We start from the raw sequence: 57,671 nt of genomic DNA, 5'->3' as shown, positions 1-57,671 counted from the left end.
TCGGGGCCCGCCAGCGCGTACGGGGCGAGGGAGCAGCCGCTCGCCCCGGCGGCGTGGTGGAGTTGCACCAGCGCGGTGAGCGGCATGCCGGCGCCGCCCATGTGCTCGGGGTACTCGGCGCCGTAGAAGCCGAGGGCCGCCGACCGCTTGCGCACGTAGTCGCGAAGTTCCCGGGGCGGTCCGTCGACGGGTTCGGGCACCTCGGCGGCGAGGGGCACGAGTTCCCGCCGTACGAAGGAGTCGAAGCTGAGGACGAGTTCATGGTGCGTGCGTTCCAGCACCGAGGAGGGCTGTGCGGTCACCGCGACACCTCCGCGAAGACACGCGCCTGGTCGGCCAGGACCGGGTTCTGGAAGATCTTGCGCAGCTGGGGCCGGAATCCGAGCCGGGGCTCCAGCCAGGCCGCGAGCTGGGCGGCGATGAGCGAGTGGCCGCCGACCTGGAAGAAGTGCGAGTCGGGAGTGAAGCGGTCGTGGCCGAGGACCTCCCGCCAGCCTTCGGCGAGCAGGTCCTCGCCCGGACGGCTGAAGACCTTCTCGCCCTCCGGGGCCGACGGAGCCTGCTCGCGCGGTGTCAGGGCGGCCATCCGGGCGAGTTCGACCCGATTCGGCTTCCCGCCCGCCAGCGACGGCATCGCCTCCAGGGCGACCCAGCGGGCCGGGAGGAACGCCGTCGGCAGCCGCTGGGACAGGGCCTTGTGCAGGACCCGTTCGTCCAGGGGTTCGTCGGTCTGCACGAACCCCATGAGGGCGGGACCGCTCTCCTGGTCCTCGTGCAGGACGACGGCGCAGGGCCGGCCGCCCAGTTCGGCGGAGGCGGCCACCTCGATCTCCTCGACCTCGATCCGGTGGCCCCGCAGCTTGATCTGGTTGTCGCGCCGCCCCAGGAAGTGGATGCGGCCCGCGAGGTCGCGGTAGCCGCGGTCGCCCGTCCGATAGACGCGCGCTCCGCCGAGGGCGGGGACGGTCAGGAACCGTTCCGCGGTCGCCGACTCGTTGTCCAGGTAGCCGAGGGCCAAGGTGCCGCCGCCGATGGCGAGTTCACCGATGGCCCCGGCGGGCAGCGGGTGCAGGCCTTCGTCGAGCACGTGGACCGTGGTGCCGGCGATCTCCGTGCCCAGCGGGGCGTCACCGCCCTGAGCGATGTCGTCGGCGGTGACGGTGTGCGTGACGGACGTGACCGTGGCCTCGGTGACGCCGTAGGCGTTCAGCACGGTGAGGCCGGGGTGCATCCAGTCGGCCAGCACGTCGAGCGGCAGCCGCTCACCGCCGAGCACCAGCGTCCTGGGCGACCACCTGCCGTCACGCCATGCCTCGGTGAGCTGTGCGCGTACGGAAAGGAAGTAACTGGTCGGCAAGTTGGCGACCGTCACCTGACGTCCCGCGAGCACGGCGACCAGCTCCTCGGCCGTGGGCACCTCGCGGCGAGGCAGGACGAGCGCCGCCCCGGCCGCGAGAGTGGCGAGCACGTCCTCCAGGTTCTGGTCGAAGGAGGGCTTGGCGAAGACCAGGACCTTGTCCCGGGGGGTGAGGGCGAGCCGGTCGCCGATGCCGGCCAGGTAGGTCTCCAGCGCGTCGCGGGCGACCATGACCGGCTTGGGCAGTCCCGTCGAACCCGAGGTGTGCACCACGTAGGCCACGCCGTCCATCGCCCTGCCGGGCGCGGCCCGCGGGAACTCACCGCCGTCCAGCAGTCCCACCGGCGGACTGTCGACGGGCAGGGAGAGGGCGCTCTCCCGGGTGGCCAGCACCAGCGCGGGCCGCAGACGGTCCAGCAACTGGGCCAGCCTGGGCTGCGGGTCGTCCGGTGACAGCGGTGCGTACACCGCACCGGTCCGCAGGCAGGCGAGCAGCGCCGTCACGCTCTCGGCCCCGCGTGGCAGCACCACCGCCACCGGTCGTCCCGCACTCACCCCGGCGCTGGAGAGCCGGTTCGCCAGTGCGGTCACCTCGCGGTCGAGATCGGCGTACGTCCACGTCAGCGCACCGCTGACGAGGGCCGTGGCCGTCCCGTCCCGCAGCGCCGGGTCGAAGGCGACGGCCGGCCGGTCCTGGCCGGCCTGCCAGGCGGGCAGCGCATCGCCGGTCAGGGGGGCCAAGGAGGCGAGCGTCGCCCCCGGACGGGCCAGGTAGTCCTCCAGCATGTCCTTGAACCGCCGCGACAGCAGGGCGATCGATTCCTCGGGGAAGACGTCGGCGTCGTAGTCCCACACCAGCGTCATGCCGGCCGCCGCATGGCCCTCCGGACCGCTGATGGTCCGCTCCTGGGGAATGACGACCACGTCCAGGTCGAAGTCGCGGGTGGTGCCGGCGTTGAACGCCTCCACCATCGACATCTCCAGGCCCGGCAGCTCGACTCGGGGCAGGGGGGTGTCGTGGGCGCTGAACATGACGTTGAACATCGGGTTGCGACTGCCGTCGGTGTGCAGCCCCAGCGCGCGGGTCAGTTCCTGGACCGGCACCTCCTGGTGAGGCAGTGCGCGCATCAGCACGTCGGTGACCTCGTCGACGCCCTCCTCCGCCGAGGCGTGCGGGTCCGGGCGCAGGCGCACCGGGATCGTGTTGACGAACATGCCGACGCTCTCCTCCCAGCCGGGCCGGCGGTTGCCCGTGGCCGTCCCGACGAGGAAGTCCTGCTGACCGCTGTGCCGGCGCAGCAGTTCTCCGAAGAGGGTGAGCAAGGTCGTGTACGGGGTGTGTCCGGCGCGCGGGCAGTGCGCGTTGAGCTGCTCGACCAGGCTCCGGTCGAGAGTCTGGCGCAGCTGGGCTCCGTTGTGACGGCGTTCGGCGGCGGGCCGGCCCAGCCCCGGGAGGCTGATCTCGTGCGAGGCGTCGCGCAGTTCTTCCTCCCAGTAGCGGCGGCTCGCCTCCTGCACGCCGGTACGCGCCCCCTCGCGCAGGTGCTCCACGTAGCTGCGCGGCTCGGGCAGCACCGGGGTCTCGCCCAGCACCCGGGCACGGTAGAGCGTGAACAGGTCGCGCAGGGCGATGATCCACGAACGGCCGTCGTGAACGAGGTGGTGCTCCACGTGGATCAGCCGGTGGTGCCCGGGGCCCATGCGCACGAGGCACCAGCGCACGAGCGGTGCCGTGTAGGTGTCCATCGGCAAGGCGGCTTCCGCCCGGACGAGCGCGGCGAACTCGTCCTCCGGATCCTCGGCCGAGGACAGGTCCACCTCGCGGACCCGGGGCTCGGCCTGCTCGCTCACCCGCTGGCCGGGCAGTCCGCCGTCCCGGTCGACGAGTTCCAGCCGCAGTCCCGGGTGCCGGCGAAGCACCTCGGCCCAGCTGTCCACCAGGGCTTCCCGGTCGAGTTCTCCTCGCAGCTCCAGGGCAGCGGTGGAGTTGTACGCATGACTGTCAGGGAGCATCTGCTCGTGCAGCCACACGATCTCCTGTGAGGAGGAAAGGGGGTAAATGGGGCCTTCCTTGGGCATGGTGCCTTCCTTGGGCTCGTGCTTGAGGAGGGGGGAGTGACCCGCCGGGGTGCCATGGCGTTCGCGTTCGCGTCCGTGTTCGTGTCGTGCGCTTTCGGCGGTCGAGGGGGGACGTCGAGCGGGGGGCCGAGCGGGATGTCGAGCGGCGATGCCGAGGGGCGACGGTCGAGGGGCGGCGGGTACAAGCAGGGGGATGCAGCCGGTGGTACGTCAGTGGACGGTCGCGGGCCGGTCCGGTGCGGGATCGAGATGGCCGCCCAACGCGCTACGCAGCGCGTCGAATGCGGTCTGCCCGTGCGCCGGCGCCAGTTGGTGCCGATTCCAGCCCATGCGGACGAGCAGGTCGGCCTGGCTCTGGGAGACCGACACGGCCAGCGGGGACTGAAGTGCCGGGCCGCGCAGGTGCGTCTCGCGGCCCTCGACCCCGCCGAGTTCCAGCGGAGGCCGCCGGGTGGTGTCCTCCAGGGTCAAGAGCGCGTCGAGCGCGCCGGACCACGCGCCACCGCGCTTCCGCGCCACCCTCAGCACCTCGTCGAGAGGCGTGTCGGCGTGGTCGATGTCGTCCCACCACCGATCGCTGACGTCGTCCAGGTCATCGGGGGCGCCGGCGGTGAAGAGGACCGTGTTGAGGAAGCACCCCATGACGGGGGCGGCGCCCAGGGGGCGTCCACCCCAGGGATAGCCGAGCAGCGGGGTCGAATCGCCCTGCGCCGCCGCGGACGCGAGGGACGCCACGGCCGATGCCGTCGCGCCGAGCAGGGCGGGGAACAGGGCGGTGCGCTCGGTGCCGACGGCCGCGGGCCGCCGGTACTGGAGCATCCCGGTGGGGTCGTCGTCCTCCCCGGGGCCGGCCGTGACGGTCCTCAGCGCCAGCCCGGTCGGTACGAGGCCGGACAGCCGCTCGCTCCAGTAGTCGAGGGAGGACTGAGCGGACGCGGCGCGTTCGGCGGCGAGCTGCCGTTCCACGGTGTCCCGGTAGTCGCCGACGGCTCGCGCACCCTCCTCGGACCGGACGTCCCGCGCGCTGGTCCGCTCCCGGTAGGCGCGGGTGAGGCCGTCGGTGAGGGAACCCAGTGACTGCTCGTCGCACGCGGCATGGTCCACGACGACCGCGAGGGTCTCGTCCTCCGGCTGGTCGTCGCCGGTGGCCAGCAGCAACCTCAGGACGGGGCCGTCGGCGGACCAGCCGAGCAGCTCCCGGCGCAGGGCGGCGGCCACGTTCTCGCCGGGCCCGGCGATCACCCTGCGCACAAAGCCGCGGGGGTCGGTGAGCCGCTGGACGGGTATGGACGCGGCCACCTCGAACCGCATACGCAGGGCCGCATGCCGGGCCGCGAGGCACGCCGCGGCCTCCTCCAGCCGTGCCACGTCGACGGTGCCACGCGGAAACCGGAAGTACAGTGGCACCACGACGGGCGCCGTGCCGTGCGAGAGGCTGCGGAGGGTCAGAAAGCGTCGCTGCGCACCCGTGACGGGAGCGACGTGGGGGTCGTCGGCCACTGCGTCGCGGTAGCGCGCGAGGTAGGCCGCGGTGATGTTGTCGTCCAAAGGGGCTCTCCGGCGATCTGGTGGGGGAGGGGGCGTGCGGCGGCCGTTCAGCCGCCTGCGGCGGGCGGCGCGACGGACTCCGTCTGCTGTCCGGCCAGCAGGGCGCGCCTGTCGACCTTGCCGTTGGCGGTGACCGGCAGGGACGGGGCGACGTGCCACCTGCTCGGCACCATGTAGCCCGGCAGCCTGTGAGCCAGGGCCTTCGAGAGTGTGCGGGGGAACGCCTTGGACGCGACCGATCCGCGGTCACCCGGCACGACGAAGCCGACGAGACCCGCGGCCATCCCCTCGCCGGTCATCTCGACCACGGCCGATTCGACGAGCCCGGTGGCCAGCAGGGCCCGTTCGACCTCCTCCAGTTCGATGCGGAAGCCGCGCAGCTTCACCTGACGGTCCCTGCGGCACAGGAACTCCAGGGCCCCGTCCTCCCGCCGCCGTACGACATCACCACTCCGGTAGACCCGTTCGCCGTCCGCCAGGACCACGAACCGCTCGTCCGTGAGCCGGCGTTGCCCGACGTACCCGGTGGCGATCCGGGCGCCGCCGATGCAGAGCTCGCCGGCTTCCCCGTCCGGCACCGGGACGAGGTCCGGGGAGAGGACCCGCAGGGTGGTGTCCTGGAGCGGGAACCCGATCGGGATCCGGTCGAGGCCGGCGAGGTTCTCGGGGGTGCAGGAGAAATAGCTGGTGAACGTGGTGGCCTCGGTGGGCCCGTACATGTGCAGCACCTGCTGCGGAGGACGCACGCCGCACAGACCGCGCACCATGTCCGGGTCGACGGCCTCTCCGCCGAACAGCAAGGTACGCAACGGGGCGAAAGCGCCAGGTGACGCCCGGTGGACCATGTCGACGAGTGCGGTGGTCAGGAACATGACGGTGATCCGGTGCGTGGCCAGGCTCTCGGTCCACTGCGCGAGCGGCACCTCGGCGATGGCGGGAAGCATGACCACCGTGGCCCCTGAAGCCAGGGTGTTCCACACCTCGAAGGTCACAGGGTCGAACGAGGGGTTGGCGACCTGGGCCACCCGGTCACCGGGGCCCACCGTGCAGTACCCGGCTCCGGTCACGAAGCGCTCGATGGCCAGGTGGCTGAGCATGACGCCCTTGGGCCGTCCGGTCGACCCGGAGGTGTACCCGATGAACGCGGTGTCGTCGGGTGCGACCGCCCGCGACGGGGCCGTGCCGGACCACAGCAGGTCATCCGGTGTTGCCTGGCCCGGTGTCGGCTCGTCCGGTGGGGTCGGCTCGCCCGGTGGGGTCGGCTCGCCCGGCGCCGGCACGAGCGGCGGCCGGTCCTCGGACAGCGCGTCGCCCCAGGCGGCCGCCCCCATCACCGCGTCGGCGTGACAATCCCGTACGACGGCCTCGCGGCGTTCACGAGGCGCCCGGGGGTCGACCGGCACGTAGGCCGCGCCTGTACGCAGCACACCGAGCAGCGCGACCACCAGGTCAGGGGTGCGCTCCATGGCGACGGCCACCCGTGATCCCGGGCCGATGCCGTGCCGCTCCAACTGGGCCACGACACCGCCCGACCGCCGCCACAGCTGCGCGTAGGTCAGTTCGCGGCCGTGGATGTCACACACCGCGGGCGCGTCGGGCCGCGCGGCGACCTGCCTCGCCACAAGTCCATGAACTCCCCCCGTGGTTGAGCCGGGGGCGTCCACCGGACGAATCGTCGGATCACTCATTGTCTCTTCCCTCCTCTGTCACCGCCCGTGCTCGCTGTCAGGCGACGGGGGCCCGGTCGGTCGCGTCCAGCGTCGCGGCCAGCAGGGGGCGCCAGTCCTCACGCAGGTCAAGCCCGTACCGGGCGTCGAACACCTCGCTCCGGTACTGCCAAGGGCGGTTCAGGCCGGGCTCGGCGGACGAGGAGTGGCGGACGACGCTCTCGCTGCCGAGCAGGGTCACCAGCTCCGTGGCGAACTCCGCCCAGCCGACGTGGCCGCCGACCGTGTTGACGATGCCGCCCGCGGGGCGGTCCAGCATGGCCGCCAAGCCGCGTGCCAGGGCCGCCGCTCCCACCCAGGGAACGCCGCTCCACGGGTGGGCCGTCCCGGCAGCCTCGGGGAGCAGGATCGGCTCCCCTCGGACACCCCACTGGTAGAGCTTGCCCAGGGCACCCCAGCGCAGTTGGTCGCGCAGCCGCCGGTGCGGCCCCCACACGAGAGGCACGCGCACGACACTGAGTTGGTCACGGATGCCGTGCCGGTCCGCGGCGGCGAACAGGACGCGCTCGCAGTCCGCCTTTCCCCGCCCGTAGTCGCTCACGGCCCCCTCTGTGGCCTGACCCTCACGTACGTCGTGGTGGGACGGCGTCCCGTAGGCGTCGACGCTGCTGACGAAGACGAAGGGGCCCCCGCCCCAGCCGTCCGCCAGTGCGCGCATCGCCGCCACGTCCACGTCGGGTTCGGTGAACGTGCAGGCGGCGTGGACCACCGCGTCCACTCCCTCGCGCAGCAGACCGCGCAAGCTGTCGGGGCGGGTCAGATCCCCCTCCACCGCCTCGGCTCCGGTGCTGTTCACCACGGAGGCGGACTCCGGCCGGGCGAGAACCCGCACACGGTGTCCCCGGGCGAGCAGTTCCCTGACGACGAAGCTGCCCACGCCGCCGCTGCCGCCGGTCACCAGAACCGTACGCAGGTCGGCGGACGCGGGTCCTGACGCGCCGGATTCCGCCTCAGTCTGGGGCTGGGGCTGGGTCTCGGCCGCACGTCCGCGCAGTGCGGCGATCAGCGCGCGCGGGGTGGCGTGGTCCATCACCTCCAGCCCCGTCACCGGCACCCCCAGCTGCTCGCGGAGGCGATCGGCGAGTATCACCGCCATCAGGGAGTGGCCGCCCATCATGAAGAAATCGGCGTCCAACGTGACCTCGGTGGACAGGAGTTCCGAGTAGGTGGCCAAGATCCGCGCCGTGTCCCACGTGGGCGAGGCGGGCGGAGGAGAGTCGGACATCAGCTGCTCCAGGAAGGTGCGAAGTAGGGGGACACCGGGGCGGTCGCTTTCAGCCTTCGTCGCAGTACGGATCGATGACCGGCTGTCCGTATCCGTGTTCGCCCTGCTCCGAGGCCGACCGGTGACCGCGGTTCGGCAGGTGCACCAGGGCCCGCTTCAGCCAGCGATCCGTGCCGTCGTAGCGGGCCTGAAACGGCACCCTGCCGTGCACGACGACATCGTTGTTCACCACCAGGACGTCCCCCGGCTCCAGTGCCACGGCCTGTGCGACGCGGGCGAGTTCGGACTCCAGCCGGGAGTAGGCCGCGCGATAGCCGGCGTCCGCGTCGCCCAAGCGGGTGTAGGCCGGGTCGAACCGGAGCCGCAGGCCCTCCGGTGTCTGCCACAACGTGCGTACGGGCACGGGAATCTGGTCCGATTCGGTGGTGTAGGCGTCGTCGGGCAGGATGGGGGCCACGGGCCGGGTCAACGTGGCGATGTCCTCGGCGGACAGACTCGTCTGCTGGATGCTCGCGGCGGTCGTGGCCACCCGGTCGTGATTGCGCATGCAGCACAGCAGCAGCAGATCGGCCCGGCGCGGGTGGAACGCGTCCTCGGTGTGCGGGGCGAGCAGCACCATGCTGCTGGCGCCGGTCTGTTCTTCCTCGCGGCCGGCTGTCGGGACGATGTTGTTGACCATGCGGCCGTCCTGCTGCCCCCGCCACCCGATGGGGTGCCCCAGAACGGACGCGAGCAGCAGCAACGTCACGTCCCAGAGGACACCGCTGTCGTCGGCGACCGCCCAGCTGGCGGGCGTCGGCTCAAGGTCCGCGTCGACGGGGAGCCCGCGCAGGACATACAGGCCCGCTGCGGTGAACCGGCGTCGCACGGCGCGTATGAGCTGGTCAGGAAGCTCTTCGGCAGCCTGGTGCAGTGACTTGAGCAGTTGCGGGCTGTCGGGCGAGCCGAACTGTCCGAGGAGTCTCTCCGCGGCGTCGACCAGCCGGTCGACGGATAACCGGTCGAGCATGTAGACGGGAGGACCAGGGGGACCGGGAGGACTCACCGCTGACATTGCCATCTCCCTTATGCCTTATGCCTAATGAATGAGGGAACAGAAAGCAGTTACGTTTCGGCCATGACGGTGATCGATGCGCAAAGGTGTCGGTCGAGTTGGCGGTCGTGTCCGCGGAGTTGTCGATCAAGCCGTTCGCCTTGATCGGCGGAGGGTCTTTTGCCAATGGCACGCGGTGTCGGTCCGCACAGGAATGATGTTCGCAGTACGCGACCTACGGATAATCACCGCCGGATCACCGCGGATCTACACGTCGCCACCTCGGTCCCAGGCGGACCCGTGGTGGTCACGACCTGGGTGGACCGTCGAGATGCGGGGTATGGGCAAAGAGCCGTACCCCAGTGATTTATCGGATGCACAGCGGGCGTTGATCGAGCCGGTGATCACGGCCTGGGCAGGGCCTTGCCGCGCCGGCAGCCGTTCTTGAGGTGCGCGGTGTCCGGGGCGCCGCGGTCAGGGCCGACGGTCGGGCGTCTCCGCGCTGGTCAGTGCAGGGTCGGTCTCGGCGACCGGCGAGAGGATCTTCTCAGCTTGTGCCACCAGCGCGGGGTCGAGCCGGACGCCGGACGCGCGGACGTTCTCCCGGATCTGTTCGGGTGTGGTCCCGCCGATGATGGCGGCCGACACATTGGGGTTCCGCAGGACCCAGGCGACCGCGAACTGAGCGATCGTGAGGCCCGCCGCCGCTGCGAGCGGCTCCAGCTCCCTGACCCGCGTCAGCACCTCGTCGCGGAGGAAGTCGCCGATCGACCTGGCTCCTCCGTTGCGGTCGGTGGCCCTGCTGCCGGCCGGCGGCCGTGTGCCCGGGAGGTACTTGCCGGTGAGCACGCCCTGAGCGAGCGGCGACCAGACGATCTGCCCGATGCCGAGTTCCTCGCACGTCGGCACGACGTCGGCCTCGATGACGCGCCACAGCATCGAGTACTGGGGCTGGTTGGAGACGAAGGGGACGCGGAGTTCCCGAGCCAGCGCGTGCCCCCGCCGGATCTGCTCGGCGGTCCATTCGGACACACCGATGTAGTGCGCCTTGCCCGCGTGCACGATGTCCGCGAATGCCTCCATCGTCTCTTCCAAAGGCGTGCGCAGGTCGAAGCGGTGCGCCTGGTAGAGATCGACATGGTCGGTGCCCAGCCTGCGCAGCGAGCCGTGGATCGACTCCATGAGGTGCTTGCGCGACAGCCCGCGGTCGTTGACACCGTCGCCCGTGGGGAAGAAGACCTTCGTGGAGATGACCAGGCCCTCGCGCCGTTCGCCGCGCAGTGCGCGACCGAGGACCTGCTCGGCCCGGGTCGCCGCGTAGACGTCCGCGGTGTCGAACGTCGTGATGCCCGCGTCGAGCGCCGCTCGCACGCAGGCCGTCGCCCTGTCCTCCTCCACCTGTGAACCGTGCGTCAACCAGTTCCCATAGGCGATCTCACTGACGAGCATGCCGCTGCTGCCGAGGTGGCGGTGGTCCATGGGGGGTGTCTCTCCCGTCACGTTGGTGGTTCGTCATCGGGTTCGGACTCGCCGAAGTGGCGGGTGCCGCGGGCGACTCGATCCGCTGGGAATCGATCATGTTCAATTGATCATGCTCCCGTGATCGTGGAACCGCTCGATTTCCGTATCGATCGCCACGAAGGGCATACCTTCCAGGAAATCGTTCGCCCGCAAAGTACCGGACGCCCGACTCGCTGTTTTAAACGTACGCCCACCCTCGTATACGTTCCGCAGACGGATGATCGACAACTAATCAACATGCGGCAGATCGCCGGTCTTGGGCATGTTCGGGAAGTAGCTGGCGGTACCTCCCGCCGCCGCTTTTGCGACGGTCGGTGGTGGTTGCACGGGTACGAGACGCCAGAGTGCAACCTTGATCTGCGATTTCTATCGAACCCGGGGCGGTTCGGTCCCTGGTAACGGTGCAAGGGAAGGGAAATAATTCACTGCCGTACCTGAGGTAACCCCGGTCAATGAATTAGATTGAACATCTACTCGATGGTGGTCTTGCCGGACACCACATCGTTGACCCGAGACATACGTTGTCGATGGGGGGATTGTGGCTCACATCAGGGTATCTGTGCTGGGTCCGCTGCGAGTGAGTTGTGGCGAGACGAAGCTCAACCTGGGCAGTCCGCAGCAACAGGCCATGTTCGTCGCCCTGCTGATGCGGTCGGGCCGGTCGGCGACGGCGGCGGATCTCGTCGAGGCGCTGTGGGGCGAGGAGGACCCGGCCTCCGCCGTGACCACCCTGCGTACGTACGCCTGGCGGTTACGCAAGGCGCTGGAGGCGGATGGTGCCTTTCCGCGCATCCTCCAGTCGGTCGGCGGCGGCTACCAGCTCGACTTGCCCGACGACCACGTCGACTACCTTCAGGCGGAGAAGCACGCCCGTTCAGCCGAACGCGCGCGGCGAGCGGGTGAGGCCACCCGGGCCTATGAGGAGACCGAGGCGGCACTGTCGCTGTGGCACGGGGAGCCGCTGGCGGCGTTACCGGGTCCGTTCGCCGCCGGCCAGCGCCACCGGCTCGATGAACTGCGCCTGTCGCTGATGGAGGAACGTCTCGGTCTCGGGCTGGAGTTGGGGCTCGGCAGCGGATATGTCGCCGAACTCCACTCGCTGATCGACCAGCATCCCCTGCGGGAACGGCTCTACTGTCTGCTGATGCGTGCCCAGTGCCTGGCCGGGCGGCGGGCCGAGGCGCTGTCGACCTACCGTGACGCGCGTAAAGTGGTCATCGACGAGCTGGGGGTCGAGCCCGGACCCGAGCTGACGGCCCTGCACCAGCGCATATTGAGCGGCGATCAGGAACTCGTGCCGAAGCGCCGGACCGAGGGTGTCACCAACCGGACCGAGGGTGCCACCAAGACGGCGCCCGTGCCCACCTCACTGCGCGTGCCCGCCTCCACCCCCACCCCCACCCCCACCCCCATCCCCACCCCCAACGTGCCCAGGACAGCGGCCGACGAGGACACTCCTGCCCGGCGCGAGCCCCCCAGGCAACTCCCGCCCCAGCCGAGCGATTTCCTCGGCCGGTCCCATCTGGCGACGACGCTCGCCTCGGCGCTGACCGTGACGCAGCGTTCCGCCCTGCCGGTCGTGGTCCTGGTGGGCATGGGCGGTATCGGCAAATCCGCTCTGGCCCTCCATGTGGCCCATCACATCAGCGACGCCTATCCGGACGGCCAGTTGTACGCGGAGCTGCGCTCCGGCGACGGTGACGCCGTGACACCCGAGACCGTGCTGGCCTGCTTCCTCTCGGCGCTCGGTCTGCGGCAGGACCGGATCCCGGAGACGCTGCAGGAGCGCAGCGCACTGTTCCGGACCCTGGTCAGTCACCGGCGCATGCTGATCGTCCTGGACGACGCGCAGCAAGCGGCCCAGGTCAGGCCGCTGCTGCCGGGCGAGGCCACCTGCGGGGTACTCATCACCAGTCGTGCCCGTCTGGGCGGTCTGCCCGCCGCTCTCCAGACCGAACTCGGCGTGTTCCATCCGTCGGAGGCACTGGAGCTGATGGCTCGCACCATCAGCTCGCAACGAGTGGAGGCGGAGCCGGAAGCGACCCTGAGGCTCATGGAATCATGCGGGTTCCTGCCGCTGGCCGTCCGCATCGTGGCGGCCCGGCTCGCCGCCCGCCCGTCCTGGTCCATCGACTCGTTAGCAGTACGGCTGGCCGACGAGCGACGGCGCATCAACGAACTCAGGGTCGGCGACATGGCCGTCGCCACCGTGTTCGACCTCACCTTCCGCCAGCTCACGGAGGCACAGGCGCGCGGTCTGTGTCTGGTGTCCTCCATCGCCACTCCTGAACTGTCGGTGTCCTCCGCGGCAGCCACGCTCGCCGTCGACGAAGCGACGGCGGAAGAGTTGCTGGAGTCCCTGGTGGACGCCGCGATGCTGGAGTCGCTCGCGGCCGGCAGATACCGCTTCCCCACTCTGATGCGCTCGTTCGTCCACCACCACGGAAGATTTCAGGTCCAGTGAGACGGTCGTGACGCCACGAGAAGGGCCGCCGAGCGGAAGGAGGGCGCCGATCAGGCTTCGGCCGGCTGAACGCGCGAGGCCACGACGAAGAGGTTGGCGCCCCGCGCGCCCGCGTCAGGGTCGATCAGCAATTCGGTCTCCATGGCGAGTACCTCGCGGAAGAACGTGTCGTCGCGCAGGAAGTCCTCGGCGGACTCCGCCGACGGCGAAGCGACGCCTGGCGGGTCGGGATAGATCAGACACGGGAAACCGGTCAGCAGATCGACGGTGAGCTTCGACGAGGTGTGCAGCATGCGCACCTCTCCGGGAGTGAACAGGTGCCCGTAGGGCGCCTCGTGGGCCTCCCACGAAAGGCCGGACAGGCTCCTGCGGGCCCGTTCGGCGTCTCCGACGCTCAGGTCCCCGAAGGCGGCGTGCCAGCGGCTGGGCAGTACGGACACCATCAGGCCGTGGTCCGTCAGCAGGGGGACGATGGAACCGAGGACGAGGTCAGGGGAGTGGAAGAAGCCCAGCAGATGGTGGGTGTTGATGATCAGGTCGAACGTCATCCCCGCCAGTAGCTCCCCCGCTTCGTCGACGTCACCGTTGATGTGGCGGACCCGGTGGGCGTATCCGCAGCGGGTGGCACGCCTCTCGGCATGTCTCACCATGCCTGGGCTCACGTCGAGCAGGACGCCGGAACTCTCCGGGTTCGCCGTGGCGATCCGCTCCGTCCAGCGTCCGGCCCCACCGCCGACGTCGAGAAACCTGAAACCGTCAGGCAGTCGAGAAAACACCGACAGGTCCAGGGCCTGTGAGAGCAGGGCGTCCGTCAGCCTTCCGTACCATCCGCGTGCGTTTTCGTCGTAGACGGCGGATTTCGCTTCGAAATATCTCCTGGCATGCGTTAACTGATTGAATGCCGCATCCTTCACCCTTACCCCCTACTGCATCGGGTTATGCTGATGCGCCCCCAATATATCTCGGGTTTGATTTGCGCACAACCGTATTTCTGGAATCAACTATGCTTTTCCGGGTGGAGCCAAACCGGCGGTGAGGCCGGCATGCTCATTCTTCGCCCAGTTCGACGGCGGGGCCACCGCCTCCCGGCGCTGTCCGACATCACTGGATGAAATCCGCATCTCGGGATGAAACAACGGGAGGGAATGACCTCCTAGTTCAGTCCCAGGTTCTCGCGGAGTGTCCGTCTCTCGTACGCGGTGCGGAACAGACCGCGGCGTTGCAGTTCCGGCACGACGTACCGGGTGAATTCGTCGAGACTGGCCGGTGCCACGGCGGACATCACGTTGAATCCGTCAGCGGCTCCTTCGGTGAACCATTCCTCCATGACATCGGCGATCTGCCCCGGGGTGCCGACGGCCTCCAGGTGGCCGTTGGCGATGGCGATGGTCTGGAAGAACTGCCGTATGGTGAGGCCGCGTTCGCGCGCCAGGTTCGTCCACACACGGCGGCGGGAGGGCACCCTGGCGTCCTCAGGGATGGGCGGCACCGGGCCGTCCAGGTCGTAGGAGGACAGGTCGCCCACCATGAGGGAGAGGTGGGCCAGGCCGAGCATCGGGTCGACGTTCTCCTGCATGGCCTGGTACTTGGCGCGTGCCTCGGCCTCGGTGTCCGCCACCACGGAGAGGATGCCCGGCATGACGAGCAGTTCGTCGGGGCGCCGCCCGTAGGCGGCCATGCGGTTCTTGACGTCGGTGTAGTACGCCTGCGCGGCTTCGAGGGTGTTCTGGACCGTGTACACGACGTCGGCGGTCTCGGCGGCCAGTTCCCGTCCGCCGGGCGAGGCGCCCGCCTGGATGATCACAGGGCGGCCCTGCGGGGGCCGGGGCACGTTCAGCGGTCCGCGCACCTGGAAGAACTGGCCCTGGTGGTCGAGGTAGTGCACTTTGTCCGGGTCGAAGTACTTCCCGCTGGACGTGTCCCGGACGAAGGCGTCCGCTTCCCAGCTCTTCCAGAGCCGGGTGACCACGTCCACGGCCTCTCGCGCACGCGCGTAGCGTTCCGCCTTGGCCGGCATCCCCTTCATCCCGAAGTTGTGCGCCTCCTCGTCCAGGGTGGACGTCACCACGTTCCACGCCGCCCGGCCCGCGCTGATGTGGTCCAGCGAGGCGAAGCTGCGCGCGATGTGGTACGGCTCGGTGAAGGTCGTGGACACGGTGGCGGCGAGGCCGAGGTGACGGGTGACGGGGGCGAGCGCCGCCAACAGCGTGAGCGGTTCCAGGTCGGTCACCGCGCAGGACCGTCCCAACGCCCCCGGCGGTGAGTCGTACATGGCGACGGCGAGCCGGTCCGGCACGAACAGCAGGTCGAACAGGCCCCGTTCCGCGAGGTGGGCCATCTGCGTGTAGAAGCCGAGGTCCGCGGTCGTCGCCGCGCCCGGGTAGCGCCACCCGCTGGGGTGATAACCGAGCCCCTTCACGGACGCGGCCAGCCGCATCAACCGCTCCGACGTCATGCCATGGCCCCGTCGATCCGCAGGTCCGGTGCCGTGGTCTGCGCGCAGACGGTCGCCGCGACGCTTGTACGGGCGTGCACGACGGGGCCCTTGCCGAAGAGGATCAGCGAGCCGAGGTACTCGCCGAGGGAGCACAGCACACTCAGTTTCGGCGTCCATCCCGCCAGGTCCGGATCCACCTCGTACGACGTGTCGTCGACCGCCCGCTGCACGATCCAGGTGCTGCCCTCGCCCGACTCCTGCCAGGCCAGGTCCAGCGCGGACAGCGACTGCGTCGAGACACCGTCCAGCACATGGATGCCCTGGCCGCAGCTTCCCCTCGCGACGTCGGCGTCGGCGTACTTCAGGAAGTACCTCGACCCGGGAAGCTCCTCCGCGACGAACTCCTCGCGGGAGACGAGCCGGCCGTCCGGCAACTGGACGCCGTCCTCCTCCAGGACCGCGGTGTAGGGGAACAGATCCCGGTCCTGGTCGGTGAAGAACTCCGCGGTCAGCCGCCAGAAGGGCAGTGCCGTCATCACCTTGGTGGTGAAGAGCCAGTTCAGGGAACGGTCGTACAGGGCCGGTTCGTTCGCCGCCCTGGGCAGGTGCTGCGCGGAGTGGAACTCGGTCAGCAACGCCTGCCAGAAGTGCGACTTGATGTGAACGACGTCGGCCGCGCCGACTCCGGGGTCCGCGCCGTAGTACCGGGCGCCGGCGGCGCGTGCCCGCTCGATGAAGTACCGCGTGCCCGTCTGCCCCGAGGACGTGTCGACCAGGTGCATCAGGCACGGGTCGTCCGTGCCGAACGTGCGGCGCAGCGCCCCGACATAGGCCTCCGCCGTACCGGCGGCGTCCGTCCCGACGCGCTCACGGCCGTGGAAGGTCGCGTAGTAGTCGCTCAGCAGGAGGTACTCGCCCCAGCCGGAGCCGGGCACCTGGACCTCGTAGAGCTTGCCGCTCATGGACTCGTCGGTGCGGAAGCTGAGCGGGATGGTCAGCGCGGCCGGACCGAGCGCACGATGGAACTCCAGGCCCTGGTGCGCGGGGAGGCCCCCGTAGATGGCTCGCTCCACGGCCGGGAGGACGTCACCGCTCAGCACCGCCTCGTACACACGCAGGCAGTTGCGGAAGAACTCCGGCACGGACCGGGCGCGATCGCGCGACAGCGCGGCCCTGCGCGGGGAGGGGACGTAGGGACGCGGCCGGGGCAGCACGGGCATCGCCGCGTTCGCGCCGAGCCAGCCGGACACGTGTTCCTTGAACCACGCGCGTTGTTCGGCGGAGATCCAGGGAGCGTCGGGAAGCCAGGACGAGGCGCGGGCGGAGCGGTCGGCGCGGTCGGAGTGGGCGATCACCATGATGTCGGGCTCCAGATCTGGTCGAGCGCGCGCAGGACGTTGCCGCCGATGACCGCGCCGATCTGTTCGTCGGAATAACCGTGAAGGACCAGCCAGCGGACGATGTTGGGGAAGCACTCGGCCGGGTTCTCCAGACCGGCGACGTACTCCGTGCGCTCGAAGGGCGGCCCGGCGGCGAAGACGGCGTCCAGGTCGAGCTTCTTGGCGAGGGCCCCGTGCAGGCCGACATGGTCTCCGAAGAAGGTGTCGGGGCCGAAGGCGACGTGCTCGATCCCCACCAGGTCCACGCAGTACCGGAAGTGGTCCATCACCGACTCGATGCTGTGGCGCCGGTGCTGCGGGCTGATCGTGGTGTGCGGAGCGGCTTCCAGGCCGATCAGGCCGCCCTTGGCCGCACACGCCGTGATCACCTCGTCGGGCTTCATCCTGATGCTGTCCCACACGGCGCGGGCGCCGGCGTGCGTGATGAGCACCGGCTGCTCGCTCGCCTCGATCACGTCCAGCGAGGTGCGGTCGCCGGCGTGCGAGAGGTCGATGGCCATGCCGAGCTGGTTCATCCGCCGCACCGCCCGGCGGCCCAGGTCCGTCAGTCCCCGGTCCTCGGGCGCCCCGAGCCCGTAGCCGAGCGCGTTCTCCTTCCGGTAGACGATGCCCAACTGCCGTACGCCCAGCCCGTAGAGCACGTCGATGCGATCGATGTCGTCCTCGATCGGCTCCGCTCCCTCCAGGCCCACCACCAGCGCGACCTTGCCCGAAGTGCGGGCGCCGCGCATCGCGGCGGTGGTGGTGGCGACCTGGACGAGGTCCTGATGGGCGATGTCGCACAGCCGCATGCCCAGCTCGGTCACGGTCTGCAGCCAGGGCCCGCCCGCGTCCCCGAAGTTGTCGAAGACCGCGTCGAGACCGGACCGGCTGAGCCCCTCGTAGCCCATGGCGACATGGGCCGACCGCCGGTACTCGCCCAGTTCCTCCGTCCGTTCCGGCAGGCGGACGGGGTGGTCGTGCAGCGAGACCACCACGTTCTCGTCGAGCAGCCGCTGAGCGCGGCTTTCCTGTTCGGCGCTCAGCGGCAGCTCGTGCGGTGCCACACGGTCCTGTTCGGCGGCCAGATCGAAGACCCGGAAATCATCGTGAGGCGTGAGATAAGAAAAGGGAGAGTACCCGTTATATGTCTTCTTTTTCACCGAGGCCTCTTCTTCTTGGGTCGTCGCGTGCGGCAGGTCGACATTCGTGGTGGCGAAGGCGTCGACAACGACGAACCAAGTGAAAAGGCGTGTTCAGCGCGGTTGAAGCTGATGTTGTGTCATGTGCCCCAAAGGTCAACGAGAGTGCACGCATGGCCAGAAACATTCGCTTCGGCGCGGTGGATTTCAGCGGTCGGCGGCCAGGCCGAGGGCGATGTCGAGGATCATGTCCTCCTGGCCGCCGACCAGCCGGCGCCGACCGGATTCCATCAGGATCTCGCGGACGTCGACCCCGTACCGCTGCACGGCGCTCTCCGCGTGCCGCAGGAAGCTGGAGTAGACACCGGCGTAGCCCAGCGTGAGGGTCTCGCGGTCGACCCGGACCGGGCGGTCCTGGAGGGGGCGGACGATGTCGTCGGCCGCGTCCTGCAGCTTGAACAGGTCGCAGTTGTGCGTGAAGCCCGACAGGTTCGCCACGGCGATGAAGGCCTCGATGGGGCAGTTGCCCGCACCCGCGCCGTGCCCGGCGAGGGAGGCGTCGACCCGGCGGACGCCGTTCTCGACCGCGACCACGGAGTTGGCGACGGAGAGCGAGAGGTTCTCGTGGGCGTGGATGCCGATCTCGGTCTCCGGTTCGAGGACGTCGCGGTAGGCGCGCACCCGGGCGGCGACGTCGTTCATCGTCAGCCGGCCGCCGGAGTCGGTGACGTAGACGCACCGGGCACCGTACGACTCCATCAACTTGGCCTGCCGCGCGAGCTGTTCGGGTCCGGCCATGTGGGAGAGCATCAGGAAGCCGGAGACGTCCATGCCCAGCTCGCGGGCGGCGGCGATGTGCTGTGCGGAGACGTCGGCCTCGGTGCAGTGGGTGGCCACCCGCACCGAGCGGACACCGAGGTCGTAGGCGCGCCTGAGTTCGTGGACGGTCCCCACGCCCGGCAGCAGCAGCGTGGTGAGACGGGCGGTTCTCAGGACCGACGCGGCGGCCTCGATCCACTCCCAGTCGGTGTGCGACCCCGGGCCGTAGTTGAGTGAGCCGCCGGCGAGGCCGTCGCCGTGGGCGACCTCGATCGCGTCGACACCGGCGTCCTCCAGGGCCACGACGATGCGTCGGACGTCGTCGGTCGTGATGCGGTGCCGTACGGCGTGCATGCCGTCGCGGAGGGTGACGTCCTGGACGGAGATCGGGGTGCTCACTGCGTGGCCTCCTTCGCGGCGGCGATCTTCTCGGCCATCCGGACGGCGGCCGAGGTCATGATGTCGAGGTTCCCGGCGTACGCCGGCAGGTACATGCCCGCGCCCTCGACCCTGAGGAAGACCGACACCTGGTGGGTCGGCCGCGTGGTCGCCCCGTCGGCGAGCAGGGTCTCGACGGGCTGGTCGGCCGGGATCGCGGTGATCTGGACGTCCTGGACCATCCGGTAGCCCGGCACGTACGCCGAGACCTCGGCGACCATCGTGCGGACCGATTCGGTGATCTCGGCCTTCGCCCTCCCGCCGTCCTCGCCCTCGGGCAGGGTGACCAGGGCGAAGACCGTGTCACGCATCATCAGCGGCGGCTCGGCCGGGTTGAGGATGATGACCGCCTTGCCCCGCTCGGCGCCGCCGACCCGCACGATCGCCGCCGAGGTGGTCTCGGTGAACTCGTCGATGTTGGCCCGGGTGCCGGGGCCGGCCGACCTGGCGGCGATCGAGGCGACGATCTCCGCGTACGCCACCGGGACGACCCGGCTGATCGAGGCCACGACCGGGATCGTGGCCTGGCCACCACAGGTGACCATGTTGACGTTCGGCGCGTCGAGGTGCTCCTCGAGATTGACCGCCGGGACGACGTACGGACCGATCGCGGCCGGCGTCAGGTCGATCACGCGCATGCCGAGCGGGCGCAGCTTCTCGTCGTTGGTCCTGTGCGCACGGGCGGAGGTGGCGTCGAAGACGATGCCGAACTCGTCGATCTGCGGCGACTTCAGCAGCCCGTCCACACCCTCGGTGGTGGTCTCGAACCCGAGACGCGCGGCGCGCGCCAGGCCGTCGGAGGCCGGGTCGATGCCGACCATGACCCCCATCTGGAGATGCTGTGCGGTGCGCATGATCTTGATCATCAGGTCGGTGCCGATGTTGCCCGACCCGATGACGGCGACCTTCGTCTTCCTGTCCGTGCCGGACTTGATCCGCGTCGTAGTTCTTGGTCATGCGCTGGCTCCGTGGGTCAGGCTCGAACGCAGGGAGGGGGAAGTATTGGACCGATCGGTCGGTACGATTCTGAAGGTAGCAGCGCACGTCCACGACACGTCAAGAGATTCCGCGCACGGAATTTCCCGCCGCCGGCGAGACCTGGTGACGACGGCGAGCGCCGGTGATCGGCCCTGGTGGGGATGGCGAGAGCCGGCGAACGGCCCTGGTGGGGGATGGCCGGGACGGCCTCGCCTACACTCTGGAAGGTGGAGATGATCGAGCCGCCCGCGCCGGAAACACGCACCAACCGCCGCGGTCGCCGGTCACGGCAGGAGATCCTCGACGCGGCAGCCCGGGTGATGTCCGTGCGCGGCTACGCCGGCACGTCGATGTCGGTGCTCGTCAAAGAGACCGGCCTGCCGAAGAGCGCCTTCTATCACCACTTCGCATCCAAGGCCGGGCTGCTCTCGGCGGTCATGGAGCAGGGCGCGCACGCCTTCTTCGCCGCCATGCGCGAAGCACACCGCAACCCGCCCACGGAGGGCAGCCCCCGCGACCTGCTCCGCTGGTACATGCGCCGGACGGGCGACGTCATGGAGAACGGCGAGGAGTTCCTCCGCCTGCTGCTCGTGCTGGTGATGAGCCGCGAGGCGGCGGAGGCCCCCGAGGCCCTGCAGACCGTGATCGCGGTCCGCGACGAGGGGCGCGCCTACATGGGGCACATGATCCGCTCGTCCTTCGCGAGCGCGGGTGAAGAGACCGCCGACAAGATCGCGGAGTCCCTCGCGCCCTTCGGAATGGCCGGCTACGACGGCGCGTTCGTCGCCCTCCAGTCCGAAGGCGGCCGGCCCGTCTCGGTCTGGATGGACCAACTCGCCGACTCCCTCGCCGCACTCGGCGAGACGATCGCCACCACCGACTGACAAGTCCGGCTCCGCCGCAACACGGCCGACTCGCCTCGGCACCGGTCACGTCAAGGAGTTCGGGCTCCGATGCTGCTCGGGACGGTCCTGTCGACCCTGTGGGAGAACGCGTGGCGCGCCGGCCGGCTGCGCGAGGCCGCCGCCACCGCAGAGCACGCCCTCCGGGCTCGGAGACCGGCAGGCGGGCCACGAGGCGCGCACCGCCCGCGCCGAACTCCTCTCCAGGCAACCGGAGTCCGCGCGCCGCCGCGCGGATACGCAGGCGAGGCGGTCCGGCCGGACGGGGAGCGGATCGGTGAGGTCGAGGCATGGATCGTCCTCGGCGGGTCCCTGGCCACGTTGTCGGAACCCGGTTTGTCACAAGGGCAGTTGGGGCGGTACGACTCGGTGGGGCGCGTCCGCGAGGCGGCTCAACCGTCGCCGAGCGGGTCACCGGGGTCGTCCTGGACGCCGTGGTGGCCCGCGCCCAGGTGAGCAGGTCCGCGATCTACCGCCGCCGTGTCGGTCCAGGTCGCCCCCCACCGCCGGACCCCGGCGCCGGTGCGGGGGCAGCGGTGAGAACAGGTCGCTGGACGTCCGGGGCATCCTCTCGATCGCCTATGGTGTATGCAGCGCTCACATCAAGCGAGTGATGTCAGCACCGCGAACACGCGTGAGAGTGATCCATGCCCCCGTTGAATGCCACGTACCACCACGGCGATCTGCGTGCGGCGTGCCTGCGCGCCGCGCTGGAACTGCTGGAGGAGGACGGCTCCGCCGGCCTGTCGCTGCGTGCGGTGGCCCGCCGCGCCGGCGTCTCCCCCACGGCTCCCTACCGCCACTACGCCGACCGCGACGCGCTCGTCTCCGCGGTCGCGGCCGTCGGCTACCGCGAGCTGGCCGAGCGGCTGGCCGCGGCGCACCCGGTGTCGTCGGCCCCGCAGGATCTCGCGGCCGTCGCCACCGCCTACGTCCGCTTCGCACTCGAGCGGCCGGCCCTGTTCCGGGTGATGTTCGCCGAGCCCTGCGACCCGGACAGCGAGGAGCGGCTCGCCGCCACCGCCGCCATCTCCGACTACGTCGGCGGCATGGTCCGCCACGCGTTCCCCGGCTCCGACCCGGAGGCCCTGGCGGCCGGGGTGTGGGCCGTGGTCCACGGCCTGGCCTTCCTGCACCTCGACGGCAAGTTCGACGCCACCTCACCCGACGCCGTCGCCGACCGGGTCGGCGCCGCGGTGAACGCCCTGCTCACGGTGTCCGCCCAGGCACCGCCGCCGACGACGGCGGCAGTGGCACTGGGGGAGCGGGAGCGGCCGTAGGGGCGTACCGGCGGCCGGCCGCCGTCCCCCGTGGTGCGGCGGGCGTCGGCCGCCGTGGGCTCAACTGCCTTGCAGGGCTTCCCTGATCGCGGCGACGGCGATGCTGCGGGCCACGTTGGTGGCGTGACAGTCGCGAAGGCTGTCCAGCATCATGAAGTCGTGCACCATCCCGAGGACACGCACGGCGGTGACCGGTACGCCGGCCTCCCGCAGCCGGGCGGCGTAGGCCTCGCCCTCGTCGCGCAGCACGTCGGCCTCGTCGGTGATCACCAGGGCGGGCGGCAGGCCCTTGAGGTCGTCGAGGGAGGCGAGCAGCGGAGCCGCGTAGCGTTCCTTGCGCTGCGAGTCGTCGGTCGTGTACTGGTCCCAGAACCAGACCATGCCGTCCCGGGTGAGGTAGTAGCCGTCGGCGAACTGCAGGTACGACGGGGTGTCGAAGTTCGCGTCGGTCACCGGGTAGAGCAGCACCTGGGCGAGGATACGGACGTCGCCGCGGTCCTTGGCCATCTGGGCGAGCACCGCGGCCATGTTGCCGCCGACGGAGTCGCCGCAGGCGACCATGCGCGAGGCGTCGAGACCGTACTCGGCGCCCTGGGACACCACCCACCGGGCGACCGCGTAGTTCTGCTCGATCTGGGTGGGGTACCGGGCCTCGGGCGCGCGGTCGTACACCGGGAACACGACGGCCGCGGCCGCGCCGACGGCCAGCTCCCGCACCAGCCTGTCATGGGTGTTCTCGTCCCCGAAGACCCAGCCGGCGCCGTGGATGTGGACGATCACCGGCAGCGGGCCGTCCATGCCCCGGGGCTTGACGATCCGGGTCCGTACGGTGCCCCACTTGTCGGCGTCGACGCTGACCCACTCCTCGTCGATCTCCGGCTTGGCCACGCCCTGGCCGGTCTGGAGGCCGGCGAGGAGGTCGCGGCCCTGCTCGGGCGGGATCTCGTAGATGCGGGGGTGGGGAGCGGTGGCGTCGGCGAGTTCCCGCGCCGCGGGTTCCAGCGTCGGGGTGGGCGGCGGGGGCAGATCCTTCACGATGAACCTCCTCAGGTGCCGGTGGGCTACGCCGTACGGGTCGCCTGCCCGGCGCGGAACGGAGGCGCGCTGGTGGCGGCCGGACGCACACGTGGGGCATCGCTGCACCGATCACGCCGCACCGGCTGTCACCCCGCACCGGCTCCCAGTCTCATGCCACAACCGCCACCGGGCATCTCGGGCGCCCCCCACCGGCGCCCGTGGGCGCCCCGTCCCACCAGGGCAGGACGCCCGCCGCGTTCTGGAACGTGCCGGTGGGCCCGACGGCGTCGAGGAGGGCCAGGCGGACGATGACCTCGGCGCCCTGCTCGACCGTCCGGGTGCCGGTGTCGCGGTCCAGGCCGGTGGCGGTGAAGCCGGGGTCGGCGGCGTTGATCCGGATTCCGCCGAAGGCCGTCGCGCACTGCACGGTCAGCATGTTCACTGCGGCCTTGGAGGCCGGGTGGGCGAGCCTGGGGCAGAAGTGCTCGGGGCAGGAGTGCTCGGGGCAGAAGTGCCCGGGGCAGGAGTGCTCGGGGCAGGAGTGCTCGGGCGCGGACGGGTCGGCGAGGGCGGGCTCGGTGAAGCCGCCGTCGGGCCGGCACGGCTCGACAGCCCTCACAGCCCCGGAAGACTCTCCCGCATCGCCTTCGCGGTGGTCGTGGCGTCGTAGTCGTCGGGGACGCCCTCGACGAGGAGGATGTCGCCCTTGATGTGCCGCGAGCGCAGAGGGGCGATCTCCTGGTAGGCGGGCGAGTCCCACCAGGCCCGCGCCTCGGCGATCCCGGGAAACCCGATCACCACCACATGTCCGGGCCAGCTGCCCTCCTTCACCTCGTGCTGCGTGGCGTGCACGAGGAACCGGCCGCCGTACGGCGCGAAGGTGGCGGGGATGCGCTCGATGTACTCGGCGATCTCCGGGTGCGGGGCAGCGTCCCGGAGGTGGGCGATGGCGTAGGCGGTCATGTCGGGCGTCCTTCCGGTCGGCAGGGCCTCGGTACACGGACGATCCTGGCAGCCGCACGCGGTGCGGGCGATTACCTGTCGGGTCATCGCCCGAACCCGAAGCCCGAACCCGAAACCGAAGCCCGAACCCTGCACCCGCACACCTCACCTGGCACCCCACACGCCTCACGCGTCCGGGGCCGGCCCGCCCTCGAAGGCGCGCAGGATCCGCTCCGCCGCCAGTGTCGCCGTCAACGAGCCGTCCCTGACCTGCTGTTCGAGGAGAGGGGCGGCGTCGCGCACCGCGGGGGAGGCGTGCAGGCGGCCGAGGAGTTCGTCGCGGACCATCGACCAGGTCCAGCCGACCTGCTGGTCGCGGCGTTTGGCGGCGAGCCGGCCGGTGGACTCGAGCAGGGTGCGATGCTGCTCCAGCCGCTCCCAGACCGTCTCCAGACCCGTCGACTCCCGGGCGCTGCAGTGCAGCACCGGCGGGTTCCAGAACGCGTCCTTGCCGTGCATCAGCCGCAGCGCGCCCGCCAGTTCGCGGGCGGCGGCCCTCGCGTCCCGCTCGTGCGGGCCGTCCGCCTTGTTGACGGCGATCACGTCGGCCAGCTCCAGGACACCCTTCTTGATGCCCTGCAACTGGTCGCCGGTGCGGGCCAGCGTCAGCAGCAGGAAGGTGTCGACCATGTCCGCGACCGCGGTCTCCGACTGGCCGACGCCGACGGTCTCGACCAGGATCACGTCGTAGCCCGCCGCCTCCATGACCACCATCGACTCGCGGGTGGCCTTGGCGACACCGCCCAGCGTGCCCGCGCTGGGGGAGGGCCGGACGAAGGCGTTCGCATCGACCGCGAGCCGCTCCATCCGGGTCTTGTCGCCCAGGATGGAGCCGCCGGTGCGGGTCGAGGACGGGTCCACGGCGAGGACGGCGACCCGGTGGCCCAGCGAGGTCAGCAGCGTGCCGAACGCGTCGATGAACGTCGACTTGCCGACCCCCGGCACCCCGCTGATGCCGATCCGCCGCGCCCGGCCGCTGTGAGGGAGCAGCTCCGTGAGCAACTCCTGCGCCAGTGACCGGTGTTGCGGCCGGGTGGACTCGACGAGGGTGATGGCGCGGGCCACCAGGGCCCGCTTCCCGTCGAGCACACCCTTCACATAGGTGCCGAGATCGATCGGTGGCATCGCGCGCTTCTCTACAGCTCGTGGCCGAGGTCGGCCGACAGCCGCCGCACCAGGTCGTACGCCGCGTCCGGGATCACCGTCCCGGGCAGGAACACCTCCACCGCGCCCATCTCCAGCAGCGTCGGCACGTCCTGCGGCGGGATCACACCGCCGACCACGACCATGATGTCCTCCCGGCCCTCCTCGGCGAGCTTCTCGCGCAGCGCCGGTACGAGGGTGAGGTGACCGGCGGCCAGCGAGGACACGCCGACCACATGGACGTCCGCCTCGACCGCCTGGCGGGCGACCTCCTCCGGCGTCTGGAACAGCGGGCCGACGTCGACGTCGAAGCCGAGGTCGGCGAAGCCCGTGGCGATCACCTTCTGGCCGCGGTCATGGCCGTCCTGGCCCATCTTGGCGACCAGGATGCGCGGCCGGCGGCCCTCCGCCTCCTCGAACCTGTCGACCAGGGCACGGGTGCGGTCCACGGACGGCGACTGGCCTGCTTCGTTGCGGTACACGCCGGAGATCGTACGGATCTGGCTCGCGTGCCGCCCGTACACCTTCTCCAGGGCGTCCGAGATCTCCCCGACGGTCGCCTTGGCGCGGGCCGCGTGCACGGCCAGCTCCAGCAGGTTGCCGTCGCCGTCCGCCGCCCGCGTCAGCGCGTCCAGCGCGTCCCGGCAGACGGTCTCGTCCCGCTCCTCGCGCAGCCGCCGCAGCTTCTCGATCTGCTGGGCGCGCACGGAGGAGTTGTCGACCTTGAGGACCTCGATCGCCTCGTCGTTCTCGACGCGGTACTTGTTCACGCCGATCACCGGCTGGCGGCCGGAGTCGATACGGGCCTGGGTGCGGGCGGCGGCCTCCTCCACACGCAGCTTCGGGATGCCGGCGTCGATGGCCTGCGCCATGCCGCCCGCCTGCTCGACCTCCTGGATGTGCGCCCAGGCCTTGCGGGCGAGGTCGTACGTCAGCCTCTCGACGTACGCGCTGCCGCCCCACGGGTCGATGGTCCGGGTGGTGCCGGACTCCTGCTGGATGAGCAGCTGGGTGTTGCGGGCGATGCGCGCCGAGAAGTCGGTCGGCAGGGCCAGCGCCTCGTCCAGGGCGTTGGTGTGCAGCGACTGGGTGTGGCCCTGGGTCGCCGCCATCGCCTCGACACACGTGCGCGTGACGTTGTTGAACACGTCCTGCGCGGTCAGCGACCAGCCCGAGGTCTGCGAATGCGTGCGCAGGGAGAGGGACTTGGCGTTCTTCGGGTCGAACTGCCTCACCAGCTTGGCCCAAAGAAGCCTGGCCGCCCGCAGCTTGGCGACCTCCATGAAGAAGTTCATGCCGATCGCCCAGAAGAACGACAGCCGGGGCGCGAACGCGTCCACGTCCAGGCCCGCTTCACGCCCGGCGCGGATGTACTCCACCCCGTCCGCGAGCGTGTACGCCAGCTCCAGGTCGGCCGTCGCACCGGCCTCCTGGATGTGATAGCCGGAGATGGAGATCGAGTTGTAGCGGGGCATCCGCTGCGAGGTGTACGCGAAGATGTCGGAGATGATCCGCATCGACGGCTTCGGCGGATAGATGTAGGTGTTGCGGACCATGAACTCCTTCAGAATGTCGTTCTGAATGGTTCCGGCCAGCTTCTCGGGCGGTACGCCCTGTTCCTCCGCCGCCACGATGTACAGCGCCAGCACCGGCAGCACGGCACCGTTCATCGTCATCGACACGGTCATCCTGTCGAGCGGGATCCCGTCGAACAGCTGCCGCATGTCGTAGATCGAGTCGATCGCCACGCCCGCCATGCCGACGTCACCCGTCACGCGCGGGTGGTCGCTGTCGTAACCCCTGTGCGTGGGCAGGTCGAAGGCGACCGACAGGCCCTTCTGACCGGCCGCGAGGTTGCGCCGGTAGAACGCGTTGGACTCCTCGGCGGTGGAGAATCCCGCGTACTGGCGGATCGTCCAGGGCTGGTTGACGTACATCGTCGGGTACGGGCCGCGCAGATACGGCGTCATGCCCGGGTAGGTGCCCAGGAAGTCCAGGCCCTCCAGGTCACGGCCGGTGTACAGCGGCTTGACCCCGATGCCCTCCGGGGTCTCCCACAGCCGCTCCTCGCCGCCGGTCGCCCGCTTCAGGGCCGTACGCCACTCCTCGGCACCGCCGTCGGCGGCGGCTGCCTCGGCACTCTCCGGCTCGATGCCGGAGAAGTCGGGGATTCCCATCAGGACACTCCCATGCGGTCGAGGGTCGCGGACAGGATGTCCACAGCGTCGCAGCCCGCGAAGACGTACGCGTCGATGCCGGCGTGGTCCCCGCGGCCCGCGAGGAACACCTGCCGGGCGCCGGACGCCCTGAGGGACTCGGCGGCCTGCTGGGCCCGCTCGGCGTACAGGGCGTCGCTGGAGCACAGCACGGCCTCGGTGGCACCGCTGTCCTCGAAGGCGCCCTCGGTGACCGGCTCGATGCCGCCCGCCTGGAACAGGTTGGCGGCGAACGTGGAGCGCGCGGTGTACTCGGCGGCGGAGCCGAGCGTGGCGAGGTAGATCCGGGGGCGGGCGCCGGTCGCCGCGAGGTGGGCGTCGGAGCGGGCGCGCAGCGCCTCGTAGGCCTCGTCGCGGCGCACGCGCGGCAGTCCGCCGGTGGGCCCTTCGGGCGCGGGCTCGCGCTCCACGGGCTTCTCGGCGAGATGCGGGAACTCGCTGACCCCGGTGATGGGTTCGCGCCGCTTGGCGAGCTTCTTGGAGCGCTCGGCCCAGGTCGTCGCCAGATCCGTGCGGATACGGCCCGAGCGCAGCACGGCCGCCTGACCGCCGTCACGCTCGATCGTCCGGAAGAACGCCCAGGCCGCCCGGGCGAGTTCGTCGGTGAGCCGTTCCACGTACCAGGAGCCGCCCGCCGGGTCGATGACCCGGGCCAGATGGGATTCTTCGAGCAGGATCGTGGAGGTGTTGCGCGCGATGCGACGGGAGAACGCGTCCGGCAGACCGATCGCGTGGTCGAACGGCAGCACGGTCACGGAGTCCGCGCCCCCCACCCCGGCCGCGAGCGTCGCGACCGTCGTGCGCAGCATGTTCACCCACGGGTCGCGGCGGCTCATCATCACCGGCGAGGTCACCGCGTGCTGCACCTGCGCGGCCGCGCCGTGCGCCCCGGACACCTCGGCGACCCGCGCCCACAGCCGGCGCGCCGCACGCAGCTTGGCGATCGTCAGGAACTGGTCGGCGGTGGCCGCGTACCGGAACTCCAGCTGCCCGGCCGCCTGCTCGACCGACAGCCCCGCCTCGGTCAGCTCCCGCAGATAGGCCACACCGGTGGCGAGCGAGGCGCCCAGCTCCTGCCCGGCCGAGCCGCCGGCCTCGTGGTACGGCAGCGCGTCCACCGTGAGGGCCCGCAGGCCCGGGTACCCCTCGGCGCAGCGCGCGGCCAGGGCGGCCACGGGCGCGAAGTCCAGCGGCCTGCCGGTCCGTGCCTCGTACCCGAGCGGGTCGGCGCCCAGGTTGCCGCGCACGGCCTCGGGGGCGACGCCCTTGTCCTCGTACAGCCGCAGCAGCGCGGTCGCGGCCTGCTCCGTCTCCCGGCCCGCGTCCAGGACGACCGGCGCCAGGTCGAGGTAGACGCCGTCCAGGGCCCGTGCCAGATCGGCGACCGGGATGCCGCCCTCGCCGAGCACCAGCCACAGCGAGGTGACGCCGTTCTCCAGGTCGGCCAGTACGGAGCCGGCCGTGCCGTCGACGAGTGCCGCGTGCCGCTGCCGTACGTCCCAGCCGCCCGTGGAGTTCCCCTCGGGACGGCCGCCGCGTACGAACGGGGCGAAGCCCGGCAGTCCGGGATCGGGCGCGCCGTCGCGCGCGGTGTAGAGGGGGCGGGTGCGCAGCCCGTCCTCCAGCGTCGTGGACAGGGCGTCCTCAGCTGCCGCGCCCGAGACTTCCTTGCCCGACTTGCGCAGCACACCCTCCACCAGGCGTTGCCACTGCTCGTGTGTCGCGTCAGGGAACTCGGCGGCCAGTGAGAGCCCGTCGTCAGGCAGGACCGTCATGGCTCGGATGCTAGGCCAGAGTGCTCAATTGAGAGCGGAGCGTGTGCTGTGACGTTGCCCTCTTCGTGGCTGTGACCTGGCTCTCCCGCGGGGTTTCGGGCTTGTCGGGGGTGCCGATGGGGGCCTGTTGGCGGGAGTCCGGCGTGTCTGATGTATCTGATATGTCTGGTGCTGGTGCTGGTGCCCGTGCCGGTGCTGTGTCCGGTGCCCGTGCCGTGTCCGGTGCCTGTGCGCAGAGGGCCTCGCGATGGGCGTGATGCGCGGCTCGACCGCGGTGGCGGCCACGCTGCGGTTCACGCGCGCGGCCACCTGACCTTGAACCTTCCGGCTCCAGCAGCTCAGCTCTTCAGGCCCAGCTCAGCCCTTCAGGCTCGCCTCAGCCCTTCAGGCCCAGCTCGGCCCGTCGTACATCGCGGGTGGAGAGGGTCTGCGGGCTCGCGGTGAAGGCACGCAGCCGGAGCTGGGCGTTCTTCTTGTCCGGCAGCACCAGCCGGCCGGAGGGCGCCCACAGTTCCACGGTCGCCGTGCCGTGCGCCGGGATCGTGGCCGGGCCGCGCGCGAGGGTCCAGTACCGGCTCGAGCCCTGCCCCGTGGTGAACATGTAGTGCGGGGAGAGCGCGTCGCTCCCGGTGTTCGTCACCCGCAGGGTCAGCGCCGTCAGCGCGTTCCCCGACCCCCGCCGCACCTTGGCGAGATCCATCCGCAGCACCGTCCCGCCCGTCGCCGCCACGGTCGCGCTCATCAGTGCGGGCAGCACCAGCAGGGCCACCGCTCCGACCAGCGCCGGCCGGCGGCGCGGCCCCCTCAGCCACCGGGGCCGCGGCTGCCAGGCGTGCGTGAAGTCCGACAGGGGCACGGTGATCGCCGCCGCGAGCCACAGCGGGGTCATCATCAGGTAGTAGCCGTCCTGGGACCGGGTCGCCAGATAGAAGGCGCACCAGGGCAGCACGGTCGCCGCCGGACCCAGCCGCCGCACGAACAGCACGAACAGCCCCAGCAGTCCCGCGGCGAGCAGCGCGCTCGCGTGGCCGTACCAGTCGAGCCGGTCGCTGCCGTGCGTGAAGTACAGCGAGATGTCCACCAGGCCCTGGCCGTGCAGCACGGCGCCCTGGGTCAGCGGCAGCGCGATCCCACCGAGCCAGGTACCCGGTTCGTGCACGGCGAAGTAGGCGTTGAGCAGCAGCCAGGTCGTCGCGGCGATCCCGAGGATCCGCAAGCTCACCACGGCGGCCACCCGGCCGCCCGACTCGCCCCGGCGCACCGCGTAGATCCCGGCCAGCAGGAACGGCGTCACGAACCACGGAAGCTGCTGGGCCGCGCACGCGGCACCCAGGCACATCGCCTGCGCGATCCCGGAGCGGCCGAGCCGGCCACCCCGGCCGATCCGCGGCCAGCGCACCACCACCGGGATCAGCAACACCATGGCGACGATCGCCGGATAGCCCTGACGCGCGTACAACGGCAGGAAGCCGAACCCCAGGCAGACCATCGTCGCCGCCGACCGCCACGGCCCCGGCAGCATCCGCCACAGCATCACCGCGCCGCCGACCAGCGCGAACGTCGCCGACGCCGACGCCGGGGCGCCGCCGTGGCGCAGCCACAGGAAGGGCGCGGTCAGCAGCGGGGTGAGTGGCGGATAGCCGTAGGTGAAGTCGTAACTGCCGTCTGTCGTCGGGGTCAGCGCGACGCCCTTGCCGTGGAACAGCCCGGGCCACGGCTGGCCGTAGATCGCATGCCCGTTGACCAGTTCCCGCGCGGCCTGGGTGGTCAGGGCCGCCTCGTCGCCGCCCGCGTGGTTCAGCGCCCAGTTGCACAGCGTCAGCGTGATCGCCGTCAGCAGCACCACGAGGTCCAGGCGGGCCAGCGAACGGGCCCGGCGGACCGTCAGGGCGAGGACGCCGCTGACCAGGATCGAGGCGTAGCAGACGGAGATGACCCCCGCGATGACGAGCTGGTGCGTGGCGGCCTGCGTCCACACCGAGCGGGTGCCGATGAAGAGGCTCACGTCGGCGAGCAGGGTCAGCACACGGTGCCACTGCGCCGGGGAGTCGGGATCCGTCGTCGGGGCGCCGGGGGCGGCGGACCGCGTCGACCGTGTCTGCTGCCCGGGTGTCACCCACTGTTTCTCTGCCAAATGCACGGCATCGGACGCTAGTGGCGGCCGGTGAGTGAGACACGGACCGACGTGAAGATTCGGGTGTGAGGGCGGTAAGAACGGGATGTATTCGTACATGTGCCCCGCGTGTCGGGGTGGATCGGGGTGGACGGGACGAAGCCGAAACCCTCGCGCAGTGTGTCGCTGTTGGGCCGAACGGGTGACTTGGCGTAAGAATTGGCTGGTGCAGGCGAGAAACGCGAGTCAGGTCGGGGGGAGCCGGTGAGCCGTTACGACGTCACCGATGAACAGTGGGAAGGGCTCGCCCAGGTCGTGCCGCTGCGGGGCCGGGACGCCTGGCCGTCCGCCGTGCACCACCGCTCGCTGCCGGACGCCGAGACCGAGACCCGGCGCCGCTTCGTCGTCCTGCGGGTCAACATCTTCGCGGACGCGCGCGATGTCGCCGAGACGCTGATGGCGGGAATACCGGTCCTGCTCGACCTGTCCGGCGCGGAGGGCGATGTCGCCAAGCGCGTCCTCGACTTCAGCACCGGCGTCGTCTTCGGACTGGGCAGCGGGATGCACCGCGTGGACCGGAACGTGTTCCTGCTCACCCCGCCCGGCACGGAGGTCAGCGGGCTGATGGAGGGAGCGGGGGTCTCGGGGGGCTGAGGCCGTCCGCGGTGGCCTTCGGCCCTCTTCGGCTGTTTCCGTCGCCTTCGGTCGTCCGCCGTCCTCCCCGCCGTCCTTGGCCCCCGCCTCCCGGGCTTCGCCCGATCGTAGGAAGGTGCGGGGGCGAAACGGTTCGTCCGCGAGGCGGAGTTCTACGGTCCGCATATGGCCGTGCCCTTCGCCTCCGCCGACGCCTCCGCCGACGCCCTCGCCAACGCCCCCGCCTCCGCCGGCGCCTCCGTACCGTCCGGGCCCTCGGTGGCATACGACGTCAACGTCACGACATCCGGTGCGCCGGTCGTGCCGGCCCAGTACGCGCGGGGCGAGGATCCGGATCCGGTGCCCGACGTCCGGGCCCGTGTCACGGAGTTACGGCTCTCCGCCTTCGCCGGGCACCGGCGGGCGGTGTTCCCGCTGGGGGCCGTCACCCTGTTCGCCGGGCCCAGTGGGGCGGGGAAGTCGACCGCGTTCGCGGCGTTCGAGGCGCTCGCCGGGCTCGGCGGCGGGATGCCGCTCATGGAGGTGATCCCGGACCCGGTCGCCTGGGTCCCGGAGCGGGCGCGGCCCGACGCGGAGGGCCGGCGCGGATTCCGCATCGGTTGTACGGCCGACGGCGCCGAGGGGCCGGTACGGCTCGACGTCGCCGTACAGGCCGAGCCGTACCCGCGGATCGTGGGCGAGCGCCTGACCGCACGCGGAGTCGTCCTGCTGGAGACCGCCCTGCGCGACCCGGGCCGCAGGACGGTCCAGGCCGCCTGGCACACCGCGGGCTCCTCCCCGGTGACCCGCGCCCCGCTTCCCGACGACCGACTCGGCACCGCCCTGCTGCCGCTGCGCGTGGCGGGGAAGACGGACGGGCAGCGGCAGGTGCTCGCGGCTGCCGAGCAGATGGTCGTCGCGCTGCGCTCCGTCTTCGCGTGCGATCCGCGTCCCGCGTCCATGCGCACCCCTGTCCCCGTCGGCTCGGGGCACCTCCTGCCCGGCTGTGACAACCTCGCCGACGTGCTGGCCCGCACCCGGTCGGAGTGCGGCCGGCGGCACGCCCTGCTGGTCGAGGTGGTGCGCGCCGGCTGCGCCGGGCCGGTGACCGACCTGGTCGCCGAGGCGCTGTCCGACGGCACCGTACGGGCGTTGCTCGATCGCGGCGACGGCCACCGTGCGGACCTCGCGCGGCTCGGGGACGGCGAGTTGCGGTACATCGCGCTGGCCCTGGTGCTGCTGACCGGTCCGGGCGTCCTGGACATGGACACACCGGGCGAGGTGCCCGATGCCCTGCGTACCCTCACCCTTCTCACCGACGGTTTCGACCGGTGTCTCGACCCGGGGCAGCGCCGGGAGTTGCTGCTGACGGCGGCCCGGATGGGCGAGCGCGGCCACATCCGCTGCGTGGGCGCGGTGAGTGACGCCTCGTGGGCGGTGGGGACGCCGGGCGTCACAGTGGTACACCTGAACCCGTGACGGAACACTCGGAACACTCTGACCTGGCCGGACTCCAGCGCAGGCTGGCCGAGTTCGCCGCCGCGCGCGACTGGCAGCCGTACCACACCCCGAAGAACCTCGTGGCCGCCCTCAGCGTGGAGGCCTCCGAACTGGTCGAGATCTTCCAGTGGTTGACCCCGGAGGAGTCGGCCCGGGTGATGGACGACCCAGAAACCGCGCACCGCGTCCGCGACGAGGTCGCCGACGTCCTCGCCTACCTCCTCCAACTGTGCGAGGTCCTCGGCATCGACCCACTGGCCGCCCTGTCCGCCAAGATCGACCGCAACGAACAGCGCTTTCCGGCACCGGGGGCGAAGGGCACTCCGTAGTCGGGGGCAGGGGAGCTGAAGGGCAGAGGTGCAGGGGCAGAGACTGGGGGCAGGGCCTCGGCGAAGTCGCGTGAGAACTCCATGATCTTGGAGGCTGTGCCTGTCACGCTCCGGGCCCCCTCACCGACCTGACATACCATCATGAACCGCGTGGCACGCGAACACGCCGAAGCCCTGGGGCAGGGGCAGTTCCTGAGTAGGGGCTCCCGTGTGCTTGTGTCTTCCCTGCGATGGCCCAGTGGTTGATCAATTCGACAAGGTTCTGCCCTACGGGGTAGGTGTCGCGGCACTCGTCTTTACCGCGATCTTTCTTCTCGCCGCGTATTTCAGCGAGCTGATGAAAGGCTTAGCCTCGCGCACCGTCGAGTTAGTTTTCCGTCAGCGGAACTCCATGCGGTGGGTCGGCGGCAGGCAGCACCGGAGGTACCGGCAGCGCGCCGAGGACTGGCATGGCCGGCATCCGTTGGGCTTCGACACGTCCAACATCGACATCCGGCGCATCTACGTCCCCCTTCAGTCCGCTGTCGGCACAGAACGGGCCGACATGAGCGAGACGCTGAGCGGCAGCTCCCGGGTTGTGGTGCTGGGGGAGCCCGGTGCGGGGAGGTCCCTGCTTCTGAAGACGGAGATTCTGCGATGGGCGGAAAGAGAGGACGACACTCAGGTCCCTGTCATCATCAACCTGCACAACTGCAATGCCTCCCGGAAAAGTTTCCGGGATTTCATCGTCGCCGAGTTCAGTCGGGCGAAAGTGCTCGGCGCCGCGTCGATGGTGGACAGGATGCTGGACACCGGCCGTCTGCGCGTCTTCTTCGACGGGCTCGACGAGGTGGGCCGCGAAGACCGCGAGCGGGTGGAGGGAGAGCTGCGCGAGTTCGCCCGGACCCACGTGGGCTCCCCATGATCGTCACCTGCCGTACCGCCGTGTACGACGGTCAGCTCAGCCCGGAATTCGCCCATGTCGTGCGCCTGGCGGAATTTGACGATGCGTCGATGCGGCGTTTCCTCAACAACTGGAACAAAGCGGAAGCCACGCTCGACGTCAACCGTGTCATCGCATCCCTGCGGAGCAATCGCGAGCTGATGCGCATCGCCAGAAGGCCACTCCTGCTCACCATCATCGCCTATCTCCAGTCAGGCGACCGGGCAGAGGAGTTCGGCCCCCTCCCCAAGAGCCGCTCCGGCCTCTACAAGGCGGCGATCGCCCATCTCCTCGACCGTGACCGGCAGTTGGGGCGCACCCGGGCGATCGCCCAGTACCACGCGAACCGCAAGCTGATCGTGCTCCAGCGCATCGCGCTCACGATGCACGAGGCACCCACGGAGCGGGACGACCGTCTGGCCATTTCGGGTACGAACCTGGTATCGGTCGTGCGCGCCCTGCTGCCCGACTTCGACCTGGACGCCGATCACATACTGCCGCTGCGGGACGAGATCGTGGAACGCAGTCAGTTGCTGCGCCCGCTGGACGCCCTGAGGAGCCAGTACGGCTTCGCCCACCTCACCCTCCAGGAGTTCCTCACCGCGCAGGCACTCCATGACGCTCCCGGCAGGCTTCTGGACAACTACCGGGCTGACCCGGGCGCCTGGCGGGAAGTCGTCAAGCTGTGGTGTGCCGTCGCGAGCGTCGACTGCACACCGGTCATCTCCGAACTCTTCGCGGACGCCCGGGACGACAGCAAGATCCTCGCCTTGGAGAGCCTCGCGGACGCGACCTCCGTGAGCGCGGTTCTCGCCGAGGAGATCATCGCCCACTTCCTGGAGCGCCTGGAGATCGACGGTGACGAGGGCGCGGCCGTCGTCACCGCGCTCGGTGCTCTCGCGTCCAACAACACCCCCCGTGGCAATGGCATGTTCGAGCTGCTCCGCCACATCGCCTGGGAGCCTCTCTCCGGACGTCAGGCGGCGGCGCTGCGCGCCCTGGCGGCGTCCAAGCGGCAGGAGGCGGCGGCATGTCTCGGCGAGCTGGAGGCGAACGACGGGCGCCGTGCCGGGGCCCGAGCGGTTCTGCGCTCCATGGGAGAGATCGCCATTCCCCAGCTCGCCCTCGCGGCATCCGGCCGGCGGGAGATCTGGGCCGTCGACGCCCTGGGCACCACCGGTACACCGGCGGCGGCGACAGAGCTTGCCGCGCTCCTGTGGGCGCACGGGGCCACGGCGCGCCGCGCGGCCTGGTGGCTGGCCTCGCTCATCCGCGTGTCGGACGTGGAGGAGGCCCTGCGGGAGTGCGAGGCACCGCAGACGGATGCCGCCTATCACTGGCTGTGGACTGCTCAGGATTCTTCCGCGGTGCTGCGCCGCATCGCGGGGCGCGTCGGGTTTCTGCTGGACAACGGGTATCTGGACGGTCATGTGTCCGACCCGCCCATGCCGGACGAACCGATCGAGGTGCGGGAGATCGACCGCAGGATCGGAACCCCCATAGCCGCCCTGGGGATCGAGCGGAACCGATACAACCAGAGCACCGTTCCGGCGCAGTTGCGGCAGGGCAGAAGCAGTCCGGACAGCCAGCAGATCCACAACTGGGTCGGTTCCCTGACCGGTCAGCAGCGCCGCGACGAGTTCGCCGAGATCTTCCACAGGCACCGGCTCCTGCCGCCCATCTACCGCCACCTGGCCGGGCCGCTTCCCCAGGAGGTCGAGACGCTCCTGCTCGCACGCCTGATCGGGCAGAGGACAAGCCCGACGCTGACCAAGGCCACCTGGCAGGCCGCGTGCGTGGCACCGCCCAGGGCGCCCGTGTTGTTGAAGACCGTCATGCAGTGGACCGTCCGGAGCGCGGTCGTCGCGTTCTTCGTGACGGCCTGCCTGCGTGCCGTGACCACGGTGATCACATCGCGTCCCACGTGGGTTCCCCCGGCGCGGAAGCCGTGGTCGGACCTCTCCACCCCGGCGGGCTGGCTATTCCTCGTCTCCTCGGTGGTGGTGATCGTCCTCTTCGTGGCCAACGAAAGGATGAACCACGCGTCGGAGTCGGTAGAGGTCCTCCTGGCCCTGTCCGTGGTCCTGTGGGCGCCGTGTTTCCTCTTTCTCGCCGTGGAGCTGTTCACCGTGCTGCTGGGAGTGTGGACGACGTGGATCGGCGTGCTCGCCATCCTGGCAGTCGTCACTTCGGGGTACTGGGACATCGGGCGGCGGGAGAGGAACCTCGCCAATCCCTTCCGCCGGATGCTCACCGTCGACCTGTGCGACAACGGGCTGACCCACCGGACGCCCTCACTCGACTGAGACCGTGCCGTCCTGAACGGGTCGCCGGGCCTGTTTCCGGCGTCCGAACTGCCGGACTTGCGCACTCCGTTATCACTCTCCGGAGTTAACGCCTGGGGTGAATCCGAATTGTTGTCCACAGATTTCCGTCTTCCTCTGGCTTTTCGTCCCAGTGACCCTCACGCTGGGTAGTGGATAGAAGGGTTCACGCAGACGTGCGGGGAAGCACGGTTAAGCGGACGGGGGCAAGGGATGGACGCGGTACGACTCATCGACACGAGCAGGCACGCCCTGGCGCGAGGCGCCGACGCGCCCGACGTCATGGCGGAGGTGTGGCAGGCCCAGGCGCTCGCGCAGGCGATCGGAAGCCGCCTCGCCGTGTCCGGCCCGCCCGAACTGCGGGGCGAGGCACTGGGCCTCACCGAGCTGGCGGGCCGGGGCTGCGGCGTCCTGGACCCTCCCGAACTCGACCCCGGCGACCTGCGCGCCGCCCAGCTCACCGAACTCGCCGACGCCCGCCGGACCCTGCTGTGCCTCGGCGGCCTCCTCGGCGAGGTCGGCATAGCCCTGGTCGGCCTGGCCAGCGGCGCGGCGGACGAGACGACCTACTGGCAGTGCATGGAGGCCATCGACGCGGCCGACGAGTCCCGGGACCGCGTCCTGGAGATGCTGCGCAAACTGGCGGCGCGTGAGGAGATCCTGCCGGAGGGAACGAAGGACAGCCCGTCGGGCGTGTGACGGCGGGGAGGGACGGTTGGACGGGGGAACGGGCCTGTCCGGCGCCTGAGGGAGGCCCGTTCAGGGTCGAAGCGGGGGACCGGAGGGGCGGGCGTCCTTCGCACCGACGCCCGCCCCTCGGTCGATTCCGCCCTCCTCGGGCGGAGTTCAGCCCGAACCCCCAACCCCGAACTCCGACGCCTGAGTCCCGGCCGGAGAGCCCTGAACCCCGGCCCCGAACCCCGGCCGCCTGCAGAGCCGTCAGCGCCTCCAGCGCCTCCAGCGCCTCCGGCGCCGCCACGTCCGCGTTCAGGCGACCTGCGGCATGACCTCCGAGGCGATCAGTTCCAGGTGGTCCAGGTCGTCGAGGTCCAGCATCTGGAGGTACACGCGCCGTGAACCGACGGCCTTGTACCGCTCCAGCCTCTCCACGACCTCGGCGGGCGAGCCGGCGAGGCCGTTGGCCTTCAGCTCGTCGACCTCGCGCCCGATGGCGTCGGCCCGGCGCCTCACCTCGGCGTCCGTCCTTCCGACGCACACGACAAGGGCGTTGGAGTAGACGAGGTCGTCAGCCTTGCGGCCACGCTCCTCGGCGGCGGCCCGGACACGGCCGAACTGGCGCTCGCTGTCCTCGACGGAGGCGAAGGGCATGTTGAACTCGTCGGCGTACTGCGCCGCGAGAGCCGGCGTCCGCTTCGCGCCGTGGCCGCCGATGAGGACGGGGATCCTGCTCTGCGCCGGCTTCGGCAGCGCGGGGGAGTCCTTGAGCTGGTAGTAGGTGCCGTCGAAGTCGAACCGCCCGCCGGCAGGCGTGTTCCACAGGCCCGTCACCACGGCGAGCTGCTCTTCCAGGCGCCCGAACTTCTCCTTCGGGAACGGGATGCCGTACGCCTTGTGCTCGTCCTCGTACCACCCGGAGCCGAGACCGAGTTCGACCCGTCCGCCGGACATCTGGTCGACCTGCGCCACCTGGATGGCCAGGACACCAGGAAGGCGGAACGTGCCGGCGGTCATGAGCGTGCCGAGACGGATACGGCTCGTCTCCCGGGCGAGGCCCGCGAGGGTGATCCAGGCATCCGTGGGACCCGGCAGGCCGTCGACGTTGCCCATGTGCAAGTAGTGGTCGGACCGGAAGAACGCCCCGTAGCGCAGCTCTTCAGCGGCCTTGGCGACGCGCAGGAGCGTCTCGTAGGTCGCCCCCTGCTGGGGCTCTGTGAACACACGAAGATCCATGTATCCATCATGCATGCGGGTGCGTACGCGACCACCGCATGTACACGCCTGCCGGACCGCGGGGCCGCCGAGGGCAGGGGCACTTCCGGCCGCTCGCGCACGGCGCTGGGGAGCCGCGGGAAAACAGGTGGTCACGAAGGCGGGAGGACGGAAGACTCGGACATGTGTTCCTGACGATCTCCACGCGCGGCACCGCCGCCGGACCTGCCACCGACCTCGGGTTCCTGCTGCACAAGCACCCCGACAACGCCCAGACCTTCTCGACCTCATCCGGGACGGCCCACGTCTTCTACCCACAGGCGGATGCGGAGCGCTGCACGGCGGCGCTGCTGGTGGAGGTCGACGCGGTGGCGCTGGTGCGGCGGGGCAAGGGGAAGGGCCGCGGCGGAGCGCCGGACGCCGCGCTCGCGCAGTACGTCAACGACCGGCCGTACGCGGCCTCCTCGCTGCTCGCGGTCGGGCTGAGCGCCGTCTTCTCCAGCGCCATGCGGGGCGTGTGCAAGGTCCGCCCGGAGCGCGCCGCCGCCCCGCTGCCGGTGCGCATCGAGGTGCCCGCACTGCCGGCCCGCGGCGGCCCGGAACTCGTACGACGGCTGTTCGAGCCGCTGGGCTGGACGGCAACCGTCGAGCCCGTGCCCCTGGACACCGCCTTCCCGGAATGGGGCGACTCACGCTACGTCCGCCTCGTCCTGGAGTCCGAGACGCTCACCCTCGCCGAGGCGCTGCGCCATCTGTACGTCCTGCTGCCCGTGCTGGACGACGCCAAGCACTACTGGGTCGCCTCCGACGAGGTCGACAAGCTGCTGCGGGCCGGCGAGGGCTGGCTGCCCGGCCACCCGGAGCAGAAGCTGATCACCAGCCGTTATCTCTCCCGCCGCTGGTCGCTGACCCGGCAGGCGATGGAACGGCTGGAACTGGTGCGCCTGGCCGAGGCCGACGACAGCGAGGTCGAGGACATCGACAACGCGGTCGAGGAGGACACGGAGACCGAGGAGAAGCCGACCCCGCTCGCCGTACAGCGCCGGGACGCGATCCTCGACGCCCTGCGCGCGTCCGGTGCCGCCCGGGTGCTGGACCTCGGCTGCGGGCAGGGGCAGTTGGTGCAGGCCCTGCTCAAGGACGTGCGGTTCACCGAGATCGTCGGTGTCGACGTGTCCGTGCGGGCCCTCACCATCGCCGCGCGCCGGCTCCGGCTGGACCGCATGGGGGAGCGGCAGGCGTCCCGGGTCCGGCTCGTCCAGGGCTCGCTCGCCTACACCGACCGCCGCCTCAAGGGCTACGACGCCGCCGTGCTCAGCGAGGTCGTCGAGCACCTCGACCTGCCCCGGCTGCCCGCCCTGGAGTACGCGGTGTTCGGCGCCGCCCGCCCCCGCACGGTCCTCGTGACCACCCCGAACGTCGAGTACAACGTCCGCTGGGAGACCCTGCCCGCCGGACACGTCCGGCACGGCGACCACCGCTTCGAGTGGACCCGCGAGGAGTTCCGCACCTGGGCGGCGACGGTCGCCGCACGGCACGGCTACGACGTCGAGTTCAGGTCCGTCGGCCCTGACGACCCCGAGGTGGGCCCGCCGACCCAGATGGCCGTGTTCACCCTGGGAACAGAGACGACAGAGACGACCGAGACGACAGACAAGACCGAGACGACAGACAAGACCGAGACGGCGACGGACACATCCGGGAAGGCCGAGAAGGAGGCGAAGGCAGCATGACCGAAGCACGCGCGGGGCGGGTCCTCCCCGTCACCGACCTCTCCCTCGTCGTCCTCGTCGGCGCCTCCGGCTCCGGCAAGTCCACCTTCGCCCGTCGGCACTTCAAGCCCACCGAGGTGATCTCCTCCGACTTCTGCCGCGGCCTCGTGTCCGACGACGAGAACGACCAGAGCGCGACCCGGGACGCCTTCGACGTCCTGCACTACATCGCCGGCAAGCGGCTGGCCGCCGGCCGTCGCACCGTCGTGGACGCCACCAGCGTGCAGCAGGACAGCCGGCGCCAGCTGATCGAGCTGGCCAAGAAGTACGACGTGCTGCCCATCGCCATCGTCCTGGACACCCCGGAGGAGGTGTGCGCCGAGCGCAACGCGGCCCGCACCGACCGCGCCGACATGCCCCGCCGGGTCATCCAGCGGCACATCCGCGAACTGCGCCGCTTCCTGCGCCACCTGGAGCGCGAGGGCTTCCGCAAGGTGCACGTGCTGCGCGGGGTCGAGGAGGCCGAGAACGCCACCGTCGTCACCGAGAAGCGCTTCAACGACCTCACCCACCTCACCGGCCCCTTCGACATCATCGGCGACATCCACGGCTGCGCGTCCGAACTGGAGTCGCTGCTCGGTCGGCTGGGCTACGCGGACGGTGTGCACCCCGAGGGCCGTACCGCCGTGTTCGTCGGCGACCTGGTCGACCGGGGCCCCGACAGCCCCGGCGTGCTGCGCCGCGTGATGTCCATGGTCGGCTCCGGCAACGCGCTGTGCGTGCCGGGCAACCACGAGAACAAGTACGGCCGCTACCTCAAGGGCCGCAACGTCCAGCACACCCACGGGCTCGCCGAGACCGTCGCGCAGATGGAGGGCGAGAGCGAGGAGTTCAAGGAGGAGGTGCGCCGGTTCCTGGACGGGCTGGTCAGCCATTACGTCCTCGACGGCGGCAAGCTGGTCGTCTGCCACGCGGGCCTGCCCGAGAAGTACCACGGCCGTACCTCCGGCCGGGTGCGCTCGCACGCCCTGTACGGCGACACCACCGGCGAGACCGACGAGTTCGGGCTGCCCGTGCGCTACCCGTGGGCGGAGGAGTACCGGGGCCGGGCCGCGGTCGTCTACGGCCACACCCCCGTCCCGGAGGCCACCTGGCTCAACAACACCATCTGCTTGGACACCGGGGCCGTCTTCGGCGGCAAGCTGACCGCGCTGCGCTGGCCGGAGCGCGAACTGGTCGACGTACCGGCCGAGAAGGTCTGGTACGAGCCGACCAAGCCGCTGCGCGGCGAGGCGCCCGGCGGGCACGACGGGCGCCCGCTGGACCTGGCGGACGTGCACGGGCGCAGGGCCGTGGAGACCCGGCACGCGGGCCGGGTCGCGGTCCGCGAGGAGAACGCGGCCGCCGCCCTGGAGGTCATGAGCCGCTTCGCCGTCGACCCGCGCCTGCTGCCGTACCTGCCGCCGACCATGGCCCCGACGGCGACCTCGCAGGTGGACGGCTACCTGGAGCACCCGGTGGAGGCTTTCGCGCAGTACGCGGCGGACGGGGTCGCGCGGGTCGTGTGCGAGGAGAAGCACATGGGCTCGCGGGCCGTGGCCCTGGTGTGCCGGGACGCGGAGGCGGCGCGTGAGCGGTTCGGTGTGGACGGCCCCACGGGCGCGCTGTACACCCGTACCGGCCGGCCGTTCTTCGACGACGAGAAGGTGACCGAGGAGATCCTGGGCCGCCTGCGCTCGGCCGTCACGGATGCCGGACTGTGGGCCGAACTCGACACGGACTGGCTCCTGCTGGACGCCGAACTGATGCCGTGGTCGCTGAAGGCCACGGGTCTGCTGCGCAGCCAGTACGCGGCCGTGGGCGCCGCGTCCGGCGCGGTGTTCCCGGGGGCGCTCGCCGCTCTGGAGGCGGCGTCCGGGCGCGGCGCGGACGTGGACGGGCTGCTCGCCCGGCAGCGTGAACGCGCCGCCGACGCCGCCGCGTTCACCGACGCCTACCGCCGCTACTGCTGGACCACCGACGGCCTGGACGGCGTACGCCTGGCCCCCTTCCAGATCCTGGCCGCTCGCGGACGCAGCCTCGCCGCGCTGCCGCACGACGAGCAACTGGCCCTGATCGACAGGCTGGTGGAGCATGACGGCACCGGACTGCTGGGTACCACCCGGCGGCTGTACGTCGACACCGGTGACCCCGACTCGGTGCGGGCCGGCGTCGACTGGTGGCTGGAGATGACCGGTCGCGGCGGCGAGGGCATGGTCGTCAAGCCGCTCGGCGCGCTGGTGCGCACGGAGCAGGACCGGCTCGCGCAGCCGGGCATCAAGTGCCGGGGGCGGGAGTACCTGCGGATCATCTACGGCCCCGAGTACACCCGCCCGGACAACCTCGACCGGCTGCGGCGGCGCTTCCTGAACCACAAGCGGTCCCTGGCGATCCGCGAGTACGCCCTCGGCCTTGAGGCCCTGGACCGCCTCGCGGACGGCGAACCGCTGTGGCGCGTGCACGAGGCGGTGTTCGGGGTCCTGGCCCTGGAGTCGGAGCCGGTGGACCCGCGGCTGTGACCGGGACGGCTCCAGGTGCGGCACGCCGGCTCGATCGATGTCCGGCACGCTGGTCGATCGATGTCCGGTACGCCGGCTCAACCGACGTACGGCACGCCGGTTCGATCGATTCCGGCCAGGCGCGTCCCGTATGAGACGCCCTGGCCGGGCCCGGCGCCCCGGGTCCCACAGGTCCCTGGTTAACCGCTGGTTGCCGTGCTAACTTCGCTGGTCAGTCAGGCAGGCGTACCGACTCAGGGGGAAAGTCGGTGGAGACAGGTGTGGGATCCGGTGACCTCGAGGACGGTGCCGGGCAGGGCAGGGGCTGGGAACTGCTGTTACAGCTGACCGACGCGCTCAGCCCGTTGGGTTGCATGGAGGACGCGCCGGGGCGTGCCCAGTTCGCCGCGATGCTGGCGGACCAGTTGCAGCGGCCGGTGGATCTGCGGGGCGTCAAGCTGCGCGAGGACGTCGCGGCGCTGGTGCGCGCCGCGTTGAACGTGGCGGGCGGCGAGCACGTGCTCGTCGGTGTGGTCCGCATCCTCGAAGGAAGCCCCGCCGGCGACGAACTCGACCGTCTGATCGAGCCGGTCGCCCTGTCCGAGGCCGCTCCCGGCATCCTGCCGGGCCCGCTGTCCCCTGCCGAGGAAGCCGAAGCGCGCGCCGTCCTCGTCCGGGGCGAGCTGCCGGCCCGCCGGCTGCGGGACGACCTCGTCGAGGAACTCAACGGCCTCGACCTGCCGACCGGACTGTCCCCCGAACAACTCCTGTTACACGTCCTCGAATGGAACACCCAGCCCGACGGACTGCCGCCCGCCGTCCTCCTCCTCGACCGGGCGTCCCGGCTCGCCCGCACCCCCACCCATGGCACCGCCCTGGCCGAATGGGTCGACCAGTGGGCCCAACGTGCCAATCTCTCACGCGAGTTGAAGGAGCGCCGCAGTGCGCGACCCGACACCCCCTTCGACCCCGACCTCCCGCGCTGCCTGATCGTCGCCGTGGAACCGGCCCGGGACGGCAGCGGCGAGATCGTCGTACGCCCCTGGCTCAACACCACGCAGGGCCGCTGGGATCCGCAGCCGGGCGATCCGGCCACGACCACGCTGGACGGCCTGGGCGGGGCCGTCGAGAGCGCGCTGCGGCAGGGCGCCCGGCTCTGGTCGGTCCCGCGCGGGCCGGACGCGGGCGAGCGCCTCCAGCCGCCGCCGTACGTCGAGTTCGTCCTGCCGTACGACCTCCTCAACCACGATGTGGCGGGACTGACCTACCAGATCGGCGACGGGCGCCCCATGCCGCTGGGGCTGAAGTACGGGGTGCATCTGCGCAGTCTCGAACGGATGCGCACCGATGACGCCGTCGTCCTCCAGCAGTGGCGGGAGCGCTGGCTGGCACTGCGACGGCACGGCGTCACCGTGCACGGCTGGACCGAGCCGGACGGCGGTCGTCTCGACGCGTGGCAGGCCGCCCTCTCCGGGGAGGCCATGAGGACGGCCGTGGTGCTGGACGCACCGGACGACGTCGCCGCGCTGGAAGCGCTCAAGGCCGCGATCGCCGAGGGGATAGGCCTCGCGGTCTGGGACCGCAGGGGCGTGTTCGACGACGAGCGCAGGGAGGTGGTGACCGCCGTGTTCGCGTCCGTCCAGACACCCGCGCAGATCCCGGTCGCGATCCACAGACTGCGGCAGAACGCGGTACTCCACGCCAAAGGGCCGGGCCGGTTCCTCGGCCGACATATCGGATTTCTCTGGGATGATCCCACTCGGGTCGTCGATCTTCACCCCGCCGACCCGGACCTCGCCAGCTAGGAGGCATCGGCATGAGCGCGCAGGAGCAGACGGTCGTGAACGGATGGCGGGTGTTCCACGCCACCGGTCGTGAACCGGACTCCCCGCCACAGCTGCCCGAGGCGCCACCCTGGCGGCGCTTCAACGGCGCCCGGACCCAGCCCGCCCCGCCCGACGATCCGGCCGCCGCTCTGCGCCGGCTCGGCAGCCACAGCGTCACCCCGCAGCTCGGCCCGGACGACATCGACACCGTCAACGCGGCCATCCTGCTGCGCCGCCCCCTGCTGATCACCGGCCCGCCGGGCGTCGGCAAGTCCACCCTGGCCTACGTCATCGCCCGCGAACTCGGCCTCGGGCGGGTCCTGGAGTGGAGCGTCGTCAGCCGGACGGCGCTGCGGGACGGCCTGTACGTCCATGACGCCATGGGGCGCGCCCAGGCCATCGCCGCCTGGCAGGCCGGACTGCGCGACGGGGCTCCGCAGGCGTCCGCAGAAGCCACGACCGACTCCGCGACTCCCTCAAGCGAGGGTCAACTTCCCCCGGTTCTCGGAGACTTCATCACTCTGGGTCCCCTGGGCACCGCTCTGCTGCCCTACGATCGTCCCCGGGTGCTTCTTGTCGACGAGCTCGACAAGAGCGACATCGACCTGCCGAACGACCTGTTGCACGTCCTGGAGAACGGAAGTTATGAGATCCCGGAACTGGTGCGCGACGCCGCCGACGCCGCGAGCGTTCACACCAGTGACCCCGGGGGCCGGGCCGAGTTGGCCGGCGGGCGCGTCGAGTGCCGGGAGTTCCCGGTCGTGGTGATCACCAGCAACGGGGAACGCGAGTTCCCGGCCGCGTTCCGCCGGCGGTGCCTGCCCCTGGAGATGCGCACCCCCACCCGGGAACAACTTCTGGCCATGGTCAAGGGGCACTTCGACGCCCTTCCGGGGGGTGCCGAAGAGATGGTCGACCTGTTCGTACAGCGGGTCCAGGCGGGTGGCACCCACTCGCTGGACCAGTTGCTCAACGCTGTCCAGATGACTACTGCGGGTGGTTTTCAGGTGGACGGCGACGGGCGTAAGCTCGTAGAAATGCTCCTCCGCGACCTCGCGAAGGGCCGCTGAATGACTCCCAGGGAGCACGCGTCCGGGCTCGGCGACGGAGGTCCCGTTTCGGGGTCGTCGCCCGCTTCGGCGATGCCGGAAGCAGGCGCGCAGGCGCCTGAGCACGGTGCGGTGCTCCCCGACGCCCTGGAGGTCGACACCCGGGCGTCGGACCTGACCTACCCGGTGACCGGGGCCCAAGGGGTGGAAGCCGAGGAGCGGTTCGCGCCGTACTGGCAGGAGATCGCCGACGCGGTGTGGCTCGCCGCGCACTGGAGCCGCGACGGTGGTCCGGCCGTGGCCGGGCAGGAGCGGACGGCGGAGTCCGGGGAGACGACGGACTCCGGGGAGCCGGCGGATCCAGGGGAGGGGCGGCCCCGCCCGCTCCCGGACCGCGGGAGCGCGGACCCGGACGCCCACGCGGACCCGTCCGCCGTACCGGACCCGGACCCCGTGTCGTCGCCCGCCGTCCATGCCGACGCCCGGCCGATTCCGACGCCGGCGCCTGTCCCGCCCCGTGACCCCGCCGTCCCGGCCACGTCGACGAGCCACGGTGAACGCGCCGTCGCGGCACAGCTGTTACCCCACCCCCAGGGCCCCTACAGCCTGCACGTCGGACGGCCGCTGCTGCCCGCCGAGGAACCCAGACAGCCGGGACCCGGCAGGGCCACGGCCCTGCTCGCCCGCGCCCTGCACCGGCTGGCCCGGCGCATCCCCTCCCGCGACACCCTGGAACTGGACGAGGAGACCACCGCCGAACAGGGAGTCGTGGACGGCATGTGGATGCCTTTCCTGCGTCCCGCCCGTACCTCCGCCTTCGACCTGGTCCTCCTTACCGACGCGGCCCCCACGATGCTGATCTGGGAGGACACCGTCGCCCGGCTCGCCGAGGCGGCCGAACACAGCGGCGCCTTCCGGGCCGTACGCGCGATGCGGGTCGAGATGCCGCGCACGGGCACCGGCACCGGCCCTGCCACGCTGCGCTGGCCCACCGGACGGACCGCCGCCGACCCCGGCGAACTGCTCGACGGGCGTGGCGGCCGGGTGTTCCTCGTCGTCACCGACGGCCTCGCCCACGGCTGGGCCGCCCCCGCCGCCGACGACCTGCTCGGCCGCCTCGCCCAGGCCGGCCCCACCGCGCTGGTCCACCTGCTGCCGCCGCATCTGCGCCACCGCTCCACGCTGTACCCGTACCCGGCGGTCCTGGAGGCCGGCGGATTCGGCGCCCCGAACCAGGGCCTCGGTCACTGGGCGCCGCCCGGCGGCCCCGACCCGCTGCGTCCGCTGCCCGAGGCGGGCGACGACTCCGTGCCGGTGCCCGTGCTCTCCCTCAAGCCGGGCTCCCTCGCCGCCTGGGCCGACCTGGTCACCGGCGAGCGCGGGGTGCGCCGCTCCCTGCCGGTCGTCCTGGCGGGCACCCTCACCAAGGGCGCCCCCGCGCCCGGCCTGCGCGCCCCGCGCTTCCCGCGTGCCGCTCCCGCCGCCGTACGCCGCTTCTTCACGCTCGCCACCCCGGCCGCGCGCCGACTGGCCACCCAACTGGCCACCATCCCCTTCGAGTTCGACCTCGTGGAGCAGTTGCGGCGACGCACCATGCCGGAGACCGGGCCGGGGCATCTCGCCGAGATCCTGATGGGCGGCCTGATCGACTGGAACAGCGGCGGCGAGGGGCGCCCCGAGTTCGCCGACGGGGTCCGTGAGGCTCTGCTCGCCACCACCACGCGCAGCCAACTCGCCCGCACCGTCAGCGTGGTGGGCGACCTGCCCGCCGCCGGCCCGCGCGGTGTCGCGCTGCGCGCCGCCCTGCGCGACCCGATCGGGACCACCCTGCCCGACCCCGCCGAACTCGGCTGGGCGCGCAGCGAGCTGGCCGTGATGCGCGCCCTGTCCGGGCCGTACTCCGAACGTGCCAAACGCATCGAACCGAACCTCGCCACGCGGACGAGCGATGCCGCCGAGCGAGTGAACGACACGGGCGGCGACGGAGCATCCGGCGGCGAAGAAGGCAGTGTTCCAGCGTCGAGCGTCCCCGACGAGCCTGGAGAAACCGTGCCGCCCCTGGTAACCGACGCCACCCAACCCGAAGCCCCGGAGGCTGAACAGCTCATGACGAGCACCACGACCGCAGCAACGCCGGCCCTCCTGGTCAACGTGCCCCTCAGGAACACGTCGTTCGTCGGCCGCCAGAGCCTGCTCAGGGCCGTGGAGGAGCAACTCGCGAGTCAGGACACCGCGGCCGTCCTGCCGAACGCGCTGCACGGGCTCGGCGGCGTCGGCAAGTCCCAGCTGGCACTGGAGTACGTCTACACCCATCAGCACGACTACCGGGTGATCTGCTGGATCCCGGCCGAGCGCGAGAGCCTCGTCCTGGCCGCGCTCGCCAGCCTGGCGGGTCAGCTGGGAGTCGCGCCGGCCGGCCAGGACAGCGCGGGCGCCCCCGCCGCGAACACCGCCGTGCCCGCGGTCCTGGAGGCGCTGCGCACCGGGGCGCCGTACGACAATTGGCTGCTGGTCTTCGACAACGCCGAGGACGTCGACGCGGTCCGGCAGTTCTTCCCGACCAACGGGCCCGGCAAGGTCATCGTGACCTCCCGGAACCGTGCGTGGGAGCGGGTGGCGACCTCTCTGCCGGTGAACGTCTTCGAGCGCGAGGAGTCCGTCGAGCTGCTCCAGAAGCGCTCGCCCGACCTGAACCCCGAGGACGCTGGCCGGCTCGCCGAGGCGCTGGGCGACCTGCCGCTCGCCGTCGAGCAGGCGGGCGCCTGGCGGGCCGTCACGGGCATGCAGGTCGACGAGTACCTCGACCTGCTCGCCGCGCGCAGCCCGGAGATCCTCGAACTCGACCCGTCTCCCGACTACCCGGTCTCCGTCGCCGCGGCCTGGGACATCTCGCTGGGGCGGATCCTCGAGAACAACCCGGGCGCCCGGCAACTCCTCGACATCTGCGCCAGCATGGCCCCCGAGCCCATCCCGCGGTCCATGCTGCGCGGCAGCCGCGGCGTGAACATCACCCCCGAGGTCGACCCGCTGCTGCGCGAGTCGATCAAACTCAACCGTGCCATCCGCGACCTCAACCAGTTCTCCCTGGTCAAGGTGGACCCCCGCTCCGACACCCTGCAGATGCACCGCCTGCTGCAGACCGTGCTCCTCGCCAAGCTGGGACCCGAGGAACGCGAGCGGATGCGGGACGCCGCCCACCAGCTGCTGTCGGCCGCGAAGCCGGGCCCGTCGGGCTCCTCCCTGGAATGGCGCGCGTACCAGGCGCTGCTGCCGCACGTCCTGACGTCGCAGGCGGTGACCAGCACCGACACCTATGTGCGCGACATGGTGTTCGACACCGTGTGGTTCCTCTACTACTGGGGCGACCACGAAGGCTCCGCGAACCTCGCACGGCAGGCCTGGAACGCCTGGCTCGCGGCCAGCGGCGAGGAGGACCTCCACGTCATCCGCATGGCGAAGGCCTTCGCGTTCCTCCTGCGTCAGATCGGCCAGGTCCCCGAGTCCATCCCGCTCACCGAGAAGGCGCTGGAGACCTCGCGCCGGATCGAGGTCGAGCCGGAGGAAATGATCGAGTCCCTGTGCGAGATGGCCGACGCGCACGGCTACCAGGGCCGCTTCCAGGAGGCACTGGACCTGACCGAGGAGGCCAGGAACCTGGCGCGGTCCCTGTTCGGCCCCGACGACCCCATCACGCTGCGCGCCACCCATGCCTACGGCGTGGACCTGCGGCTGTGCGGGCAGTTCCGGGATGCCCTGCCGCTGGACCAGGAGAACGCCCGCCAGCGTGACCTGCTGTTCGGCCCGGCCAGCTTCTTCACCCTCAACACCCTCAACGCCCTCTCCATCGACATGCGCGAGTCCGGCGACTACCCCGGCGCCCGCGACTTCCAGGAGGACACGTACCGCAGGGCACGCGGCACGCTGGGCGAGGAGCACCCGCTCACCCTGCGCATCGCCCGCAACCTCGCCGTGTGCCGACGGCGTGACGGCGCGCTCAAAGAGGCCGCCAGGCTCTCGGACGAGACGCTGCGGCGGTTCGTCAACCGCTACGGTCCCGACCACTTCGACTCGCTGACGACCGCGACGAACCTGTCCGTCGACCACCGTCTCGCCGGGGACCTCGACGCCTCCCGGCAACTGGCCGAGACCACCGTGCCGCGCTTCGCGCAGCGGCTCGGGGAGAACCACGCGTACACCCTGCTGACCAAGGCGAATCTGGCCGCCACCATGCGGGCGCTGGGCAACCTCGACCGTGCGCAGGAGCTTGAGGATGACGCGGTCCGCCGGCTGGCCGAAACGGTCGGCCCGCAGCATGTCACCGCGCTCACGGTCGCGATCGGCCAGGCCAACACGGCTTCCGCGCGACTGGACTTCGACCGGGCGCGCGAGATCGGCGAGGCCAACCTCGCGCTGCTCACCGAGGTCGCCGGGGAGAAGCACCCGCTGACCCTGGCGTGCATCGCGAACCTCGCCCTCGACCTGCGCGGTCTGGGCCGAGGCGAGGAGGCGGACGAACTCCAGCGCACGGCGGTGGAGGGCTTCGCCGGGGTGGTCCGTGCCGACCACCCCTGGTTCAACGCGGCCCGTACGCGCCGCCGTATCGAGTGCGACATGGCGCCCATGCCGCTGTAGGGCGCCCGGAGCCGGGCCCGCGTCGTGCGCGGACCCGGCCCGCCGGAGGCAGGTCCCGTATGGTGATCAGCCCACGTCGGCCGCGGGGGCGGTCGGTGCGCCGTCCTGCGGGTGCCGGAGGGCCGGTTCGACGGGCGGCGCCGGAAGGCCGTTGTCGTTCCGGTTGCCCAGGTTATCCAGGTTGTCCCGGTCGGCCCAACGGCGGACCAGGATGAGCAGCGGTTGGGTGAAGAGCGTCGTGGCCAGCGCCATGAAGACCAGGACCGTGTAGAGGGGTTTGCTGAGCAGGTGGGCCTGGTAGCCCGCGTTGAGGGCGATCAGTTCGGTGAGGCCGCGCGTGCTCATCAGGACGCCCACGGTCCACGCGTCGCCGCGGTCCAGTCCGCTCAGCGAAGCCGCCGCCGCGCTGCTGCCGATCTTCGTCGTGACGGCCAGCACGGTCACCGCCGCCAGGACGGCCCAGCCGGTGCCGTCCAGGCTGTTGAGGGCGACGGCCTTGCCGGACAGGACGAAGAAGAACGGCACGAACAGATAGCTGACGGTGTGCAGTGCCCGCAGCAGGTCCGGATCGAGGGTGCCGTCCTCCTCGCGGGGCACCACCGCACCCGCGAGCAGCGCGCCGAAGATCACATGCAGCCCGAGCGCATGAGTCACCGCCGCCGACGCCACGGCGAAGCTGGCCAGCAGCGCGAGGCGCAGCGAGGGCTCCATTCGGGTGCGCCACAGCAGCCTGCGCAGCACCGGCCGGGCCGCCACGAGCATCACCGCGACGAAGCCGGCCGCGAGCAGCGCCCGCCACCCCCAGCTCAGGGACTGCCCCTGGCTGTCACCACCCAGCAGCGCCCCGGCCAGCACCGTCCACCCGATGACGTCGAGGAGGCCCGCCGCGGAGACGGCCACCACCCCGGGCACCGTGTGGGACATGTTGTTCTCCCGCACTATGGCCGTCAGCACCGGAACCGCCGTGATCGACAGGGCGACGCCGGCGAACACGACCTGGGCGGGCGTCAGATGCGGCATGCCCAGATCACGCAGCTGGTCCCGGAACAGCAGGGCACAGCCGCTCCCCGCCGCCATCGGTACCACGAACGACGCCACCGCCACGGTCACCGCCGAACGCGCGCGGTCGCCCAGGACCTTCAGATCCAGCTCGTAGCCCACCGCGAACAGGAACAGCACCAGGGCGAGCTGAGCGAAGCCGGTCAGCGCGGTGTCGATCTCCTTCGGGAACAGGTACGTGTGCCCGCCCGGCCACGCGCTGCCGAGGAGCGAGGGCCCGAGCGCGATGCCCGCGATCAACTGGCCCACGATGTAAGGCTGCTTCAGCCGTTGCGCCAGCCAGCCCGACGCATGGGCGACCACGAGGATCAGGGCGGTGGCCAGCAGGATGTGCATGACCGTCTCATCAGGACTCACGCGGTCCCCCTGTGTGTCCAGGCGCGCAGACCGTCCGGGCGTCCGGTGGCGGGTGGCGCAGCTCTCGCAAGTTTGCTCGATCCCAACCTACCCATGATACTGATAAGTTGACGTCACGACGGTAGTCGTACACGACGCTTCACAGGTGTCACGGGGGGCACATGACAGCGGTCGTCTTCATTCATGGGACGGGTGTTCGCGAACCTGGCTTCTCTGCGCTGGCGGGGCGCGTCGCGGCCGGGTTGACCGCGCTGCGCGAGGGACTTCGCATCGTGCCCTACTACTGGGGAGACACGCACGGCGCCACGCTCGCGGCAGGCGGTGCGAGCCTGCCGCCGGAGGCGGGCACCACGCGTGGACTCAACGAGGCACCCGCCGTGGTGGACACTGCCGACGATCCGACCGCGACCTGGGCCGCCCTCTACGCCGATCCGTACGCCGAACTCGCCCTCGCGGCAGCCGGCGCGGAACCGAAGGGCGAACGTCCCCCCGGCTCCCCGCTGCCGCACCAGCGGTTACAGACGCGCCTGGCCGCGCTCGCCGCCCAGGGCGACACGCCCGCCGTCGAGCTGGGGCCCGGGCTCGCCCGCGCCGCGACCGACCTGGCCGCCCACCCGCTGCTCGCGCCCGCGGCCGAGGCCCTCACCCCGGACGACCTGGCCGTGCTCGCCGCCCGCGGTCTGGCCGCCCGGATCATCGCCGACGCCCTCGACGCCGACACCCCGCTCGTCCCGGTCGGCGACACGCGTGACACCGTCGTCGACCGGATCGCCGAGGCCCTGGGCGCACCACCGCGGGGCAGCGAGCGCGGGATGCGCTCCCTGGTGCTGCGGGTCGCGGGGTCGGCCGCCTCGCGTGCGGCCGTACGCCGCCGGCGCGCCCTCACCCAGGCCGCCCACCCCGCCGCCGGGGACGTCCTGCGCTACCTCAGCCGTGGCGCGGGTGTCCGGGCCGACCTGCGCACTCTTGTCGCGGGCCTGGAGCCGCCCGTCGTGCTCGTCGGACACAGTCTGGGCGGCATCATCGCCCTGGACACCCTGATCTCCGAGCCCCTGCCGCAGGTCCGGCTCCTGGTGACGGCCGGCTCCCAGGGCCCGTTCCTGTACGAGTCGGGCTCCCTGCCCTGCCTCGAACACCCTGCGCCCCTGCCGCCCCACGTCCCCGACTGGCTGAATCTGTACGACCCCCGGGACCTGCTCGGCTACCTCGGCGCGGCCCTGTTCCCGGGGCGCGTCACCGACACGGCCGTCGACAGCCGCCAGCCCTTCCCGGCCGCGCACAGCGCCTACTGGACCAACCCCGAGGTGTACCGGCACATCGTGGACCGCCTGCCGTGACCGACCCCGTGACCGACCTCGCGTCCGGCCCCGTGCCCGCCCGCGTCGACCCGCACCGCGTCCACGCCCTGATCGTCGGCGTCGAGCACTACGACGCCGGACCCGCCTGGGATCTGCCGGGACCGGCCCGGGACGCCGTCCGCTTCCACCGGCTGCTGCGCGACGCAGGGGTGCCGGACAGTCAACTCCGGCTTCATCTGGCACCGTTGCCACCCTACGATCCCGGACTGCCCCACGGGCCGGCCGACCAGGCCACCCTGCGTCGCGTTCTGGTCCGCGAACTCCCGCTCGCGCAGGGCGACATCCTGTGGGTGTGGTGGGGCGGACACGGGGTCCTCGACCGGTCCGGACGCCTGCGGCTGTTCTGCGCGGACGCCACCACCGCCGACAAACTGGGCATCGACCTCGACTCCGCGCTCGAACGGTACGCCGGGGACGCCGTGCCGGGCCTCGCCCGCCAGATGTGGGTCGTGGACGCCTGCGAGACCTTCGAGGAGGACCTCGCCCTGCGGGAACAACTCCCGCCCGACGCCCTGCCCGTGGGCCGGCGCAACCTCGCCCATCAGCAGACCCTGCTGCGCGCGGCGGGCCGCGGCCGGGCCGCCGCCAACGACCCGGTGCGGGGCACGGGGCTGTTCTCCGACATCCTGCTCGGCCTCCTGGCCGACCGGGACGCCGTCCTGCCCGCGCCGCCGGATCCGGAGGAGCTGTTTCCCGCCGTCCGGACACGCATCGGGGCCCTCAGGGAAGCAGGCCGTACTCTGCAGTACCCCGAGATCCGGCTGCAGAGCCCCGAACGCACGGAGACACTGCTCCAGCCGGCACCGCCCCCGTCCGCCCCGTCCGCACCCTCCACGCCGCCCGCGCCGTCTTCGGCGGGCCGTCCGGTCTCCCCGCTGCTGCGGGCCGTGGACGCCCTGATGGCCTATCCGCTGATGGCCGACCCCGTCGAACGGCAGGCGGTGGTCGCCGCGTTGGACCCGCGCGACACGCAGACACTCGCCCGTCACACCAAGGCCCGCACGGACGCCACCTATCTGCTCAACCACCTCGCCAAGCGGGGCACGCAGGCGCTGTGGGAGCTGTACGACGCGGTGGTGTCCGTCGACGACGATTCCGAACGCAAATCCGTACTGGAGGCGGCATTGCGGGAGTTCGAGGAGCGGAACGGGCGCCGGAGCCTCCCGGGATGATCAGGTGGCGTGATCGTACGGTTTTCGACGGGGGTAGGAATGGCCATGATGGAAAGGGACACAAGGAACTGTGTGCCACCGTTTCGTGAAAGGGGGAGCACCTTGGAACAGCCGACTGCTCGGCTGCATGTCGAAGCCGCCGTCCGTGAGCCGGCCGTCGTCTCGGGAAGCGACTGCTGGGAGGCGGATCTGGCCGACCTCACGGGGCTGCCCCTGACCGCGGTGGACAGCCTCGCTCCGCTGCGTCCTTCGACCCGTTTGCTGGCCGAAGTCCTGCGCGCCCGCAGCAGCATGAGGGGCGGGAACGAAGGAAACGGCGGCAGCGCGCGGGCCGAATAGCGCTCCCGCCCGATCGGCCGAGCCCTCATGAGGTCTCCGCCTGCCCGCCGGGGTCCACCTGCGCCCCTTCCGAGCGACCGGAGGTCCCCGTCCATGACCAGTGAGCCGCGCACCGCCGCTCCCTTCCGTATGCCCGAGGGGCTCTTCGCGGAACTGGCCGTCGGCGGTGGCTCGGCGCAGGCCCTCGCCTTCCTCGAACGCAGCGAGCGCGCACGCCGGATGCTGCTGCTGCGCACGCTGCTGGACCACCTCGACGCACTGCCCACCCCGCTGACACCGGCCGCCGACGCGTGGCGCGTCCTCAAGGACGCCGCCGAGCGGGCGCCCGGCCCGGTCGAGCGGCTGCTGCTCGCCCCGGCGACCGGCGGCTGGCTCGCCCACGTGCTGCGCCGGGTGCACGGCACCGCGTCGGGCCCGCCGCTGTGGGTGGAGGCCGGTCACCTGTGCGCGCTGGCGGTGACGGCGTCCCTGCGCGCGGGCACGGCGGCCGAATTGCGGGTCCCGCTCACCGACGGCGCCCTGTCCCTCCCGGGCCTCGGCCAGGCCCGCCTTCCGGAGGCGCCCGCAGGCTGGACGGCCGGCGTGGCCGCCACCAGCCGGGGCACCCTCACCCTCACCGGCCCCGGACGACACTCAGTGCCGACCACCCTCACCTGCCGCCCGGCCACGGAGCCGCTCCGCAGCCACAGGGCCGCCCGAGTGCCGGTGCCCGGGTACGACAACAGGGCGGAGGTATCCGGGACTCACGGCGGGGCAGAGGCGGAGGTATCCGGGACTCACGGCAGGGGGGAGGGCGCCGAGGGGCCCGCCACCTGGTACCCGCTGCGCACCCTCACCCACATCGGCCGGGCCGGAGTCACCGCGATACCCCTCGACGACCTCGACCCCTACCGCGACCTCGACGACCCGGTCCCGCCCGCCCGGCTCGACGCCGACGAGGCAGAGGAGTGGCAGCGGTTGTTCGACGACGCCGTCGGCATTCTGGCGACCCCCGCCGGAACCGGGCCGGGCCGCGTGGACCCCGCCGCGATCCGGGCCGTCGTCCCCTTCGGCCGTACGGGCGTCCTGCCGCCCGCACCGCCCGCGGTTCCCCTGTCCGGTTCGAGCGGCGACTCCTACGGCGCCATGGTGATCGCCCGCCCCGCCTGCGCGCCGGCCCTCGCCGAGACCCTCGTCCACGAGTTCCAGCACAGCAAACTCGCCGCGCTCCTCCACCTCTTCCCGCTGCTCGACGACGACCGCGAGGAGCGCCATTACGCGCCCTGGCGCGCCGACCCGCGCCATCTCACCGGACTCCTGCACGGCGCCTACGCGTTCACCGGCGTGGCCGGCTTCTGGCGGGACCGGCTGGCCGGTCCGTATCACTCCGAGAAGGCGGGTGCCGAGGGGACAGGTGGCGAGGAGACGGGTATCGAGGGGACGGGTGGCGAGGAAACGGGTGCCGAGCAGGCCGGCCATGAGCAAGCCGGCCGCGACGAGGTCGGCCGCGAGGAGGCCGGTTACCACTTCGCGCTGCGCCGTCTCCAGAGCCGTCTTGTGGTCCGCGCCCTGCTGACGAGCGGCCGGCTGACCGCTCCGGGCAGGGCCTTCGTGTCGGGGCTCGCCCGCACGCTGGACGGCTGGCTGCGCGAGCCGGTGCCCGAGACGGCCCTCGCCCGCGCCCGTACGGCCGCCGCCCTGCACCGCACGGAGTGGCGGCTGCGCAACGTCGACCCGGCCGGCGGGTCCTTGGGGGGCGCTCATCGGTTCCGCCCCGACCGGACCCTGTGGCCTGACGTCCGCACCCAGGCCTTCGCCACCCGCCCCGCCGTGCCTCGTACGGCCGACGAGTACCTCGCCGCGGGGCGCCCGGCCGCCGCGCTGGCCCGTTACGAGGACGCCCTCGCCGACGACCCGGCCGAGCCGCACACACTGGCCGGATGGATCGTCGCCCGCGCGACCCTCGCCCCGGGCCGGACGGCCCGCCGCATACTGGCCCGGCCGGAACTGCTGCGACCCTCCGGGGGTTGACCGTCGGGGAGCATGCCACCGGGTGTTGACCGCGGCGGGTTATGTCACCGGGTGTTGGCTGTCGGGGGTTTATGCCAGCGGGTTTATGCCAGCGGGTGTTGGCCACCGTGTGTTGGTCATCGGGGGGCATGCCACCGGGTGTTGGCCACCGGGCGTTGACCGCGGCGGGTCATGCCACCGTACGTTGGCCACCGTGCGTTGGCCGTCGGAGGTTCATGCCACCGGCCGTTGACCCCGGCGGCTCACCCCACCGGCCGTTGACCGCGGCGGGTTATGTCACCGGGTGTTGGCTGTCGGGGGTTTATGCCAGCGGGCGTTGGCCAGCGGGTGTTGGCCAGCGGGTGTTGGCCAGCGGGTGTTGGCCAGCGGGTGTTGGCCAGCGGGTGTTGGCCAGCGGGTGTTGGCCAGCGGGTGTTGGCCAGCGGGT

At 71.3% G+C, this 57,671-nt stretch carries 40 protein-coding genes (1 of these 40 cut by a window edge); 18 read left to right on the top strand and 22 right to left on the bottom strand.

Annotated elements, in window-relative coordinates; translation table 11 throughout:
* From ACGFYV_RS04250 to ACGFYV_RS04220, 7 genes are all read right to left on the bottom strand, one after another.
* Positions 1 to 302 carry the 5' end (the start) of an acyl-CoA dehydrogenase family protein gene (locus ACGFYV_RS04250; protein ID WP_393876807.1) on the bottom strand. Its footprint begins 871 nt before the window's first position, so only the first 302 of its 1,173 coding nucleotides appear in the window; it begins with the start codon at positions 300 to 302; the stop codon falls past the left edge of the window.
* Positions 299 to 3,436, bottom strand: a complete 3,138-nt coding sequence (locus ACGFYV_RS04245) for an amino acid adenylation domain-containing protein (protein ID WP_393876806.1) — start codon at positions 3,434 to 3,436, stop codon at positions 299 to 301. Before ACGFYV_RS04245 ends, ACGFYV_RS04250 begins: the two co-directional genes overlap by 4 nt.
* Before the next feature lie 210 nt (positions 3,437 to 3,646).
* Positions 3,647 to 4,984, bottom strand: coding sequence for a condensation domain-containing protein (locus tag ACGFYV_RS04240; RefSeq protein WP_393876805.1), 1,338 nt, complete (start codon positions 4,982 to 4,984; stop codon positions 3,647 to 3,649).
* A gap of 47 nt (positions 4,985 to 5,031) precedes the next feature.
* On the bottom strand, positions 5,032 to 6,606 hold the full coding sequence (locus ACGFYV_RS04235) for an amino acid adenylation domain-containing protein (RefSeq protein ID WP_393876804.1): 1,575 nt from the start codon (positions 6,604 to 6,606) through the stop codon (positions 5,032 to 5,034).
* Between the two features lie 103 nt (positions 6,607 to 6,709).
* Entirely contained in the window at positions 6,710 to 7,936 is a 1,227-nt protein-coding gene (locus ACGFYV_RS04230) for an NAD-dependent epimerase/dehydratase family protein (protein WP_393876803.1), read from the bottom strand.
* Between the two features lie 49 nt (positions 7,937 to 7,985).
* Complete coding sequence (locus ACGFYV_RS04225) at positions 7,986 to 8,945, bottom strand: TauD/TfdA family dioxygenase (RefSeq protein WP_393876802.1); 960 nt, start codon at positions 8,943 to 8,945, stop codon at positions 7,986 to 7,988.
* A 498-nt stretch (positions 8,946 to 9,443) separates the two neighbouring features.
* Positions 9,444 to 10,448 (bottom strand): aldo/keto reductase family protein, encoded by a 1,005-nt coding sequence (locus ACGFYV_RS04220; RefSeq protein ID WP_393876801.1) that lies wholly within the window; start codon positions 10,446 to 10,448, stop codon positions 9,444 to 9,446.
* Positions 10,449 to 11,028: 580 nt separating this feature from the next.
* On the opposite strand from ACGFYV_RS04220, the gene ACGFYV_RS04215 reads away from it, so the two are divergent.
* On the top strand, positions 11,029 to 12,954 hold the full coding sequence (locus ACGFYV_RS04215; RefSeq protein ID WP_393876800.1) for a BTAD domain-containing putative transcriptional regulator: 1,926 nt from the start codon (positions 11,029 to 11,031) through the stop codon (positions 12,952 to 12,954).
* A 50-nt stretch (positions 12,955 to 13,004) separates the two neighbouring features.
* Here the strand turns inward: ACGFYV_RS04215 and ACGFYV_RS04210 are convergent, their stop codons facing one another.
* From ACGFYV_RS04210 to ACGFYV_RS04185, 6 genes are all read right to left on the bottom strand, one after another.
* Positions 13,005 to 13,868, bottom strand: coding sequence for a class I SAM-dependent methyltransferase (locus ACGFYV_RS04210; protein WP_393876799.1), 864 nt, complete (start codon positions 13,866 to 13,868; stop codon positions 13,005 to 13,007).
* A gap of 239 nt (positions 13,869 to 14,107) precedes the next feature.
* Positions 14,108 to 15,409: an LLM class flavin-dependent oxidoreductase gene (locus ACGFYV_RS04205; RefSeq protein WP_393876798.1), complete on the bottom strand. Its 1,302-nt coding sequence runs from the start codon at positions 15,407 to 15,409 to the stop codon at positions 14,108 to 14,110.
* Entirely contained in the window at positions 15,406 to 16,749 is a 1,344-nt protein-coding gene (locus tag ACGFYV_RS04200; protein ID WP_393876797.1) for a hypothetical protein, read from the bottom strand. The genes ACGFYV_RS04205 and ACGFYV_RS04200 overlap by 4 nt, the downstream gene beginning before the upstream one ends.
* Positions 16,743 to 17,837 carry a dipeptidase gene (locus ACGFYV_RS04195; protein WP_393876796.1) on the bottom strand — a complete coding sequence of 365 codons (1,095 nt, stop codon included), beginning with the start codon at positions 17,835 to 17,837 and terminating at the stop codon, positions 16,743 to 16,745. Before ACGFYV_RS04195 ends, ACGFYV_RS04200 begins: the two co-directional genes overlap by 7 nt.
* Before the next feature lie 282 nt (positions 17,838 to 18,119).
* Positions 18,120 to 19,130, bottom strand: a complete 1,011-nt coding sequence (dmpG, locus tag ACGFYV_RS04190) for a 4-hydroxy-2-oxovalerate aldolase (RefSeq protein ID WP_393876795.1) — start codon at positions 19,128 to 19,130, stop codon at positions 18,120 to 18,122.
* A complete protein-coding gene (locus ACGFYV_RS04185; RefSeq protein ID WP_393876794.1) occupies positions 19,127 to 20,035 on the bottom strand; it encodes an acetaldehyde dehydrogenase (acetylating) in 909 nt (302 codons plus the stop codon). The genes dmpG and ACGFYV_RS04185 overlap by 4 nt, the downstream gene beginning before the upstream one ends.
* 345 nt (positions 20,036 to 20,380) lie before the next feature.
* Here ACGFYV_RS04185 and ACGFYV_RS04180 point away from each other — a divergent pair, with 345 nt between their 5' ends.
* Both ACGFYV_RS04180 and ACGFYV_RS04175 read left to right on the top strand, forming a co-directional pair.
* A complete protein-coding gene (locus tag ACGFYV_RS04180; RefSeq protein WP_393876978.1) occupies positions 20,381 to 21,031 on the top strand; it encodes a TetR/AcrR family transcriptional regulator in 651 nt (216 codons plus the stop codon).
* A gap of 665 nt (positions 21,032 to 21,696) precedes the next feature.
* Positions 21,697 to 22,329, top strand: a complete 633-nt coding sequence (locus ACGFYV_RS04175) for a TetR/AcrR family transcriptional regulator (RefSeq protein WP_393876793.1) — start codon at positions 21,697 to 21,699, stop codon at positions 22,327 to 22,329.
* Between the two features lie 60 nt (positions 22,330 to 22,389).
* On the opposite strand, the gene ACGFYV_RS04170 is transcribed toward ACGFYV_RS04175, so the two are convergent.
* The 7 genes from ACGFYV_RS04170 to ACGFYV_RS04140 form a co-directional block, all read right to left on the bottom strand.
* Complete coding sequence (locus ACGFYV_RS04170; protein ID WP_393876977.1) at positions 22,390 to 23,367, bottom strand: alpha/beta hydrolase; 978 nt, start codon at positions 23,365 to 23,367, stop codon at positions 22,390 to 22,392.
* 148 nt (positions 23,368 to 23,515) lie between these two features.
* Positions 23,516 to 23,965 (bottom strand): hypothetical protein, encoded by a 450-nt coding sequence (locus ACGFYV_RS04165; RefSeq protein ID WP_393876792.1) that lies wholly within the window; start codon positions 23,963 to 23,965, stop codon positions 23,516 to 23,518.
* Positions 23,962 to 24,309 carry a DUF1330 domain-containing protein gene (locus ACGFYV_RS04160; RefSeq protein WP_393876791.1) on the bottom strand — a complete coding sequence of 116 codons (348 nt, stop codon included), beginning with the start codon at positions 24,307 to 24,309 and terminating at the stop codon, positions 23,962 to 23,964. The genes ACGFYV_RS04165 and ACGFYV_RS04160 overlap by 4 nt, the downstream gene beginning before the upstream one ends.
* Positions 24,310 to 24,474: 165 nt before the next feature.
* On the bottom strand, positions 24,475 to 25,473 hold the full coding sequence (gene meaB / locus ACGFYV_RS04155; protein WP_393876790.1) for a methylmalonyl Co-A mutase-associated GTPase MeaB: 999 nt from the start codon (positions 25,471 to 25,473) through the stop codon (positions 24,475 to 24,477).
* Positions 25,474 to 25,484: 11 nt separating this feature from the next.
* A complete protein-coding gene (gene scpA / locus ACGFYV_RS04150) occupies positions 25,485 to 27,668 on the bottom strand; it encodes a methylmalonyl-CoA mutase (protein WP_393876789.1) in 2,184 nt (727 codons plus the stop codon).
* Entirely contained in the window at positions 27,668 to 29,482 is a 1,815-nt protein-coding gene (locus ACGFYV_RS04145) for a methylmalonyl-CoA mutase family protein (protein WP_393876788.1), read from the bottom strand. Before ACGFYV_RS04145 ends, scpA begins: the two co-directional genes overlap by 1 nt.
* Positions 29,483 to 29,858: 376 nt before the next feature.
* Positions 29,859 to 31,598: a hypothetical protein gene (locus ACGFYV_RS04140; RefSeq protein ID WP_393876787.1), complete on the bottom strand. Its 1,740-nt coding sequence runs from the start codon at positions 31,596 to 31,598 to the stop codon at positions 29,859 to 29,861.
* 261 nt (positions 31,599 to 31,859) lie between these two features.
* On the opposite strand from ACGFYV_RS04140, the gene ACGFYV_RS04135 reads away from it, so the two are divergent.
* From ACGFYV_RS04135 to ACGFYV_RS04110, 6 genes are all read left to right on the top strand, one after another.
* Complete coding sequence (locus tag ACGFYV_RS04135; protein ID WP_393876786.1) at positions 31,860 to 32,249, top strand: cell division protein SepF; 390 nt, start codon at positions 31,860 to 31,862, stop codon at positions 32,247 to 32,249.
* A gap of 165 nt (positions 32,250 to 32,414) precedes the next feature.
* On the top strand, positions 32,415 to 33,707 hold the full coding sequence (locus ACGFYV_RS04130; protein ID WP_393876785.1) for an AAA family ATPase: 1,293 nt from the start codon (positions 32,415 to 32,417) through the stop codon (positions 33,705 to 33,707).
* Positions 33,704 to 34,057 (top strand): nucleotide pyrophosphohydrolase, encoded by a 354-nt coding sequence (locus ACGFYV_RS04125; RefSeq protein ID WP_393876784.1) that lies wholly within the window; start codon positions 33,704 to 33,706, stop codon positions 34,055 to 34,057. Before ACGFYV_RS04130 ends, ACGFYV_RS04125 begins: the two co-directional genes overlap by 4 nt.
* A 238-nt stretch (positions 34,058 to 34,295) precedes the next feature.
* A complete protein-coding gene (locus ACGFYV_RS04120) occupies positions 34,296 to 34,961 on the top strand; it encodes an NACHT domain-containing protein (RefSeq protein ID WP_393876783.1) in 666 nt (221 codons plus the stop codon).
* Positions 34,958 to 37,285, top strand: coding sequence for an NACHT domain-containing protein (locus ACGFYV_RS04115; protein ID WP_393876782.1), 2,328 nt, complete (start codon positions 34,958 to 34,960; stop codon positions 37,283 to 37,285). Before ACGFYV_RS04120 ends, ACGFYV_RS04115 begins: the two co-directional genes overlap by 4 nt.
* 231 nt (positions 37,286 to 37,516) lie before the next feature.
* Positions 37,517 to 38,002, top strand: a complete 486-nt coding sequence (locus ACGFYV_RS04110; protein WP_393876781.1) for a DUF6099 family protein — start codon at positions 37,517 to 37,519, stop codon at positions 38,000 to 38,002.
* A 288-nt stretch (positions 38,003 to 38,290) separates the two neighbouring features.
* Here the strand turns inward: ACGFYV_RS04110 and ACGFYV_RS04105 are convergent, their stop codons facing one another.
* Positions 38,291 to 39,214: an LLM class F420-dependent oxidoreductase gene (locus tag ACGFYV_RS04105; RefSeq protein WP_393876780.1), complete on the bottom strand. Its 924-nt coding sequence runs from the start codon at positions 39,212 to 39,214 to the stop codon at positions 38,291 to 38,293.
* Between the two features lie 164 nt (positions 39,215 to 39,378).
* Here ACGFYV_RS04105 and ACGFYV_RS04100 point away from each other — a divergent pair, with 164 nt between their 5' ends.
* From ACGFYV_RS04100 to fxsT, 5 genes are all read left to right on the top strand, one after another.
* Entirely contained in the window at positions 39,379 to 40,926 is a 1,548-nt protein-coding gene (locus tag ACGFYV_RS04100) for a 3' terminal RNA ribose 2'-O-methyltransferase Hen1 (protein WP_393876779.1), read from the top strand.
* Positions 40,923 to 43,463 carry a polynucleotide kinase-phosphatase gene (locus ACGFYV_RS04095; protein ID WP_393876778.1) on the top strand — a complete coding sequence of 847 codons (2,541 nt, stop codon included), beginning with the start codon at positions 40,923 to 40,925 and terminating at the stop codon, positions 43,461 to 43,463. The genes ACGFYV_RS04100 and ACGFYV_RS04095 overlap by 4 nt, the downstream gene beginning before the upstream one ends.
* 260 nt (positions 43,464 to 43,723) lie before the next feature.
* On the top strand, positions 43,724 to 45,247 hold the full coding sequence (locus tag ACGFYV_RS04090) for a hypothetical protein (protein WP_393876777.1): 1,524 nt from the start codon (positions 43,724 to 43,726) through the stop codon (positions 45,245 to 45,247).
* Between the two features lie 11 nt (positions 45,248 to 45,258).
* Positions 45,259 to 46,338 (top strand): AAA family ATPase, encoded by a 1,080-nt coding sequence (locus tag ACGFYV_RS04085; protein ID WP_393876776.1) that lies wholly within the window; start codon positions 45,259 to 45,261, stop codon positions 46,336 to 46,338.
* Positions 46,339 to 46,410: 72 nt separating this feature from the next.
* On the top strand, positions 46,411 to 50,949 hold the full coding sequence (gene fxsT / locus ACGFYV_RS04080) for an FxSxx-COOH system tetratricopeptide repeat protein (protein WP_393876775.1): 4,539 nt from the start codon (positions 46,411 to 46,413) through the stop codon (positions 50,947 to 50,949).
* 66 nt (positions 50,950 to 51,015) lie between these two features.
* On the opposite strand, the gene ACGFYV_RS04075 is transcribed toward fxsT, so the two are convergent.
* Positions 51,016 to 52,365 carry a cation:proton antiporter gene (locus ACGFYV_RS04075; protein WP_393876774.1) on the bottom strand — a complete coding sequence of 450 codons (1,350 nt, stop codon included), beginning with the start codon at positions 52,363 to 52,365 and terminating at the stop codon, positions 51,016 to 51,018.
* A gap of 161 nt (positions 52,366 to 52,526) precedes the next feature.
* Between ACGFYV_RS04075 and ACGFYV_RS04070 the strand changes: the two genes are divergently transcribed.
* The 4 genes from ACGFYV_RS04070 (at position 52,527) to ACGFYV_RS04055 (ending at position 57,244) form a co-directional block, all read left to right on the top strand.
* Positions 52,527 to 53,702 carry an alpha/beta fold hydrolase gene (locus ACGFYV_RS04070; protein ID WP_393876773.1) on the top strand — a complete coding sequence of 392 codons (1,176 nt, stop codon included), beginning with the start codon at positions 52,527 to 52,529 and terminating at the stop codon, positions 53,700 to 53,702.
* On the top strand, positions 53,699 to 54,895 hold the full coding sequence (locus ACGFYV_RS04065) for a caspase family protein (RefSeq protein WP_393876772.1): 1,197 nt from the start codon (positions 53,699 to 53,701) through the stop codon (positions 54,893 to 54,895). The genes ACGFYV_RS04070 and ACGFYV_RS04065 overlap by 4 nt, the downstream gene beginning before the upstream one ends.
* A 102-nt stretch (positions 54,896 to 54,997) precedes the next feature.
* Positions 54,998 to 55,234 (top strand): hypothetical protein, encoded by a 237-nt coding sequence (locus ACGFYV_RS04060; RefSeq protein ID WP_393876771.1) that lies wholly within the window; start codon positions 54,998 to 55,000, stop codon positions 55,232 to 55,234.
* A gap of 93 nt (positions 55,235 to 55,327) precedes the next feature.
* Positions 55,328 to 57,244, top strand: a complete 1,917-nt coding sequence (locus ACGFYV_RS04055) for an HEXXH motif domain-containing protein (protein WP_393876770.1) — start codon at positions 55,328 to 55,330, stop codon at positions 57,242 to 57,244.
* Positions 57,245 to 57,671 lie beyond the last annotated feature (427 nt).

Source organism: Streptomyces sp. NPDC048297, from assembly GCF_043201585.1.
GTDB lineage: Bacteria > Actinomycetota > Actinomycetes > Streptomycetales > Streptomycetaceae > Streptomyces.
The sequence above is the reverse complement of the archived record's forward strand: the minus strand, read 5'-3'. Positions and strand labels throughout refer to the sequence as shown.

Excerpts from the sequence above, each read along its gene's own strand:
- ACGFYV_RS04185 (WP_393876794.1), bottom strand. The coding sequence starts at position 20,035 with ATGATCAAGATCATGCGCACCGCACAGCATCTCCAGATGGGGGTCATG.
- ACGFYV_RS04205 (WP_393876798.1), bottom strand. The coding sequence starts at position 15,409 with ATGACGTCGGAGCGGTTGATGCGGCTGGCCGCGTCCGTGAAGGGGCTC.
- ACGFYV_RS04130 (WP_393876785.1), top strand. The coding sequence starts at position 32,415 with ATGGCCGTGCCCTTCGCCTCCGCCGACGCCTCCGCCGACGCCCTCGCC.
- ACGFYV_RS04160 (WP_393876791.1), bottom strand. The coding sequence starts at position 24,309 with ATGACCGCCTACGCCATCGCCCACCTCCGGGACGCTGCCCCGCACCCG.
- ACGFYV_RS04115 (WP_393876782.1), top strand. The coding sequence starts at position 34,958 with ATGATCGTCACCTGCCGTACCGCCGTGTACGACGGTCAGCTCAGCCCG.
- ACGFYV_RS04200 (WP_393876797.1), bottom strand. The coding sequence starts at position 16,749 with ATGGTGATCGCCCACTCCGACCGCGCCGACCGCTCCGCCCGCGCCTCG.
- ACGFYV_RS04145 (WP_393876788.1), bottom strand. The coding sequence starts at position 29,482 with ATGACGGTCCTGCCTGACGACGGGCTCTCACTGGCCGCCGAGTTCCCT.
- ACGFYV_RS04070 (WP_393876773.1), top strand. The coding sequence starts at position 52,527 with ATGACAGCGGTCGTCTTCATTCATGGGACGGGTGTTCGCGAACCTGGC.
- ACGFYV_RS04225 (WP_393876802.1), bottom strand. The coding sequence starts at position 8,945 with ATGCTCGACCGGTTATCCGTCGACCGGCTGGTCGACGCCGCGGAGAGA.
- ACGFYV_RS04175 (WP_393876793.1), top strand. The coding sequence starts at position 21,697 with ATGCCCCCGTTGAATGCCACGTACCACCACGGCGATCTGCGTGCGGCG.
- scpA (WP_393876789.1), bottom strand. The coding sequence starts at position 27,668 with ATGGGAATCCCCGACTTCTCCGGCATCGAGCCGGAGAGTGCCGAGGCA.
- ACGFYV_RS04220 (WP_393876801.1), bottom strand. The coding sequence starts at position 10,448 with ATGGACCACCGCCACCTCGGCAGCAGCGGCATGCTCGTCAGTGAGATC.
- fxsT (WP_393876775.1), top strand. The coding sequence starts at position 46,411 with ATGCCGGAAGCAGGCGCGCAGGCGCCTGAGCACGGTGCGGTGCTCCCC.
- ACGFYV_RS04245 (WP_393876806.1), bottom strand. The coding sequence starts at position 3,436 with ATGCCCAAGGAAGGCCCCATTTACCCCCTTTCCTCCTCACAGGAGATC.
- ACGFYV_RS04095 (WP_393876778.1), top strand. The coding sequence starts at position 40,923 with ATGACCGAAGCACGCGCGGGGCGGGTCCTCCCCGTCACCGACCTCTCC.
- ACGFYV_RS04110 (WP_393876781.1), top strand. The coding sequence starts at position 37,517 with ATGGACGCGGTACGACTCATCGACACGAGCAGGCACGCCCTGGCGCGA.
- ACGFYV_RS04055 (WP_393876770.1), top strand. The coding sequence starts at position 55,328 with ATGACCAGTGAGCCGCGCACCGCCGCTCCCTTCCGTATGCCCGAGGGG.
- meaB (WP_393876790.1), bottom strand. The coding sequence starts at position 25,473 with ATGCCACCGATCGATCTCGGCACCTATGTGAAGGGTGTGCTCGACGGG.
- ACGFYV_RS04230 (WP_393876803.1), bottom strand. The coding sequence starts at position 7,936 with ATGTCCGACTCTCCTCCGCCCGCCTCGCCCACGTGGGACACGGCGCGG.
- ACGFYV_RS04105 (WP_393876780.1), bottom strand. The coding sequence starts at position 39,214 with ATGGATCTTCGTGTGTTCACAGAGCCCCAGCAGGGGGCGACCTACGAG.
- ACGFYV_RS04085 (WP_393876776.1), top strand. The coding sequence starts at position 45,259 with ATGAGCGCGCAGGAGCAGACGGTCGTGAACGGATGGCGGGTGTTCCAC.
- ACGFYV_RS04180 (WP_393876978.1), top strand. The coding sequence starts at position 20,381 with ATGATCGAGCCGCCCGCGCCGGAAACACGCACCAACCGCCGCGGTCGC.